A 57,671-nucleotide genomic window follows, 5' to 3' on the forward strand; every position below is an offset into this window, starting at 1 on the left:
TACGGTCTTCTTGCCAAGAGCTACAGCACTATGCGCCATTTCAAGACCGATAAAGCCGCCACCGATAATCACCACGTTTTCAACACGCGGCATCATATCTGCAATGCGGCGCGCATCACCCAAACGGCGCAACGTGACAACGCCATCGAGACCAACACCCGGCATGTCAGGAATGCGTGCGCGGGCACCGGTCGCAAAAACCAGCTCCGACCAGCTTAGCACCTTGCCGTCATCAAGCGTGACTGTCTTGTCAGTCAGAGACACATGCTCAACGCTGTGCCCGAAAAGCATCTCTATATTATTATCGCGATAGGTACTTTCCGGACGTAGAACCAGAATGCCTGCTTCCGGCGCCTTCAGATAGGACTTGGAGAGCGGCGGTTTGTGATAGGGAATATCCTGCTCATCATTGATCAGGATGATCTCGCCCGCATAGCCTTCTTGTCTCAGACTGATTGCCGCCTGCGAACCTGCATGGCCCGCGCCAATAATAATACATCTGTTGTCCATAGGACCTCCGGAATTTTCCCGCGCATCATAATCATGAGACAGGCGGTCGCGTGGCGAATTCGTCACGGATTCACACCTTAATTGCACGCCTCCCTATTTTTTTAAACATTTAGTTTGACCGATCGGTCAGATTGTTTAGTAAGTTCTTTGCTTCAGCACGCAGCCTACCCCCAGCAGCCAGCCAGGAGCCTCCACTTGAAACGATATTGGTCAGAGTATACGAGCGAGGCATTCTCCCGCCTGGAGCGCGATAAAATCGTGGCAGTTCTGCCCGTTGGCGCGATCGAACAGCACGGACCACACCTTCCTCTGGCAGTGGATGCAGCGATTGTGGACGGCATGGTGAAAGAAACCATCGCCCGCCTTCCCGATGAAAGCAAAGCGCTGTTCCTGCCAACGCAAGCTATCGGCAAAAGCAATGAGCACAGCCTTTATCCCGGCACACTGACATTCTCGGCAGAAACGCTCATTCGCATGTGGTGTGAAATTGGCGCCTGCGTTGCCGCAAGCGGCGTTCGCAAAATGGCGCTGCTGAACAGCCATGGCGGCCAGATCACAGTCATGGACATTGTGGCGCGCGAATTGCGTATCAAACACAATTTGATGGTGTTCAGCGTCAACTGGTTTGGCCTCGGAATGCCTGAAGGCGTTTATAGCGAGCACGATCTCAAGCACGGCATCCATGCCGGCGACATGGAAACCTCTGTCATGCTCGAATTCCACCCGGACCTGGTGGATATGTCGAAAGCGCAGAATTTCCGCACACTGACCGAAACGTTGGCTTCTGATTACAAGCATCTTTCACTGAGCGGTGGCGCAAAGCCAGCATGGCAGGTGCAGGACATCAACGCTCACGGCGCTGCCGGCGACGCATCGATTGCCACCGCTGAAAAAGGCCGCAAGACCATCGACTTTGCTGCCGAGCGGCTGGTCGAGGTTCTGGCTGAGATCGAACGAGCGCCGCTCTCGTGGCTCGATAATCAACCTGCCTGGTAAGGACGATGAGCGTGGCCCCCAACTCGCAAACCCCATCTTCCCTGATCGATATCAACGGCGTCTATAAGCAATATGGAACAGGCGTCATTGCGGTCAGCGATATGTCGCTCAAGATCGAACAAGGTCAGTTCGTAAGCTTCCTCGGCCCATCGGGCTGCGGAAAGAGTACAGCACTTCGCATGATTGCAGGCCTTGAATCCATTTCGGCAGGCGACATCCACGTCAATGGCCATGCACCGGGCAAAGGGCCCATTGGTGCGCAGGATATTGGCTTTGTGTTTCAGGAACCTACCCTGATGCCGTGGGCCAGCGTTTTTGACAATGTCTATTTGCCACTCCGTCTTTCCGGCATGTCGCGCAAGGAAGCCACGCCACGCGTGGAAGAAGTGCTGACTCAGGTTGGCCTGTCCCGCTTTGCCAACGCCTATCCCCGTGAACTTTCGGGCGGCATGAAAATGCGCGTTTCTATTGCCCGCGCACTGGTCACGCGTCCGCGTCTTCTGTTGATGGATGAGCCTTTTGCAGCGCTTGATGAAATGACGCGCTTCAAGCTCAACAATGATGTGTTGCGGCTCTGGCAGGAACACGGCCTCACCGTGGTCTTCGTCACGCACAGCGTTTATGAATCCGTCTATCTCTCTAACCGCGTCATCGTCATGGCCGCACGTCCCGGACGGGTCGTTGCCGATATTGCCATTGAAGGCAGCTATCCACGCGCTGAAAACTTCCGCACCACGGAAGCTTACGCAAAGGATTGCGCGACGGTCTCCGATGCACTCACCGCAACGCTTTCGTCGCAAGACATCGACCATTGAGGACAGGGATCATGCAAAACCAAACGCCTGTTCTGAATTCCGAACAACATCGCCTCGCCCGCAGAGACCGCAACTTGCGGATCATCATGCCAACGCTTGCGATCATCATCGCGCTTGGCATCTGGGAAGGTCTGGTGCGCTATTATAATGTGCCGCATTATCTGATCCCTGCTCCGTCGCTCATCGTCGAAACGCTGATTAAGGACGGGCCATCGCTGATGACGTCGATGTGGTTCACGGTCAAACTCACGCTGATTTCGCTGCTCTGCGCCATTGTCGGCGGCGTACTGCTTGGCATGATCTTCGCGCTGTCGCGACCGATTGAAATGGCTTTCTTTCCATTTGCCGTCATTCTTCAGGTAACGCCGGTCATTGCCATTGCACCGCTGATCCTGATCTATGTGCGCGATACGTTTTCAGCTTTGCTTATCTGCGCATGGATCGTGGCCTTCTTTCCGATCCTGTCAAACACGGTTATCGGCCTGCGTAGCGCCGATCATAATCTGCGCGATCTGTTCAAGCTCTATCGTGCCTCGCCATGGCAGCGTCTGCGCTATCTGCTTGCTCCAAGCGCGCTGCCTTACTTCATGGCTGCGCTCAAGATCGCTGGCGGGCTCTCGCTGATCGGTGCTGTGGTGGCAGAATTCGTTGCTGGCAGCGCCGGCCAAAGCACTGGCCTGGCCTCGCGTATTCTGGAATCGAGCTTCCGCAACGAAATCCCGCGCATGTTTGCTGCACTGTTCCTCGTTTCGCTGCTTGGCATTGTGATTTTCCTGATCACAAGCTGGCTGTCGCGCCTTGTGCTGGGACGCTGGCATGAAAGCGAGATCCGTCGTGAAAGATAAGATTGGCAAGGCTGATTTACTCAAAGGCGTCGCGGTTGCGGGTCGCAGCGGGCACTATGATATCGGCATCGATGGCGGACGCATTGCCTTGCTGACGCCTTCGCAAGCAACAGGCGGCGGCTTTATCACACCGCTTCTCGCTGATGTGCATGTGCATCTCGACAAGACATTCACCATCGGTCGCATAGCCGAGCGTGGCAGCGCCAAAGTTGATTGCCTGTTTGATGCGATTGATCTGATGAATATCGACCGTGAGAGCTGGAACTCCGACGATATCCGCGCACGCGCCACACGCGGTCTGGAAACAGCCTATGCGCAGGGCGTTGGTGCCATGCGAACTCATGTCGATTGGACCACACCTGATGTGCCGACAGCCTGGCCGGTGCTGAACGAGCTGCGTCAGGAATGGAAAGACCGCATCGACCTTGAGCTAGCAGCACTTATCCATGGCGATATCGTGCTTGATAGCGGTGCTGCAATTGCCCAGCGCGTGGCAAAAGATGGCGGCGTCCTTGGCGCTTTCTTCTATCGCAATGCTGATCTTGAAGCCAAAATCGAAGAGATGTTCCGTGTCGCCGTGCAGCATGATCTCAAGCTCGACTTTCACGTCGATGAAGGGCTTGAAGTTGAAGCCGATGGCTTCTCGCTGATTGTTTCTGCAACCAAGCATCACAATATGGGGGGCCGCGTTCTTTGCGGTCATGCCTGTTCGCTTTCGCTGCGTTCACCCGAGGAACTAAGCCGCATTCTTGATGCCGCTGCGGATGCGGGAACAGCGCTTGTATCGCTGCCGACATCCAATCTCTATCTGCAAGACAGGATTGGCGGAAAATCGCCACGTCTTCGCGGTGTAGCACCGCTTAAAGAAGCACGTCATGCAGGCATGGACGCCATGCTTGGTTCAGACAATGTGCGTGACGCTTTCTATCCCTATGGCGATTACGATCCGCTTTCGGTTCTGCGCCTCGCAGCCCCGGTCTGCCACCTTGAGCCGGTCGAATGGCTCGACAGCATCACCACCCTGCCCGCGCGTTTCATCGGAAGCGACCGCGTTGAAGCGCTGAAAGAAGGCGGGATTGCGAATTTTATCTGGCATGACGCCACAGACATCAACGACCTTATCAGCCGTCCGCAGGCGCCGCGCGTCATTTGGCGCGATGGTACAAAAATTTAATCGGAGAACCCCATGAATTCTGCCGCACCACAGCGCATCTATGACTGGGCCGCCTTTCGCGCCGAAATCGAAGGTATCCGCATTTATGACGACCCCAAGCAGGTCGAACTGCGGTCCCGCGATTATTTCTGGTATAGCCCAATCCTGACGGAAGACATCGGCCATTATTTGGGCGATCTCGTCGTCATCCCAAAAGATCAGGATGAAGTGCGCCGCGTGGCAGCCGCAGCAGCAAAGCTTCGCATTCCGATCACCGTTCGCGGTGGCGGCACCGGCAATTACGGCCAGTGCGTTCCGCTTGAAGGCGGCGTCATTCTCGACATGACCAAGATCGACCGCATCATCGCAATCGAACCGGGCAAGGTTCGCGTTGAAGGCGGCGCACGTATTTCGCGCCTCGATGATGCTGTGCGTGAAACGGGTCAGGAACTGCTGATGTATCCGTCCACCCGTCGCATTGCCACGATTGGCGGCTTTTTCTCAGGCGGTTCGGGCGGCATCGGTTCGCTGCGCCACGGCATGTTGCGTGACGATGGCAATGTCTATTCGGTCAAGGTTCTGACCGTTGAGCCAGAGCCTAAAATCATTGAGCTGGCAGGCCGCGACATCCATAAGGTGCAGCATGCCTATGGCACCAATGGTATTATTTTAGAGCTCGAAATCGGCCTCACCAAAGCAACCGAATGGGTGCATACTGCAGCGCTCTTCGATAGTTATGAAGCAACGCTGAAATTCTGCCTCAAGGCGCTGGAAGAAAACCTCGATTGCTATCTGCTGACGACGGTAGACCGCCGCTTTGCGCGCTTCTACACCAAGTTTGGTGATCTTTTCCCATCCGACAAGGATGCGGTTTTTGCGATGATTGCACCGGAAGAACTGTCTCGTTTCGAGCAGTTGGCCACGGAGTTCGGCGGCAATGTTTCCTTCTCGATGACGCTGGATGAGCTGCACAAAGCCGGTCTTCAGCCTGCATACGAATGCGGCTGGAACCACACCACCCTTCAGGCGCTGAAGGCAGAGCCGGGCTGGACCTATTTGCAGGTTGCCTATCCGCGTCCGTTCGACATCGATGTGGTGACACGTCAGATCGAACGCTACGGTGAAACGCAATATATGCATCACGAAATGGCACGTCTGGAAGGCGAAGTTCAGATTTTTGCCTTGCCGCTTGTACGCTTTGAAGGTCGCGATGAGATGTATCGTTTGATCGAAGAGCTGGAACAGGTTGACGGCTGCGATATTTACGATCCTCACGCCTATACGATCGAAGACGGCGGCATGAAGGAAATTGACAGTACGCAGATCGAATTCAAGAAGCAGGCTGATCCTTATGGTCTGCTTAATCCAGGCAAAACCCGCGGCTGGACAGCCGATATGGTAGCAAAAGACTAATCAAGGGGAACCAAAATGAAAAAAGCACTCTTTGCGGCAGTCGCCGCTTTCTCGCTCGGCCTATCCGCACAGATGGCCTATGCACTCGACAAGGTGACGCTCGGCACCAACTGGCTGGCGCAGGCTGGTCACGGCGGCTTTTATCAGGCTGTTGCCGATGGCACTTATGAGAAATACGGCCTCGATGTGAAGATCGAAATGGGCGGACCTCAGGTCAACAATCGCCCAATGCTGGCCGCTGGTCGTCTCGACTTTCTGCTGACCGGCAATCTGCTTTTGTCGTTCAACAATGTTGCCAATGGCGTACCAACAACGGTTGTCGCGGCTTTCTATCAGAAAGACCCGCAGGCACTGATGGCGCATGAAGGCGAATACAAGGACTTCAAAGACCTCGTCAATGCACAGACAATCCTGATTTCCAAGGATGGTCAGTTCTCGTTCTGGCCATGGCTGGTGAAAGATTTTGGCTTCAAGGACGAACAGCTCCGCCCTTATGGCTATAGCCTTGCTCAGTTCCTCGGCGACAAGAAGACCGTGCAGCAGGCCTATGCAACAGCAGAACCGATCTATGCTGAGAAAGAAGGCGCGAAAGTCACAACCTTCCTGCTCGCAGATCAGGGTTATAGCACCTATGCAAACACCATCGAAACGCGTCAGGATCTGATCGAAAAGAACCCGGATCTCGTACAGCGTTTTGTGACCGCTTCCATCGAAGGCTGGACCAACTTCCTCTACGGCGACAACAGCAAGGCCTATGAGCTGATCCTCAAAGACAACGCTGATATGAGCAAGGAAACGCTCGATGCAGAGCTTGCACGTCTTAAGGACCTCAAGCTCATCGACAGTGGCGACACGCTGGAAAAGGGTATCGGCGCCATCGATATGAACCGAGTCAAGGAATTCTACGAACTGGCTCGTAAGTCCGGTATCGTGAGCGGTGATGAGCTGGATATGACCAAGGTTGCCACCGACGCCTTCGTAAACAAAGGCGCAGGTCTCGACATCAAGAAGCAACTGGGCCAATAAGCGCCTTTTAAAAATCTGGAAGCCGCTCTGCGGCTTCCGTGCCAACGCCGGCTGGAGCGCATGACGACAAACCAACAGAATGACGATGACGATCTGACAGGGCGGGACAAGGTTCTCGACCGCAGGCGTCGCATTCAAAGCGCTATTCGCACAGCCGCCATTGATGAGTTTGCGGAAAAAGGACTTGTGGGCGCTTCAACGCAAGGCATCGCGCAACGTGCTGGTCTCACCAAGCCGCAACTTCATTACTATATTTCCAGCAAGGAAGAGCTCTACGAGGATATTATCATCTTCATCCTCGACGAGTGGGAGGATATTTTCCTTGGTGCCAGCACCGAGGAAGACCCGGCCAAGGTGATCAGGCAATATATCCGTGCCAAGCTCGAATATAGCCAGAAAAACCCCAAGGCCTCTCGTCTTTTTACCACCGAGATTGCCAATGGCGCGCCCTATCTGAGCCGTCACTGGAAGAAGCACGTCTCGGCAACGCACAATGCGGTGAAGCTCATTCAGTCCTGGGTCGATGACGGTCGCATCAAGCCTTTGGACCCTCTGCTTTTTCAGATGCATATCTGGGCAGTTACTCAGCACTATGCGGATTTTGAAGCACAGGTTCGCAGCATGATGTCGCTCAGCAAAGACGAGCCGCTGGACCTTGATCGCATCGAAAAAGAAGTCTCGACGCTGTTTCTGCGCGCCTGCGGGCTGGACTGAGACCCCGTTAAAACTACCAGCTTTTCGATTTAAGACTAAAAATGTCAAAAATGACATATCGGATGACAGATTCCAGTTGCATCCATAAAGTAACGTGCGTTAAAGTTGCTGAAAGTTTTCGTGAACTCTACAAGTTCATCCTAATCGAAATACTATTAGAGCGCCGTGCGCCCTTTTGAGCGCGCACAAGTCGCTCCAAGTTTTTAGAACAAGCATCGACCATCCCTTTGGCGGGGGGCGATGCATTAAGGAGCAGGTTCTTGGGGAGGAGCCTGCTCCTTTTCAATTTTAGAGCGCCGTGCGCCCTTTTTGGGCGCACAAAGGTCGCTCTAACACTGTATATTTACAGCATAACTTCGCCTTAAACTGATTCAATTTTAAGTAATTATGCTGTAAGGCAAACTTAGGCCTATCTTATGGAAAAAAAACAGAAAAGCCCCGGCAAAGGCCGGGGCTTTTCTGCGTCTTAGAGCGCGTCCCAAAAAATGTAAAACGATTTTCGGGACGCGCATTAAAACTAGAAGTTAGAACGAGCATATTCAGAAAGCCATTCTTTAACCCGATCCGGATTATCGGCAATGTACTTGTCGACAGCCTTCTCGTAAGAAGTTTCCTGCGCATCGAACATTGCAGCTTCCAGCTCATTGATTGGAATGCTCATCTTCTCAAGGAGAGACGCAACCTTTGGATTTTCTTCCTTGAAGCCCTTACGAGCCAGAGCATCGATATGTTCTGCACCGCCAAGCGCACCTTCAGGGTCGGCAATGTAGCGCAGCTTATACTTGCCGAACATCCAATGCGGGCTCCAAGAGGTGGCGACGAACCAGCCGTCCGAGCGCATTGCGCGATCAACCGTCGTCAACATTGCAGCTTCACTGGAAATATTGAGCTTGTAATCAAGGCCGTATTTCTTGATTGCTTCGTCCGAAAGACGGGTCAGACCTGCACCCGGATCGATGCCCTGAATTTCACCTTTCAGCTTCTCACGAACTTCAGGCTTCTTCAGATCTTCAATCGAACTGATTTCGCTTTCCGGGATATAGTCTGGAACAATCCAGCCAAGCTTTGCACCTTCGTAAAGCGGGCCAAGATTTTCGACCTTGTCTTCCACACGCTTGTAATAATCAGCATGGGTCTCCGGCAACCAGGCCATCATCATGGCATCGATATCGCCACGACTTACGCCTTGATAAAGCGGCGCTACGTCGGTCTGAACCAGCTCAACCTTCTGACCAAGCTTGTCTTCGATCAGCTTGGCTGCGAGCTTGGTGACGAATTCTGCGTCAGACCAGGGAGCCCAGCCGATCTTCACCGTTTTGCCGTCTTGCGCGAAGGCTGCTCCGGCAGACAAGCTACCTGCTACCACTGCTGCAAGACCGAATTTTGTTAGCTTTCCTAACATGGCTTCTCCTTTGTGATTAACTGTCGTTCCCGTTATTATTATTTATGCTTCCTGCTTGCGGAACGCAGATGAGGATGGCTCATCTGCTGTCTTTTTCATAAAGGACAGCCTTTTGAAGAAGCCCAACAAGCCCCCGGAATTTCTTTTGCCAAAGCTCTGTGTGATACGGTCGAGGATAACCGCCAGAATGACCACCGCGAGACCGCCTTCAAACCCCTTACCGACATCCAGACGCTGAATACCGGTCAACACCGTGTTGCCGAGGCCGCCCGCTCCAATCATCGACGCGATAACGACCATCGAAAGCGAAAGCATGATCGTCTGGTTCATACCCGCCATGATGGAAGGCATGGCGTTCGGAAGCTGTACCTTGAACAGCAGCTGGCGCGAGGTGCAGCCAAAAGCGAGGCCCGCTTCAACAAATTCAGCATGAACCTGACGGATGCCGAGATTGGTGAGACGCACCACAGGCGGCATGGCGAAAATGACGGTAGCAATCGTGCCTGGCACTGCGCCAAGGCCAAAAAACATTGCTGCCGGAATGAGATAAACGAAGGCAGGCATCGTCTGCATCAAGTCAAGCACTGGGCGAACCACCGATGCGACAGCATCGCTGCGCGCCATTGCGATACCAAGCGGAATGCCAATCACCACTGCGATAATCGTGGAGGCAAGCACAAGTGACAGGCTCTCCATCGTGCCGCTCCACAATCCCATATGGATAATAAGAGCAAGTGCAAAAACTGTGAAAACTGCGAATTTCCAACCCACACGCCAAAGCGCAAGCAGCGTGAGAATAGCAATGCCACCGAAAGGCGGAATTGCAAGAAGAGCATTTTGAATGCCATCGGTCACAAAACCGATTGTGGCTGCGATCATATCGAGCGCAGGCGTAAAGTGATCGAGAATGTAGTTCACCACTACATCCGCCCATCCGCCGATACTAAAATTCAGATCCATGGTTTACCGTCCATTTCAGATCGAGTTACCTATGGCTGGACATTGTCCAATACGGGTGTCCAATACGGGATCAAACCCGAATGCCTGAGAAAATATGAGCGCGCGGATCAACCCGCGCGGCCGAGAGTCTCAAGCAAAGCCGATTTACTGATAGCGCCGAGATAGCGGTTATGCCGGTCGGTGACAGGCACAGGCCAAGGGCTTTCAGCGACACGCACCAAAAGACCGGAAAGAGGAGCATCGGCCTGAATCGCGGCCGCACCGTCCAGCTGATCGCTCTCCGCCTTAAAGCTTCCGCTTGCGAGCGCATCCCGTGTGACAACGCCACGATAAATGCGATCTCCATCAAGCAAAACACCGTAAGACTTGCCGCTGGCATCAAGACGCTCAAGTGCCGAAGACAATTGCGCTGGATCGAAGACGATCAACTCATCCTCGCGCGCAACATCCGCCGCTTTGAAGACGCGTGAGACATCCACATTACGGAAGAACGAGCGTACATAATCATTGGCGGGCGCAGAAACGATTTCGTTCGGCGTTCCAACCTGTACGACCTTGCCGTGCTGCATGATGCAGATACGATCGCCAATACGCATGGCTTCATCGAGATCATGGCTCACGAAGATGATCGTGCGGCTGTGTTCTGCCTGAAGACGCTTCAGCTCATCCTGCATTTCCGTGCGGATCAGCGGATCAAGTGCAGAGAAAGCCTCATCCATCAGCAGAATGGTCGGTTCGCTCGCAAGTGCTCTCGCAAGTCCAACGCGCTGCTTCATGCCGCCGGATAGCTGATCAGGCATAGAGTTGGCATAAGGTTCGAGCCCAACAGCCGCTAACGCTTTGAGTGCTTTCTCGTGGCGTTCGGCCTCGCCCATTCCCGCCACTTCGAGACCGAATGAAGCGTTGTTCAAGACTGTACGGTTGGGGAGCAGAGCAAAGGATTGAAACACCATGCTCATGTCGCGGCGGCGAAGATCAATCAGCTCGCGCTTCGACATTTTAACGATATCACGGCCATCGACTTCGATGGAACCTGCCGTTGGCTCTATCAGACGATTGAGCAGTCGCAGAAGCGTCGATTTACCTGAGCCAGAAAGGCCCATGATGACGAATACTTCGCCTTCTTTAATATCGAAGGTCGCATCATCTACGCCGATTGTAGCACCAAGATCACTGTGAATCTGGGCTTTTGATTTGCCTGCACGCAATTCCTGCATTGCGCGCTCCGGATCGTCGCCAAAGACTTTAAAAACGCCGTTCAAGCTTATCTTGGTCTTAGCAGGCGACTTCATACTTTCTTCCTTGTATAAAATACCATGCATTATGTTTAACCCCGCTGTGCTGGCGGGTTTAATCTCCTTTGTAACATCATTATTTCTTCATTCATGCGCGAATTGGACATGCGCAACTTGCAGGCGTTGATTGACCCACTGAGAATGATTAGCGATTGGTGTGATGTATTTATATAGGCCATTTCCCGACATGTCCACCCACAGTGACGGATTCATCTTGGCGCAACCCCTTCCCATGATTATTTTTGATGGGTTGCACGACGAAATATGCGAGCTGATCGACAGGTCCAATTGGGAGGACTAATCAACCAGTCTGGCATTAATAGTAATCCGGGGGAAGGCTTGCACACGAGCGAGCTGCGACAAATATGCAATTAGCTGCGACATGAGGCAATTTAGTATTCGCAGAATATAATTTCGCTTAATTGCAGTAAATTTGTATGATTATACTTATGCCTTATCTGGCGTCATTTGCCAGAAAAACGGGCACAAATCAAGCGATCCGCGCCCGAAATTTCAACGTGAATGAAGCGGCCTGGATTAGCGATTAACCATATATCCAACGAAGCCGGTGATACGCCAGCGATCACCGTGGCGACGGCAAAAATAAAGCGTTTGCCAGTTTAACCTGTCGTGTGTTCCATCTGCTTTTGCGATGGTCCCATCAAACTTTTTACGCGCAATAGCGACATCGCCATTGATATCAATCACGTTGAGTCGCGTGGCACGGAAAACGCCGTCTGCAAGAGATTCGGCATATTCCGTTGCTGCGCTTTCCGCTGCCTGACGCAGCCATTCATCGCGATAGGCGGTAAGTGTCGGGAATGCTGCGTCCCATTTATCGGGATCGGATTCACCGTGAGCATGGATGCCCAGAAAGCGCGGTTCATCAAAATCATCGGCAACCAGAGACCAGTTTTCGGTCACGAATGCCTCGATATCGCGGCGCACAAGCATTTCCCATATTTGCTCGCGATCCCTATCGCCAGCAAATGGATTGACGGCTTCTTTCACATACCCCTCCTGATTACTTTAGTTTTCCGCGCGCAGCGACCGGCAGAATATCAATGACATCGTCACCGGAAATGAGATGCACTTCGTCGAAAAGATTGGATACGACACAGACGTGATCGGGAATGACCCTAACCTTGTCGCCGATTTTCAAACCGGCCAGATCGCCTTTTAGCGTGCCGTGCTCTTCGCTGAGGCCTGTTACCCGGGCTTCAGGCTTTCCGGCCAACTCGCCAAAATCCGCCAGCCCGAGCGTATCGCTTGAAAGTGACTTGGAGCCGGCATCGATAATTGCGCGATCTGCAGTTGGATGGCTGACAATCGTCGAAAGTACGGTCAGCGCACAGTCGTCCAACGTCGCAGCACCCTTTGCCACCTGATACCGGTCAAAATAGATATAGGTGCCCGGCCGGTATTCTGTAACGACGCTTTGCGTTGGCGAGCGCCACATATCGGGTGTGCCACCACTTGATATCGTCTCGCACTGAATGCCATTTTCTGTGAGCAGATTGCGTGCTGTCAGAAGCCATTGTTCAGTCTGCTCAGCCTTGCCTGCAGCTGGGTAAGTCATAAGGCCACCGAATTTGAGACCCTTGCTCTGCTCAATCTGACGCGCAAGTTCCAGCGCCTCTTCAGGTGTTTGCACACCACAGCGCCCCATGCCCGTGTCGCATTCGACCAACACTTTGAGCGGCCGCCCCTCATTGGTAAAGCGCTTTGCCAAACCTTCAAGGCTCGTCACATTATCGACTGTGACCGAGATCGTTATGCGCTGATGAAGGGCATAAAGCCGGTCGAGCTTTTCCTTGCCCAGAATATTATAAGGCAGGAAGATATCGACAATGCCAGCATCGGCCATAACTTCCGCTTCGCCGATTTTCTGGCAGGTAATACCGGCTGCACCTGCTTCGAGCTGCCGCCGCGCGAAGAATGGCAGTTTATGCGTTTTGATATGTGGGCGGAGTTTCACGCCAATCGCATCAGCATGGGCTTGCGCCTTGGCAATATTGGCCTGAACGCGATTAACATCAATCAGAATTGCAGGCGTATCAATCTCACGGACGTTTGTAGGCCTTGTCATTCGTCAATCTCCCAGCGGCAAGCGCGGATCATCAATCTTGAGTGTGTTCAAACTGTGCTTGATGCGTCTCAGGCTCTCAAGCACTTTCGGTCCATGGATTTCAGCGGTGGCAGTCGCAATCATGTCGAGAATTGCCATAAGTGCAAAACGGGAAGAGGTCGGCTTATAGAGATTTCCATCTTCATTGGGCTGAAACGGAATGACCGTGTTGGCAGCCTTCGCCAAATCAGACCCCGGTGCGGTGATCGCGACGGTTTCGGCACCATATTGCCGCGCTACCAGTATCGCCTCGACAACGGACCGGGCATAGCCCGAAACTGAAAACGCGATGACTGTTGTTTCACGCGTCGCAACAGCCGCATACATGCGCTGCAATTGGCCATCCACCTGCGCCAACACCGGAATTCCAAGCCGAAAAAGCCGGTTTTGCAATTCCGTCGCCATCATTGATGAAATGCCGCCAGAGCCTATGCAAAGAACAGAACCAGAGCTGATTATCCGTTCGGCGATCTTCATGACGACCGACATATCGAGATTATCGCTTGCGCGATGAATTGCGGCGACCGCGGCGTCAGCAACCGCAGAAGCAATGCGGGCCTCGCGGATATCACGGGCAGGCACTTCTGCCGTCAGATATTGGCCACCAATCGCCAACGCCTGCGCGAGAAAAAACTTGAAATCACGAACACCATCGCAACCCAAAGCACGGCAGAAGCGCGTTACCGTCGGCTCACTCACCCCTGCACGCGCTGCTATTTCTGAGATTGCTGCCTTTGACGCATAGTCAGGATCAGACAGCACCAATGCAGCCAGTCGACGGTCGGATTTCGACCCGTCCTGTGCTGCGGCATGAAGCCTTGTGATGATGTCTGCAACCTTGCTCATACGGGATTTACAGCGGCAAACCGCTTTCCTTATCAAAGAGATGAATATGCTCGGGCTTTGCCGTTACAGGGACTCGCTCTCCCGGTGCAAGGTGAATACGTTCGCGGAATACGGCTCGCACAGCTTCGCCAGCAATTTTCCCATAAACATGGGTTTCCGGTCCCGTTGGCTCGACCACTTCAATAGCGAGCGTCAGCCCGCCCCCCTCTTTCGCAATGACGAAATTTTCAGGCCGCACACCCAATTCAACGCTGCGCCCGGCAGCAGACTTTCCGGGTATGGCGATTTCTTCACCCTCATTTGTGCGGAATTTTCCACCTTCGATCAGTTCACCCGGAATGAAGCTCATGGAAGGAGAACCGATAAAGCCCGCGACAAACTTATTAGCGGGACGATCATAGAGATCGAGCGGCGCACCAATTTGCTGAATCTTGCCTTGATTCATCACAACGATACGGTCCGCCATGGTCATGGCTTCGATCTGATCGTGCGTGACATAGATGACCGTCGATTTCAGACGATGGTGGAGCGCCTTAATCTCGGTACGCATCTGAACACGCAGCTGTGCATCAAGATTGGACAGTGGCTCATCGAAAAGGAAGACCGATGGTTCTCGTACAATCGCACGTCCCATGGCGACTCGCTGACGCTGACCGCCGGAAAGCTGGCGCGGATAACGATCAAGATAGGAATGCAGATTGAGGATCGACGCGGCCTTATCCACTTTGGCTGCGGTGGTTGAACCATCTTCGCCGCGGATACGCGGACCAAAGCCGATGTTTTCGCGTGCCGTCATATGCGGAAAAAGCGCATAGGACTGAAACACCATTGCGATGTTGCGCTTTTGCGGCGGCAGATCATTGGCGCGTTGGCCGCCAATAATCAAATCACCGCCCGAAATCGGCTCAAGCCCCGCGACCATGCGCAGAAGCGTGGATTTACCACAACCAGACGGGCCGACGAGCACTAGAAACTCGCCATCCTCAATATCAAGATCAACCCGATCAAGAACATTCATCTGTCCGAAAGATTTGGTAATGCCACGCAGGGAAACATTTTTCATCACTCAGTTCCCGTTTAGAATATCATCGATAAATGGACGACAGCCGGCCATAAGTCCGGCATCGACCGGCAATATTGTGCCGGTGATGCCCGACGCCCTGTCGGATGCGAGGAAGGCAACCGCTTCGGCCACCTCATTAACTTTGACAATTCGTCCAAGCGGATAAAGTCGCTTGAGCTTGTCGAAAACGGCGGGGTCTTTCGCGATGCGATGATCCCAGGCTGACGTATGAATTGAACCGGGGCAAACCACATTGGCTCGTAAGCCGTTCTGTCCGTATTCAACAGCCAGCGCCCGCGCAAAAGCGTTGATTCCTGCTTTTGCAGCTGCGTAGGCAGGATTGCCGAAATGGGAAAGCGCATTGACGGATGAAATGAACACGAATGTGCCATGCCCCCGCGCCGCCATTTTCTTGGCGATTGCAGTGGAAACTGCGCTGACGCCGGTCAGATTGAGATCGATTTCGCGGTTGATCGCGGCCTGATCAAGCTCCTCGAATGATTCGGAGCGCGTCCAGCCAGCATTATTGATCACGATATCAGGCACGCCATCACTTGCCATAATGTCATTTGCTGCATTTTCCAGCGCATTACGGTCCAGAAGATCAAATGCATGACGGCTGTCAAAACCATCAGCCTGCATCACATCAATGCTTGTATCGCAGCCAATGATTCTCGCCCCACGCGATGAAAATAGCTGCACGAGCGCTGTGCCGACGCCGCCGCCTGCGCCGGTAATCAATACGGATTTTCCGGCAAATTCGCCTGAATGCTCCACTCTATTCCCCTTTATACAGCACTTTTCGCGCCTACTTATTCTGGTCAGCCTAAAAGTGAAAATGTAAGTTTGCAACAAAACTTTTTACTTGAAAGCGCAAAATTTGCCGATAATGTAAGAAAATAACAAAAATTAAGACGTCTTCACATGAAGCATGGGCAAACAAGGGAACGGGAAAATGTCTATCAATAAATGGAAGGCCGGCCTTTTGGCTGGATTAAGCATTCTGGCAATTGGTTCAGCCGCGCAGGCTGGCGAAGTGCGTATGACGGTCGCGGAATACAGCTCCAAGACCGGCCCATATTTTGAAGAAGTGAAGAAGGCTTTTGAAGCCGCAAATCCTGGCATCACACTCAATTTCGAGGTCGTGCCGTGGGATGTTCTTCTGCAGAAACTGACCACCGACATCTCGGCAGGCACCAATGCTGATCTTTCGATCATCGGCACCCGCTGGCTGATCGACTTCGTTCAGCAGGGCATCGCCGAGCCGCTTGACGGCTATATGGACGATTCATTCAAGGGGCGTTTCATCGAAACATTCCTGTCGCCTTCGGTATTGGAAGGCAAGACATACGGCCTGCCAATCGCAGCATCTGCACGCGCTATGTATTACAACAAGGAATTGCTTGAAAAAGCAGGCGTCACCAATCCTCCTGCAAACTGGGACGAAGTCAAAGCTGCTGCAGAAAAGATCAAGGCGCTTGGCGGCGAAAACTACGGTTTCGGCCTTCAGGGCAAGGAAATCGAAACAGACGTTTATTATTATTATGCGATGTGGTCGCAGGGTGCAGAAATTCTCAACAAGGATGGCACTTCTGGCCTGAGCACTCCGGGCGCATTGGAAGCTGCAAAGCTTTACAAATCGATGATCGACGGTGGCCTCACCCAGCCGGGCGTTACGTCCTATGCGCGTGAAGATGTTCAGAACCTCTTCAAGCAGGGCAAGGTCGGCATGATGATCACTGCGCCGTTCCTGTCCAACCAGATCAAGGAAGAAGCGCCAAACCTGAAATATGGTGTCACCGCAATTCCTGCTGGCCCAACGGGCGCTCGCGGCACTTATGGCGTGACTGACTCTGTCATCATGTTCCAGAACTCCAAGAACAAGGAAGAGGCCTGGAAGGTTCTCGACTTCCTGTTCCAGACCGAATGGCGTGCTAAGTTCACGCAGGGCGAAGGCTTCCTTCCTGTAAATAAGGAAGAAGCGAAGATGGATTATTACGTCAATAATGCCGATCTCGCTGCATTCACAGCTCTGCTTCCTGATGCGCGTTTTGCACCGATCATTCCGGGCTGGGAAGAAATCGCCGACATCACATCCAATGCGATGCAGAGCATCTATCTGGGTCAAGGCGAACCGGAAGCCGTTCTGAAGGAAGCTGCTGCCAAGGCAGATGCAATCCTGAAGAAGTAATCCCATCAACCCGGCGGCAGGTCAGCTCAAGACAGTTTGCGCTGTTTTGCTGCCGGGTTCCTTTTTCTTCCGTGGAATTTTTGGCCGATGCAAAATCGCACCCTGCCCTATTTTCTGATCCTGCCAAGCCTGCTGCTGGCTGCGGTGGTGATCTTCTGGCCGGTTGTGCATCTCTTTGAGATCGCCACCCATGATGTGAACCGTTTTGGCCAATTGCGCGATTTCAACGATGGCGCAAACTTTACGGCCCTGATCGCATCACCCGATTTTCTAAATGCATTGTGGCGAACTGCCGTCTGGACCGTGGCTGTGGTCGGTGGCGCACTTGTAGTGTCCATACCGGTTGCGATCATCCTCAATATGGATTTTTACGGTCGTTCCGTTGCGCGCGTTATCGTCATGTTGCCGTGGGCAGTTTCGCTCACGATGACAGCAATCGTCTGGCGCTGGGCGCTGAACGGCGAAAGCGGAATGCTCAATTCTGCATTGCGCAATCTGGGACTGATCGACAGTAACATCCAGTGGCTTGCCAGTGCTGCAACCGCATTTCCGATGCAAATTCTCGTCGGCATTCTGGTGACTGTACCATTTACAACCACGATCTTCCTTGGCGGCCTGTCTTCTATCCCGGAAGACCTTTACGAAGCTTCGTCGCTTGAAGGTGCAAGCCTCTGGCAACAGTTTCGTGAAATCACGCTGCCACTGCTTAAGCCATTTGTGAATATCGCAATCGTGCTCAACACGATCTATGTGTTCAACTCCTTCCCGATCATCTGGGTGATGACACAGGGCGGGCCGGCGAACTCCACCGATATTCTCGTAACTCACCTTTATAAGCTGGCTTTCCGGCTCGGAAAACTCGGTGAGGCGTCGGCGGTATCGCTGATCATGCTCGCCATCCTGCTTGTTTTCACGGCCATCTATATCCGGCTATCCATGCGGAGCGAACGCGCATGACCGCATCAAAAATAAAACGTACATTCATCGCCTGGATCATCTTAGCACCTTTAATCGTGCTGACGCTGTTCCCTTTTGCGGTCATGTTCCTGACAGCAGTGAAACCGCCGCAAGAGGTTCTGTCTCCAACGTGGTGGCCAAGTGAATTCCGCTGGGCAAACTTCTCCGAAATGTGGGTGCGAACCGGCTTCGGCACGGCTCTTCTCAACTCTTTCTACGTCTCGGTCATTGCTTCCATCGGTGCAATCATTGTGTCGATCCCAGCAGCTTATGCCATGTCGCGCTTCCATTTTGCGGGGCATGGCGCATTCCGCCAGTTCCTGCTTGTTTCGCAGATGATTTCGCCAATCGTGCTGGTGCTGGGACTTTTCCGGTTGCTTGCAGCTTATGGATTGATTGAAAGCGTTACAGCAGTTGGCGCCATCTATATGGCCTTCAATATCGCCTTCACAGTCTGGATGCTGCAGAGCTATTTCGACACGATCCCAAAAGATCTCGAAGAAGCCTCATGGATGGAAGGGGCTGGCCGCTTCAAGACGCTGGTCAAAGTGTTCTTGCCGCTCTGTCTGCCTGCTATCGCCGTGACAGCGATTTTCACCTTCATCAATGCATGGAACGAGTTCGTCGTCGCACTCACCATGCTGCGCAGTCAGGGAAGTTACACCCTTCCTATCCAGGTCTTCTCGCTGGTTGCAGGCCGCTACACGGTTGAATGGCACTACGTCATGGCCGCTACTCTCGTAGCCACTCTGCCGGTCGCAATCCTCTTCATATGGCTTCAGCGTTACCTGATCAAAGGTCTGGCGCTTGGGGCTGTAAAATAAACGGAGTCATCATGTCAAAGAAACAGGCTTTCGGTGCGTCCCACGTACCGCTCTCCCCTGCTGTGCGCGCTGGCGACACAGTCTATATTTCCGGTCAGGTGCCAATGGGTGCTGACGGCAAGATCGTAGAAGGCAATATAGAAGCCCAGACCAAGCAGGTTCTTGAGAACATCAAAGCAGCACTGGCCCTCGCCGGAGCAAGCATGGAAGACGTCGTCAAAACGACGATCTGGCTTGAAGATGCGCGCGATTTTGGACGTATGAATGCGGTTTACGCGACTTACTTCCCGAAAGATCCACCGGCACGCACCACGGTCGAATCCCGTCTGATGATCGACATCAAGATCGAGATTGAAGCCATCGCCTACGCACCGCAAAAATAGCCCGGGCAAACCATATGCGCATCTTCACAGCGTCGCTTGCAACTGAAACCAACACATTTTCGCCCGTACCAACCGACCGAGCGTCGTTTGAAATGGCTTTTTATGCTGCACCCGGAAAACATCCGGACACGCCGACGCTGTGTTCATCGCCTATCGTCGCTCTGCGCAAGCGGGCAGCAGCTGAAGGCTTAACTGTCATTGAAGGCACTGCCACATGGGCCGAGCCGGGCGGTTTGCTTCAGAAGCAAGCTTTTGAAGAACTGCGCGATGAGATTCTGGATCAGCTCAAAGCGGCGATGCCTGTCGATGCAGTGGTCCTTGGTCTTCATGGCGCTATGGTTGCGCAAGGCTACGATGACTGCGAAGGTGATCTGCTTGAACGTATCCGAGCAATCGTCGGACCGGATATTCTTGTTGCCAGCGAGTTTGATCCGCATAGCCATCTGACGCAAAAGCGGGTCGAAAACCTCAATATTTACGCTGCATTCCTCGAATTTCCGCACACGGATTTTTATGAGCGCGGCGAACACGTCGTATCTTTGGCTCTGGATACCCTCAAGGGGAAGATCAAACCTGTTATTTCGACATTTGATTGCCGGATGATCGGCGTTTTCCCGACCAGCAAGGAGCCGATGCGGAGCTTTATAGATCGTATCAAAGACCTGCATGGCAAGGACGGCATTCTATCCGTCTCAGTTATTCATGGATTTATGGCAGCCGACGTCCCCGAAATGGGAACACGGATACTCGTCGTCACCGACAATGATGCAGCCAAGGGGCAAGCATTGGCCGAGAAACTTGGCCGGGAACTCATCGCCATGCGCGAGCAAACGCCGATGACCATGTATCACGTTGACGAAGGCATTGATCGCGCAATCGCTGCCCATGCAGCTCAGCCATCTAAGCCTGCTGTTATCGCTGATGTGTGGGATAATCCCGGCGGTGGTGTTGCGGGAGACGGCACCTATATTCTGCGACGCTTGATCGAACGCGGCATTCAAAAAGCCGCCGTTGCAACAATCTGGGATACGTTGGCGGTCACGTTCTGCCATGCTGCTGGCGAAGGCGCCGTCATCAATCTGCGCATTGGTGGCAAATCCGGCCCGCAGGCGGGCGAACCCATTGATGCGCGCGTCACTGTGATGAAAGTGTTGCAGGAAGGGTGGCAGAGTTTTGGACTCAGCCGCGTAACACTCGGTCCTTCGGCAGTCGTCCGCATCGTGGGAACTGAGATCGACATCATTCTCAACACCAATCGCACGCAGACATTTGAGCCGGATATCTTTTCAAATTGCGGCATAGACCCGATGCAAAAAGACATTCTGGTTGTGAAATCGACCAATCATTTTCATGCAGGCTTCGCGCCGATTGCCGCAGAAATTATCTATGTCGATGCGCCGAGTTCCTACCCGGTCAATCCGCGTGTGACCGACTACCAGAAAATGACACGGCCAATTTGGCCGCGGGTCGAAAACCCATGGTGAAAAAAGCAAAGCGCGGGAATTTCCCGCGCTTTTTTGTTTCTTTGCATTATCCGTCGCATCACAGCAGGATTGGAAATCAGTCCAGTGGACTGATTTCCCTGCGTAGACGCTTCGCACTTTCGCTGAAAGTGCTCTAATCAATGTGCCAGAAACGTAGAGATGAATGGCACATAAGTCACCAGTGCTAGCAGGATGAACAGCGCCAGATACATGCTGAATGCCTGACGGGTGAAGTCACCCACTCTGACCTTGGCAATATTACAGACCATCAGCATCACCGTGCCGACTGGCGGTGTCAGCGTTCCAATCGAGAGGTTGACGATGACGACGATCCCAAAATGTACCGGATCAATGCCCAGAGCCTTCACGGTTGGCATCAACAACGGCACAAGAACAATCATCAGTGCCGTGCCTTCAATCAGCGCACCCAGCAGCAGCAGGATCACGTTGACCGCAAGCAGGAACGCATAAGGATTGCTAGTGAAGGAGGAAATCAGCTGCATCAGCGACTGACCGGCTTGTTCCAGCGAGAATACCCATGCAAGTGCAGACGACGCCATAATCACGAGCATGACCGAAGCCGTCGACTTGGCGGTTTCGATAAGCGAATCCACCACATGCGAAACGCGCATTTCTCGATAGATCACAAAGCCGATGATCAGAACAAGTGTAACCGCAACCGCACCGGCTTCCGTCGGCGTGAAGATGTTCATGCGGATACCACCGATGATAGCGAACAGCAGGAACACTGCTGGCCATGCCGATGCAAGCGTCGAAGCGACTTCCGAACGGGTCATGCGCGTTTCGCGGCTTGGCTTATAGCCACGCTTTACAGACGTAATGTAGGCCGCGATCATTAGAATAACCGCACCGAGCAGACCCGGAACAACACCAGCCATGAACATCTTGCCGATGGATACGTCAGCAATCAGACCGTAGATGATGAGTGCAATGCCCGGAGGAATAATCGGAGTGATCAGCGAGCCAGCTGCTGTGACGGCACAGGAAAATGCCTTGTCATAACCACGCTTGACCATTTCCGGCACCATCATGCGGGTAAGCATGGCGCTGTCGGCCAGGTTGGAAGCGCTCACACCACCCATCAGGGTCGAAACCATGATGTTAGTCAGCGCCATACCGCCGCGCATACGACCAACCAGAATGTCGGCAACCTTGATCAGGCGTTCAGCAATACCTGTGTGGGACATGACCGTTCCAAGCATGATGAAGAACGGAATCGCCAAAAGCGATGTATTCTGTGCCGGGCTGATAAAGCGCTGCACAGCAATTGCAATCGGCATCTGGTTGAAGAAAATGAAATAGGTAAAGACCGCAATCAGAATGGCCACATAAAGGCGCATGTTAAGCGCAATCAGTGCCAGCATGATAAGAACGATAGTGGTCAGGTTCATGCCTTGCCTCCCGCAAAAGCGGCGCGCAAGGTTTTGAAAGCGCCAGCGAACATGTAAAAGGCGATAATCACGAAGCCAACCGGCACGGCGATATCGATCCAGAAATAGGAAACACGAAGCACATCAGTCACTTTGAACTGTGCTGCAACCGACAGCTTATAACCGGCATAGGACACATAGAGCAGAAACAGGCCGGAGAAGATTCCGATGATCGCATTGACGACGTCGCGGACCTTGTCCGAGAACATGTCCACCAGCATCGGGATTGCGAGGTGCTGGTTGGTACGCTCAGCCGCGACGCTGCCGAGCATGACAATCCAGATCATCAACAGACCGGCCATTTCTTCAGTCCATTGCAGCGGCTGATGCATCCAGTAGCGCATGACAACGGCTGCATTGAACATCGCCAGCAGCACGAACAGCGGCGCTGCGGCCAGCCAGTCGATCAGTTTTTCAAAATATTTCATCGGAATAATTCCATGACGGAGCCATGCCACAGTGAGGGTCACGACCCAATCTGCAGCATGGCAATATCCGGATTGAAGGGGATTAGTTCAATTCAGCCTGAATCTGTTCATAAAGACCGTCAGACCATTCCGGGAACTGCGAGTAGACTTTCTCGGCCATAGCCTTGAACGGAGCGCGGTCGACTTCGATCACTTCGACGCCAGCTTCCTTCATCTTCTCGATCATCTCGTTGTCTTTTTCGATCGTCAACTTCTGGCTGTAGAGACCGGCATCATATGCGGACTCATGGATCATCTTGAGCTGCTCTTCAGGCAGCGTCGAGAAGAAGGCTTCACCACCGACGATCAGAGCCACGTTGGTCAGATAACCGACTTTGCTCAGATACTTGGCTTCTTCCTGAAACTTCTGGCCATAGAGAACCGAAATCGGATTTTCGACACCATCGATCACGCCCTGCGCAAGCGCCGGGAAGGTTTCACCCAGCGGCATTGGGGTCGGTGTTGCACCCATGGCTTCAAAGGTCTTAATCTGCATGACGTTGTTCGGCACGCGGATCTTCATGCCCTTAAGGTCTTCCGGCGTGCGGATTGGCTTCTTGGAAATGATCTGGCGAATACCGTAGAGGTAGTTTGGCATTACGATGTGAATGCCCTTCTTCTTCAGCTCTTCGCTCTTTCCTTTGAACCAATCGCCGTCATAAACTTTGAAAAGCTGTGCCGGATCATCGGTCAGGAACGGGCCATAAAGCACGCCGAGGTCCGGGTCATATTCGGCCAGAAAGCCAACGTCGGAAATCGTCACGACATTGAGGCCCATCATGGCCTGCTCTGTCACATCCTTCTTGGAGCCGAGCTGCGAGCTTGGATAAAGCTCCAGCGTGATTTCGCCATTGCTGCGCTTAGCGAGATCGTCTTTCCAGTAATGCATCACCTCATCAAAAGGCTCGCCCGGGTTGTTTTCATAGGCAACTTTAATCGACACATTGGCAGCATAGGCTGCCATGCTTCCTGCCAGCAACATGCCAGCGGCGATCATGCCGGTAACGAGTTTCTTCATGATATTCCTCCCTTTTGGGGTCTTCAAACAATGGCCACGAGGCCGGTTTCCTCCACTAGCGCGCCAAGTCTTCCTTCCCGACGTGACGCATTTGCTTCGATTCAGTTGCGTTCAATGATGATTTTCAGAACGTTGCGGTCGCCATCCCAATAGGGCAGCGCCTGTTCCGCTTCCTCAAAAGGAAACACTTTCGAGATAAGCAGGTCTGCATCGCTTCCGAGCTTTTCGAGATGCGCGATGACAGCCTCAAAATCGGTGAGCGTCGCATTGCGGGAACCCATGATGTCGAGTTCTTTGAGATTGAAGAACTGGGTCTGATAGGTCACTGGCGACTTGGAATAGCCGACATAGACCACACGACCAGCAAAGCCTGCGAGGTCAACCGCCTGCGTGAAAGTGATCGGCAGACCGACCGCTTCAAAGGCAATATCAACGCCGTCGTCATTGGTGAGTTCCTGCACGGACGCCACCACGCCTTCACCACCCGGCAGAGCGTGCGTAGCGCCAAACTTCAGCGCCAGTTCACGCTTTTCAGCACTCGGATCAATGGCGATAACCTTGGCACCACGCGCGACCGCACCAATCAGCACACCCATGCCGATCATGCCACAGCCAAGCACCGCAACCGTGTCACCAGCCTGAACGCGGCCACGTTCGACCGCATGGAAACCAACCGAAAGCGGCTCGACCAATGCGAGATGACGTGGTGCAAGCGTATCATTCAGGATCAGTTTTTCGGCTGGCAGCACGATCTGTTCTGCCAGTCCGCCATTCTGTTGCACGCCGAGCGTCTTGTTGTAGCGACAGGCGTTCAGCCGCCCTTTGCGACAAGACGAACACTGGCCGCAATTGGTATAAGGCAGCACGATAACGCGTTTGCCCTTGGCATAGGCCGCACTCACGCCCTCACCCGCTTCGATGATTTCGCCGCCGATTTCATGACCGGGAATGCGTGGCAGTTCCACCAGCGGGTTAAGCCCCTTGAACGTATTCAGATCGCTGCCGCAAAGCCCGACATGCTTGACGCTCACTCGAACATGACCGGGCAGAAGTGGCGCTTCCGTAATTTCAGCAAAACGAGTTACGTTCTCGCTCTCTATACGCAGAGCTTTGACCATCAGAATATTCCTGTCATTTTTATTGCATGAGGCAGATCAGGTTACGGCACCGACCTGCCACGGTACGAATTCGTTATCGCCATAGTCATAGATTTCACTCAGCGTCTGCTCACCGGAAGCCACCGCGATGATGTGCTCGAAAATGCGCGTGCCGGACTCTTCAATGGTTTCATCGCCGGTGACGATGCCACCGCAATTGAAGTCCATATCTTCCTTCATGTGTTCGTACATTTCGGAATTGGTCGCGATCTTGATGCAGGGCGCAGGCTTGAAGCCCGACACCGATCCGCGTCCTGTCGTAAAGCAGATGACGTTACAACCGCCCGCCACCTGTCCAGTCACGGCAACCGGGTCGTAGCCCGGCGTATCCATGAAAGTGAAACCCTGTTCGGTTACGGTTTCAGCAAATTCATAGACAGCCTTGAGAGGCATCGAGCCGCCCTTGGCAACAGCACCCAGCGACTTTTCAAGAATGGTGGTCAGGCCACCGAGCTTGTTTCCATGCGATGGATTATTGTTCAACTCGTCGCCGTTGCGGGCCGTATAATCGCGCCACCAGTCGATGCGCTGAAGCAGCTTTTCCGCAACCGCAGGCGTGATTGCGCGGCGTGTCAGAAGGTGTTCCGCGCCATAGATTTCCGGCGTTTCTGAAAGAACGGTCGTGCCGCCATTGCGCACGATCAGATCGGATGCATAGCCCAGAGCCGGGTTTGCTGAAATACCGGAATAGCCGTCAGAACCACCGCATTCGAGTGCAACCTTGAGCTTCGACAGAGGCTGTGGCGTGCGCTTGGCGGAATTCACCAGCGGCAGCATTTCTTTGATCTCTGCAATCGCATGATCGATTGTCTTGCGCGTACCGCCATGCTGCTGGATCGTCATGGTGCGCAGGCGTGTGCCCTCTTCCATGCGATAATGTTCCATGATCGGTGCGATCTGGTTGGTTTCGCAGCCAAGGCCAATCAACAGAATGCCGCCGAAATTCGGGTGCTTGGCATAACCTTGAATGGTGCGGGTCAGCAGACGATAGCCTTCCGACTTGGTGTTCAGCGCACAGCCGCTGCCATGCGTAAGTGCCACCACGCCATCGACGTTTTCAAAGCCGTCAAGACCACCCATACGGTTGAAGTAATCCGCAATGTAGCGAGACACGGTCGCAGAGCAATTTACCGATGAAATGACACCGATATAGTTGCGCGTACCGACGCCACCGAAACCGCGATCATAGCCCATGAACTGGCGGCGCTCCACTTCCGGCAGCATACCGCGTTCTTCAATATCGACCGAAAACTGATGTTCATGCTCGGATGGCAGCATTGCGAGATTGTGCAGATGCACATGCTCACCCACCGCAATATCCTGAATGGCAACACCAATCACCTGCCCATATTTATGGACTTCTTTACCGGCCGCGATATCGCGCAAAGCCACCTTGTGACCGCGCCCGATCAGATCTCGCGCAATAACCTCACCAAGTCCGATCGGATCGCCTGCGCGAACCGAAATACGCGCAACCGCCACGTCATCGGACGGATGTAAAAGGATTACCGGCGTCACAGCCGAAACAGCCTTGTCGTTCATTTTTCTGACCTCACTCCCAAGATCGCAACAGCGTTAAACATGAGCCCAACTATCTGGGCTCGTTCTCCATCCATCGCTGCTTTGATGTATCCAGATGCGTTCGCATCGCTGCCTGCGCCAGAAGCGGATCCCTCGCCTCCAGTGCAGCATAAATCTTCTCATGCTCTGCCAAAGCATATGTCCATGTTTCGGCATTCTCATATCGGGTACGCATTTGCGCAGTCAGCGGACTATGACGCTCGTCAAACAAATCACGCACGATACGGGCAACAACCGAATTGCCCGATTGCTCGGCAATGATCAGATGAAACTGGCGGTCCAGTTCGATCGGCTTGCGTTCCGCTTCAATCTGTAGCCGCATCGCATCAAGATTGCCGCGCAGGCGTTCCAGCGCTTCCGTGTTGATCTGGCTGCAAGCCATGATGACGGCACTGCCTTCGATCAGCGAGCGCGCCTGCATGATTTCGAGCGGGCTTTCGCCAATCGAACCGGCTTGTGCTGGGAGTCGTGTTTCCTCAGCTGCAACATAGATCCCCGAACCCATGCGGATTTCGACATTGCCTGCAATTTCAAGCGCGATCAGTGCTTCACGTAAGGAAGGGCGCGACACGCCCAGCTGATGCGCAAGTTCGCGCTCGGCGGGAAGTCTGCTTCCAGCCGGAAAATGGCCTTCGCGGATCAGCAGTCTGACCCGGTCGGCAATCTGTTGGTAAAGCCTCCGTGGTTCCACGGAGCCAATATGCTCGCTCATGCTCTCTCCCAAATTGGCCTTACCATATTTTGAAGCCACAAAAAGTGCAATATGGCCTATTCTATTGTTATTATTACATATTGGCTAATTCGTCAGTTTTGTCGCACCTTGTTTTAGATGACTTTTAAAGAGTGGCTTGACCAATTTTACCCACTGGCATAGCTATTTCAGAACAATTCAAGGGAGGAATACATGACCGCGCAGCCATCGATTCTACAGTTTGGAACAAGCCGTTTTCTGCTCGGACATGCGGATTTCTTCATTTCGGAAGCACTGGATAAAGGTGACGCGATCGGCACAATTGCCATTGTTCAGACCACATCCAACCCTGAAAGCGCACGCCGCATTGCAGCGCTGAACAGTGGAGAAGGCTATCCGGTCATCATTCGCGGATTGCGTGACGGCAAGCCCGTTGATGAAAAACATCAGGCAAAAAGCGTGAGTGCCGCCTATTCCGCCCACTCCGACTGGCAAGCCATACGCGCCTTGAGCGCACAGGTTCAGGTGATCCTGTCCAATACTGGCGACAAAGGTTTTGAGCTGGATGCAGCTGACGATGTTTCCCTGCTAAGCGAAATCGACCGCCTTCCTAAAAGCTTTCCCGCCAAACTGCTTGTGCTGCTGCATCATCGCTGGCAGATCAATCCAGATGCGCCGCTGTCGATTTTCCCGTGCGAGCTGATCTCGCGCAATGGCGACAAGCTGCGCTCGATTGTGCTTGGTCTTGCAGAAAGCTGGAGCTTGCCGAAAGCTTTCACCCAATGGATTGAAAGCAATTGTGTTTTTGCCAACAGCCTCGTTGATCGCATCGTATCAGAACCGATCGATCCGGTCGGTGCAATTGCCGAACCCTATGCGATCTGGGCCATTGAACAGACAGACGGACTCACGCTTCCCTGCACGCATCCCGACATCGCCGTGACGGACAATCTTGCGCTTTATGAGCGTCTAAAGCTCTATCTGCTTAATCTCGGTCACACTTTCATTGCGGAGCAATGGCTGAACGGTAATCGTCAGAAAGATGAAATCGTGCTGGAAGCAATGAACGACGAAACTATCCGCAATGAACTTGAAGCGCTTTGGCGCGAAGAAGTTCTGCCGGTTTTTGCCGCTGATGGTCTGGGCGAACAGGCTGAAGCCTATGTTATTACCGTTCGCGAGCGCTTCCTAAACCCCTTCCTCAAGCACCGCATTGCGGACATTGCTTCAAATCACGCAGAAAAGAAGCAGCGCCGCTTTATACCCATCATTGCTCGCGCGAAGGAACTCGGCCTCGATCTGGAGCAGCGTCGCCTGAAGGCGGCTGTCGGCTAATCCAGTCATTCAACTCAATTTCGGCGCGTTCCAACGCGCTGTAATTTAAAAGCTTGCGCAACAGCGCAACCGTCACAGCACGAGCACGGAGGTTGAATCGGCCCTCCTCCGGCTCACCCTTTTCCTGATAGACACCAAGCTTTTCATAGAGTTGCTGTAATCTGTTCTGAACGCTTCTGAGCGACAGGTTACGCCGACGCGCGATGACACGATCCGTCAGGCCAAGTGCTATATCGATCAGAATTTCATATTCGCTTTCACTGAACCCGCTGGCGTGACCGAGGCTTTTTTGCTGTAGGCCGCGCACTTCACGGTCGATCACGCATTGCGCTTCGACAAAAATGCTGCGGAGTGCCAAGCGCAGCTTGTCGTCGGAAGCCGATTTCAGCACATAGCCATAGGCCGCACCTTCCGGCACGATACGCGAGACACCGCGCACATAGGCTTCATCGGCGTAATTCGACCAGAACAGAATGCGGGTTTCCGGATTTTCCTTCCAGATGGTGCGTGCGGCTTCAATACCGTTACGCCCACTCATCTGCAGGTCCATCACAATATGTGCTGAACGATGCATTCGGGCCAGCTTTTCACCAGTCGAGCCATTATCCGCTTCCAGCACATCACTGCATTCGGGCAGTGCCGCACGGATCGCTTCACCCAGATAGGTGCGATGCAACGGATCATCCTCCACGATCAGAACCTGCATCTTACCCTCCAATTGGTTCATACATTTCCGGCGGCAGGTGGATCGTTACGCATGTGCCACTGCCGTCCGTGTTCTTTCTGATGGCAAAGCTCGCAGAAATGAGCCGTGCTCTTGTGCGCATATTATCGATACCATGGCCGATACGCTGCGCCTGACGATCCATACCAATGCCGTCATCCATAACTTCAACGAGAAGCCGACCACCCTTATCGCGGAGGCGAACGCGGATTTCCCCAGCCAGAGCATGACGGATCGCATTGTTGATTGCTTCCTGCACAATGCGGAAAAGCGAAGTCGCGACCGTCTCTTCAAGCCTGTCGGTCATGCCGTCGCTCTGGTCTTCCAGAAACCACTCAATCGCAGCGCCGCTTTCGCGGATCGAGCGGTCAAGATGGTTCTCCGTTGCCTGCGCAAAGCCAAACAGCTGAAGCACGGAAGGTTTTGCTTCTTCAATGATTTGACGAAGATCCTGCATACAGTGCTGCAAACCGCGGAATAGCGGCTCAAGCTGTTCGCCGGAAAGGTCGGGCGCGCGCGTCAGCCGCTCCACATGACGGGCGAGACGCGTAAGATCAGCCAAGGTTTGATCGTGCAAATCCATGCCGATACGATGGCGTTCGATCTCCAGAGCCTCGGTGAGTTTGAGCGCGCCAAAGCGCAAACCTTCTTCGCGGGCCCGCGCTTCCGTCTCCACAATCGCCGAGCGCTTGGCCTGCTCAGCAGCACGGATTGCAAAGAAATATGGTGCCAGAAGATCGGCAATCGATTGCGCATTTTCCACGTCACGCGTCGAATAACTGCCTGTTTGCAAACTCGAACAGCTCAACGCACCAATGATATTTCCTTGCGCTTTCAGCGGCACATGCAGGCGAGCTTTGAGATCATGCTCAATGATCGGCGTCGAAAACGCACCTTCAAAATGAAAGCGCGGATCGGTTCGCGCGTCGTCCGTCAGCAAATAGGCGACCTCGCCGGACAGTAGCGTGCGGATCGGACTTCCTGACAAAAGCGCGGGCGGGTTGCGGCTCCATGCTGTCTCAATCCCGCTTTCATAGGCAATATGAAACTTGCCATCGATCATCTTGATGCAGACATCGAGATGGTCATAGGGCAGGATATGATTGATCTCGGCAGCAACGGCCTGAATGATGGAATCGAAATCGAGCTGGCCTGCCAGCAATCTGGAAATATTCAGATAGCGGTCAAGCAGGCGCGCAGGTGCTAGTTCCAGCAAGCGACTCTCCTCCCAAAGACAGATTGCTTTGCTCTTATATTACGCCGCTTCTCTACCGGCGCGTCTTGCGGGTTCCCGCAATTTTGCTGCGCAAACCCGCAGCATGGTTGCTTCGATCAGCCTTCACAGCGCAACGCATTTATTTCATCCTCGCTTCACCAGAAAATTGCCCGCAAGACAACAGGAAATGTCACGGGCAAGTTGGTGCCGTTGAGGAGCGGCGGTGCGGGAGGTTTCGCGCCACATTCAAATTCGAACAATCCGAAGTGTTATTGCGCACTGCGGGGCGGATATTTGTAACTGGGAGGAATGAAATGAAGCTTGGGAAAATTCTTTTGGCATCCGCCGCACTCGCCACATTTATGGCAAGCGGTAGCGCTTTTGCCGACACATCATCGAAAAAGATCGCCTTCTCCAACAATTATGCCGGCAACTCATGGCGTCAGGCCATGCTACAGAGCTGGGACAAGGTGACGAAGGAAGCCGTCAGCGCAGGTGCAGTTTCTGCAGCCGATGCTTTCACCACCGCTGAAAATCAGGCCACCGAGCAGGCAGCGCAAATCCAGAACATGATTTTGCAAGGCTATGATGCCATCGTTATCAATGCCGCATCGCCAACCGCTCTTAACGGCGCAGTGAAAGAAGCCTGCGATGCGGGCATCACAGTCGTTTCGTTTGACGGCATTGTCACCGAGCCTTGCGCATGGCGTATTGCGGTTGACTTCAAAGCCATGGGCGAAGGTCAGGTTGAATATCTCGCAAAGCGTCTGCCGGAAGGCGGAAATCTGCTTGAAATTCGCGGCCTTGCAGGCGTTTCCGTTGATGACGAAATGCACGCCGGTATTCAGGAAGGCGTGAAGAAGCATCCGAACTTCAAAATCGTAGGCTCTGTGCATGGTGACTGGGCTGCAGATGTTGCACAGCGTGCAGTCGCAGGCGTTCTGCCAAGCCTGCCGAAGATCGACGCCGTGGTAACACAGGGCGGAGACGGTTATGGCGCTGCACAGGCCTTTGCCGCTGCAAAGCGCGAAACGCCGATCATCATCATGGGCAACCGTGAAGACGAACTGCAGTGGTGGAAGCAGCAGAAAGATGCGAATGGCTATGAAACCATGTCGGTTTCCATCGCGCCGGGCGTTTCAACATTGGCTTTCTGGGTCGCACAGCAGATTCTTGATGGCAAAGAAGTCAAGAAAGACCTCGTCGTTCCGTTCCTGAGCGTCAGCCAGGAATCGCTCGATAAGGATCTCGGAAATACCCAGAAGGGTGGCGTTGCGAATGTCGAATATTCGCTGGAAGACGCACAGAAGGTCATCGCAGACGCGAAATAACGCGTTTCTCCCAGGGGGTGGGCGTGTTTCATGCCTGCCCCTCCCTTATCTCCAATACAGTTCGGATGCATGTCTCATACAATCGACAAAGGCGAGGTCGTCGCCGCACGCAATATTCGCGTGCAGTTCGGTGCGGTTAAGGCACTGGATGGCGCTGAACTTGTGATCCATGAAGGCGAATGTGTCGGACTTGTCGGCCATAATGGCGCAGGCAAATCCACTATCGTCAATGTCATCAATGGCGGCCTCACCCCGCATGAAGGCAGCCTCTCCTATCACGCTGAGGCAGGCCATGGCGTGGCGACTGCCCGCAAGCACGGCATCCGCTGCGTCTTTCAGGAGCTGTCGCTTTTCCCTAATCTGACAATTGCCGAAAATGTCCGCATCATGCAGCGCGACCTTACGGGCGCGAACTGGCGCGGCAAGGCTGTTGATCTCATTGCAAAAAAGCTCAGTGAGATTTTCCCCGGTCACAAGATCGATTGCGCGGCAACCGTTGATGAGTTGTCCATTGCTGAACGGCAGATGGTCGAAATCGCCATCAACTTCACCGCCCCCGGCACGCCGCCGAAGCTCGTCATTCTCGATGAACCGACCTCATCGCTCGATGCAGGCATTGCTGCACAGCTGATGGCCTATGTCCGTCGCTTTGTCGGCACAGGCGGTTCGGTGATCCTCATTTCGCATATGCTTGGTGAAATCCTCTCAACATCCGACCGCATCGTCGTGATGAAAGACGGTAAGGTTGTCGCCAATCGCACAGCAGGCGATTTCACAAACCGCAGCCTTGTCGAAGCCATGGGGAGTGTCGAACGTGAAAAAGCGGCACGCCGCGCGGCAAAAGCCGACACGACGGGCACAGCTGTTCTCTCTGCAAAAAAGCGCGCCCATGACAGCAAGCCGTTTCAGGCTTTCAAGGGCGAAGTTATCGGCCTCGCTGGGCTCGCAGGTCACGGCCAGACCAAGATGCTACTCGATCTTTATTATGCGCGTCGGCCAAACTGGTTGCCTGCGCGCAATTGCGAAATCGCCTTCGTAGCCGGTGATCGCAGCCTTAACGGCACGTTTCCGCTCTGGAGCATCCTGCACAATCTCACCATAGGTTCGCTTGATCGCCTTTCATCGCTGAAGCTTGTCAATCAGAGCCATGAAGATCAGCTCGGCGCGCAATGGAAAGACAAGATCCAGATCCGCACACCCGATATGGGCAATCGCATTCTTTCGCTTTCCGGCGGCAATCAGCAGAAAGTGCTTTTTGCCCGCGCACTTGCCACCACTGCCAACGCCATCCTGATGGACGATCCCATGCGCGGCGTGGATGTTGGCACGAAGCAGGAAGTCTATGAAATCCTGCGCCATGAAGCAGAAAATGGCCGTACCTTTGTCTGGTATTCCACCGAAATGGACGAGATCGAACTATGTGATCGTGTCTATGTCTTCCGCGACGGTGCAATCGTGACAGAATTGGTCGGCGACGAAATCACGGAAAAGAACGTGCTTGCTGCATCCTTTGAGGGAGGACACGAATAATGCGTCTCTCCGCTTCATCCCTCCGCCTGCTTACGCCAGTTTTCTCGCTCGCTTTGCTGCTGGCCGCTGTTTTCTATATGCAGCCGCGTGCCATGAGCTATACCGGCCTTAACCTGCTGTTCAATCTCGCAGTACCGATTGCACTCGCAACAATCGCGCAGATGCTCATCATGGCGGTCAATGACCTTGATCTCTCGATGGGAACCTTCGTGAGCTTCGTGGTCTGTGTAGCCGCGACCTATCTCAACACGGCGCCCCTGATCGGTGTTCTGATCCTTGCAGCAGCGATTGCAGCCTATGCAGCACTGGGTGCCATCATCCATCTGCGCAATCTGCCATCTATCGTCGTCACACTCGGAATGTCGTTCGTGTGGGGTGGCCTTGCCGTTTTGCTCCTGCCCTCACCCGGCGGTCAGGCACCTGACTGGGCACGCTGGATTATGACAACCAAGCCGCCATTCGTACCAATGGCTATTGTAGCAAGCATTCTGATTGCCATTGTCACGCATTTCATCGTCATGCGCACAACCTTCGGTGTGCTGATGCGTGGCGCAGGTGGCAATGGGCGTTCCATTGAGCGTGCGGGCTGGTCGATCACCGCAATCCGCGCCGGAACCTATGCGCTTGCTGCCCTTTTTGCAGTGCTTGCCGGTATCGCGCTTGTAGGACTGACCACCTCGGCAGATGCCAATATCGCGCTGCGTTATACGCTGCTCTCCATTGCCGGTGTCATACTTGGTGGTGGTGAATTTGTTGGCGGCCGCATTTCTCCCGTTGGCGCAGTCATCGGAGCGCTGACACTCACACTTGCGGGTTCATTTCTCTCCTTCATGCGTATCTCACCCGACTGGCAGATTGGCGCGCAGGGCGGAATCCTCATCGTCGTGCTTGCGCTTCGCCTCTTCCTCAATCGCCTCGACCGCAGGGAGAAAAAGCAATGAGCACCGTCTCCGTTCTCACAAGTCGTCCATGGATATGGTCGTTCATCACAACCATTGCGGTCTGGATTATCACCGTATTGTTTACGGGCGGCGCGGGTGCCGCAGGACTTTCTCACGCGGCCTTCACCTTCGCATCGTTCTCGGTGATTGTCGGCCTCGGACAGATGTTCGTCATCACGCTTGGCCCCGGCAATATCGACCTATCGGTTCCAGCCACCATGACGCTTGCCGCAACATTGGCATTGAAGCTCATGGACTCGCAAGACAGCATGGTGCTGGCAGGGCTTGCGGTTGCACTTCTGATCGGCCTTGGTATTGGCATCTGCAATTATGCGCTGATCAAGCTGCTGCGCATCCCGCCAATCATCGCAACCCTGTCGATGAGCTTTCTTATCCAGTCGACTGCCATCTGGAGCAATCGCGGTCTGCGCGTAAAGCCGCCTGAAGTTCTGGCACAGTTCACCACCTCCTCTGTCTTTGGCATTCCCAATGTTGCAATCGTGGCCCTGCTCCTGTCGGTTTTAGGCTGGGTGCTTCTCAAGAAAAGCATTTATGGCCGCTGGATTTCAGCCATCGGGCAAAATCCGTTTGCAGCACGTATGGCAGGTGTTCCAGTCGAAGGCACACGCTTCGTGACCTATCTGCTCTGCGCAGTTCTGGCTTCGCTCTGCGGCTTCCTGCTTGCCTGTTTTTCTGGTGGCGCAGCACTCAATATGGGCGCTGAATATCTGCTGATGTCGATTGCAGTCGTCATCATTGGCGGCACGGCAGTAGCAGGTGGCGATTCCAACATCCCTGGTATTTGGGGTGCCGCACTCTTCATGTTCCTCATAGTCTCAATGCTCAACACCTATGGCTTTGGTGCCGGTGTTCGTCTGGTCCTGACAGGGCTCACCATCATTGCGGTGATTTTCCTTGCCAGCAGCCGCAGACCTGAGCGTTAAACAACATTCCCCGGAGCTATTTCCTTGTCTCAAAATCATTCGATTTACGAAATTCACGATGAACGCTTCAGACAGATGTTTGTTTCGAGCGCTGGTCTTGATGAACTTTACAGCGATTGTCGCTGGGCCGAAGGCCCGGTCTGGTTTAGTGATCTGAACTGCCTGCTATGGAGCGACATTCCCAACCAGCGTATTTTGCGTTGGGTGCCGGAAGGCGGCGTTTCTGTGTTCCGTCAGCCTTCGAATTTTGCCAATGGCAATACGCGCGACCGTGAAGGACGGCTCGTTTCCTGTGAGCATGGCGGGCGTCGTGTTACCCGCACGGAAGTTGACGGTAGCATCACCGTGCTTGCGGACAGCTATCAGGGCAAGAAGCTCAACGCACCAAATGATGTTATCGTACGCTCTGACGGCACCATTTGGTTTACCGATCCGACCTATGGCATTTTGGCAGACTATGAAGGCTATAAAGCCGATCCCGAACAGCCAACACGCAATGTCTATCGATTGGATCCTAAAAGCGGTGAGCTTACTGCCGTCATCACAGACTTTGTGCAGCCAAACGGCCTCGCATTTTCGCCCGATGAAACAAAGCTGTTTGTTGCCGACAGCGCCTATAGCCACGACGAAAAAGCGCCCCGTCATATCCGGGTTTTCGATGTCGTTGATGACGGCAAGCGTGTCACGGGTGGTAATATTTTCTGCACGATTGATAACGGCCTGCCAGATGGCTTTCGCTTCGACACGGACGGCAATCTTTGGACAAGCGCAGGCGACGGCGTTCATTGTTTCTCGCCAGAAGGCCAGCTTCTCGGCAAGATCAAGACGCCACAAACTGTTGCAAATGTCACTTTTGGCGGCCCACGTCGCAACCGGCTTTTCATTGCGGCAACGAAATCGCTCTACGCGGTCTATTTGACCGTCACGGGTGCGCAGTATCCGTAGTTAAAAAAGCGGCGACCTGTCAAAAAGCCAAGTCGCCGCTGAATAATGCTCACAATAATTGATATTAAAACAGCCTTTTTCACATTCCATCTTTAAAACTGCCTAAGCAGAGCGGAATGCAAATATTCTTTCTTTATTCAAACTGAACCGTCTTCTCTTCACGAATAGCTTATGCGAATCGAATTCGGCCCGCATATCTGGAACCAGAAATAACAATACATTCGCAATATGACTGCATCGTACATTCAGGTGATGCTGCCCAACTCAAGCGGTTGAAACGGCACTTATCCAAACACGAGATGTCCCATATAAACAAACTGTCAATGAAACGGAAACAGTTTGTCAACAAAATGGGTCACAATAGCGTGACAAACTTAAGTAAAAAGTGAAACATATTATCGTTTTATAAGCATCAACAAATTATATAAATTAGGTAACTCTACTTTAATAACAACTTTTATTAGGAGTTGTTTCTGCTAGCGCTGAATCATTGAAACCGCTCTGTCTCTTTGTTTTATCGCATTATCCGACGCAAAACCGGTTTCCATTTTTGCTGGAAATATTCTAATTTAGCTTATGCTGATTGCTTTAGATGCAGCTGTTCATGACCTGGTGCGCGATAGCGAATATGGCAACCGCGTACTCCATAGTATTCGACGTCGACTTCAACACCGAAAACACTGCGAATACATTCGGCCCGTAGTACCTCGCGCGGAGTACCCAGCGCCACAATCTGCCCCTTGTTCATCACTGCGATACGATCACAGAACATCGCCGCATGGTTGAGGTCATGAAGTGCCGCAACAACTGTTAGCTCTTGACGCCTTACAAGATCGAGCAAACCAATCTGGTGGCCAATATCGAGGTGATTGGTCGGCTCATCCAGAAGCAGAATCTGAGGCTCCTGCGCAAGCGCACGCGCAATATGCACGCGCTGACGTTCACCGCCTGAAAGCGTATGCCAATATCGATTTGCCAGATGCGCCATATCCACATTGGCTAAAGCCCGTTCGACAATGACATCATCCGCATCAGACCATGGCGATAAAGCACCCAGATAGGGTGTCCGCCCCAGTTCAACGGCTTGCCGTGCAGTGATGCGATCAGTTGTGCCTGCCTGCTGCTCGACAAGTGCAAGTTTGCGCGCGATCTCACGGCGGTTGAGCTTATGGATCGGCGTTCCGCACAGTTTTACTTCGCCAGCGCGACTGCGACGCACACCGGAAAGCAGTGAAAGCAAACTCGTTTTACCGGACCCATTCGGTCCGATAATGCCGAGGAATTCCCCTTCTTGCACATCAAGCGAAACATCCCGCAGAATTTCTGCACCACCTGCCGACCAGCCAACATCTTTCGTCGAAAGCATCATGATTGATCCCTCCTCTGCCCGAGCAAGAGTGCAAAGGCCGGTGCGCCGACCAGAGCCGTAATTACCCCAATGGGTAGAACCTGACCCGGAATGATTATTCGTGACAGGATATCGGCGAGGATCATGAAGATTGCACCAATCAGTGCGGCTGCCGGCAACAATCGCCCATGGCGAACGCCAACGACCATTCGGGCTGCATGTGGAATAACCAGGCCGATAAAGCCGATTGAGCCGACAATGGAAACCATGACCGCCGTCATCATTGCACTGACACCAATCAGAACCGCGTAAACGCGACGCACTGGAATACCCAGCGAGGCGGCAGATTCAGAGCCGAAGGTGAAGGCATCAAGCGCCCGTGCGTGCCAAAGGGAAATTGCAAGGCCAATGATACATGCAGGAAAGGCAAGTGCCGCGTCAGGCCAGCGGACACCCGACAGATTGCCGAGAAGCCAGAACATGATGCCGCGAGCTTGCTCGGCATTTGCAGCCTTCGTCACGATAAACGAAGTCAATGCGTTGAAGAGCTGAGACCCCGCGATACCTGCCAGAATGATTGCACTGTTTCCTCGCCCTGCTCTTAGCGCCAGCAGCGAGACCAGAAGAAATGCTATGATTGCCCCTATAAACGCACCCAGCGAAAGCGACAGAACACCAGCGCCAATGCCTAGAATGGCAACGCTGACCGCACCTGTGGACGCACCGGCGGAAATGCCCAGAATATAAGGGTCGGCCAATGAGTTACGTAGAAGCGATTGCAGCACCACACCGGAAAGGGCAAGTGCTGCACCACAACATGCGGCAACCACCGCACGACTGAGACGATAGCTCCAGACAATACCTTCATCTATCGGCTCAAGCGGATAACCTGCATTCCAGACGCGGTTGGCGATTGTTTTCGCCACCACGTCCAGAGGTATCGCAGTTTCACCAATTGCAGCGCCCAGCCACAAGGCACCGAGAAGCAGGACAAGCGCCAGCGCTACGAAAAGCAACCTGCCGCTCATGCCCTTGCCAAGATGAATGCCAGAAGTGGCTGCGCGTGCTATCACTTGTTGAGATCCGAAGCGGCAATATCCGCAGCAAGCGTTTCAATACCTTCGATCACGCGGAGCGAAGTGCTCATCGACTGCGCATCCATATCGAAGACATGGCCGCCTGAGACGGCTGGCATGAGCTTGGTAACAGCATCACTTTCAAGGAACTGGTGCTTCACAGCAATGTCGTCGGCAGGATAACGACGGCGATCAAGCTTCGCTGCAACGATCATCGACGGGTTGGATTTCGCGATTGTTTCCCAGCCAACAGTTGGCCACTCTTCTTCACTCTCGATCACATTCTTGATGCCAAGCGCGGAAAGGATATAGGCGGGAGCACCAAATTTACCGGCTGCATAGGGATCGGCATCGATCTGCGTGCTGGAGAACCAGACCATCGCAGAAAGTTTGCCATTGGTAGAGCCAATTTTCTCACGCGCAGCAGCTTCACGAGCCTTCAAGTCCGCAACGAGCTTTTCACCGCGATCCTGTACATTGAAGATCTCGGCAAGTTCAGTGATTTCCTGATAGACAATTTCCATCTTGAAAGGTGCCGTGCGGACGCCATCGCCGCCGCCGGAGTTATCCTTGCCTACACAATCGGAGGGTGAGGTGTAGGTTGGAATACCCAGTTCTTCAAATTGTTCGGGCTTACCGACAATGCCCATCGGGCCAACGTGCCACTGAAAATCAGCAGTGACGATTTCAGGCTTTTCCGCCAGCACACTTTCAAAGCTTGGGTCATTGTCCGCAAGGCGCTTGACCTTTGCATTAACTTCTTCAAAACCCTTCAGAACAGGGCCAAACCAGACCGCAGTACCGACAACTTTGTCGCCAAGACCGAGGCTGTAAAGAATTTCTGTACTGCTCTGACCAACGGCCACAGCGCGCGTCGGTGCCTGTTTGAACGTAACATCGCGACCGCAATTTTTCAGCGTCAGCGGATACTGAGTTTCAGCAGCTTGTGCAGCGAAGCCACTCGCAAGAATAGCAACTGCTGAGAAGGCAACGCGAAATGACGTCTTGCCGATAAAGTTCATTTAAAACCCCGAAATGATAAGAGAAAAAGCCGCATCAAACGGCGGAAGCGATCCGGCGCGTAAAGAAGACGGACATATCCGGGGATATGAATGACGATGGGAGGCAACGTCCTGCGACGCTTAAAGCTGTCATAACCAACTCTCCTGCACCGGGCATCCCCGCCCGTGACAATGGACTACGTTAGACGGCAGGTCTCCTGGCTCACAGATACTCGCTGTTCATCTGCCTTCCCGAGCTGTTTGGAACAGTCTCAGTGACATGACGCTTTGAGGCATCACAAGGATGAACGGCAATCCGCTTACAGTTGCGGGGGCAGCCACGGTCTCGGTCCCTTTTGGGTCGTCCTCACCGTGTTCCCTATTAATCCCCTTCACTCTCGGTCGGGGAACCGTCGTAACTGTATTACATCGCGCCGATATAAGCGTCAAGCGAGCCGGGCCGCTTATTCAGCCCTATAAAATCGCCATATAAGACTTTTTGCTAATACGATATTGCAAGTAAAAACAAGCGATGCTGCTTGCTGGTATATTGTAATTCTCTCCTGTAGTCTCCAGATCAGGAGTCTCTGCTTGGGAAGCAGGGGTTTTTGAGGAGGGCTGTCGCAAAGACAGCAGCAAAATGCACGCAAAGTGCATTCAGGGAGGATTTATGCGTAAATGGATTCTGGCCATTTCGTCGGTGGCAGCGCTTGCAATGGCGGGTGCAGCTTCGGCTGAAGATTACAAGGTATTGGCGCCAGCAGCACCGGGCGGTGGCTGGGACCAGACAGCACGCACCATGCAGAACGTGCTTCAGGATGAAAAGATTTCCGGCAGCGTTCAGGTCATTAACGTTCCGGGCGCAGGTGGCACGATTGGCCTGGCGCAGTTCGTCAACCAGAACAAGGGCGACCCGAGCCAGCTCATCGTTGGCGGCTATGTCATGGTCGGTGCGATCCTGACCAACAATTCGCCCGTCAATCTCGACGCGATTACACCAATTGCCCGTCTCACCGGCGAATACGAAGCCATCGTCGTTCCGGCATCGTCCGACATTCAGAACCTCGGTGATCTTGTTGCCAAGCTCAAGGCTGATCCGGGCTCCGTTTCCTGGGGCGGCGGCTCGGCAGGTGGTACGGACCACATCACAGCTGGTCTTTTTGCCAAGGCCGCAGGCGTTGATCCAACCAAAGTCAACTACATTGCCTTTTCCGGTGGTGGCGAAGCGCTCGCTGCAATTCTTGGCAATCAGGTAACAGTCGGCATTTCCGGCTATGGCGAATTCGACCCACAGATCAAGGCTGGTACGCTTCGCATTATCGGTATTTCCAGCGATGAACGCGTTGAAGGCATCGACGCTCCGACCTTCAAGGAAGGTGGCGTCGACGTTTCGATCCAGAACTGGCGCATGGTCGGCGCCGCTCCGGGCATCACCGCCGAACAGGAAGCGGCCGTCAATGCAGATGTCGAAAAGATGGTGAAATCTGAATCCTGGCAGAAGGCACTGGCCGACAAGGGCTGGGCCGATACCTATCTTGCAGGCGATGCTTTTAAAGAGCAGCTCAAGAAAGATGTGGCGTCCACTGAAACCATCCTCAAGGAAATCGGCCTCGTCAAATGACAGGATCTGAACAGCATGGAGAGCGCCGTTCCGCTGGAACGGCGCCAGACTACGCAGCTCTTGTCATAGCCCTAATCCTTGCTGCAATTGCTATCGCAATTGCCTGGTCCACGGCCTATGGCAACAATGTGCTGTCTTACTCGCCCGTTGGGCCTAAAACCGTGCCCTATATCATTGCAGCTGGGCTATTCATCCTGTCTATCTGGACCGTAATCAGCGCATTGAAGGGCGAGTTTCCCGAACGTGAACATCAGGAAATTGCACCTATGGCGTGGATTGTCGGCGGTCTGGTTATCCAGATGCTGACCATGAAAACCATGGGCTTTTCCATCGCAACGGGCTTGCTGTTTGCAGCAACGGCGCGCGGATTTGGCTATCGCAAATTCTGGATAAGCGTGCCGGTCGGCATCGTCTTCTCATTCGTCATCTGGTTCATTTTTGCACGCGGCCTGCAGCTATCGCTGCCATCAGGCTGGCTTGAACAATTCGTTTAAGGCGAAAGAACATGGATACAATCACTCTGCTCGCCAACGGACTACTGGTGGCCCTTGAGCCATCAAACCTTATTTACGCGCTGATTGGCGTCACACTTGGTACGGCTGTTGGCGTGCTACCGGGCATCGGCCCAGCACTTACAGTGGCGTTGCTCCTACCCGTTACCTATAAACTCGACCCCGCCGGTTCTCTCATCATGTTTGCCGGTATTTATTACGGCGGCATGTATGGCGGATCGACCACCTCGATCTTGCTGAATACGCCCGGAGAAAGCGCCTCCATCGTTACGGCATTGGAGGGCAATAAAATGGCCCGAGCGGGGCGCGGTGGGCCAGCCCTTGCAACCGCTGCAATCGGCTCGTTCATTGCGGGCCTGATTGCGACGCTGGCTCTGGCATTTGTGGCCCCATGGGTGGTGAAATTCGCCCTCTCCTTCGGACCTTCGGAATATTTCGCGCTGATGCTGCTCGCCTTCATGACTGTCTCGGCGGCATTTGGCGATTCCACATTGCGCGGCCTCACCTCGCTGTTCATCGGCCTGACGCTTGGCCTAATCGGCATCGATCAGCTGACCGGACAGGCCCGTCTGGTCATGGGCACGCCGAACCTTCTCGATGGCATCAATGTTACCACACTTGCGGTAGCGCTGTTTGCTATTGGCGAGACCTTGGCGGTGGTTTCCAAAAAGCTCAGCCCCGACGATGAAGTCATCGCCGTCAAAGGCTCAGTCTGGATGACCAAGAATGACTGGAAGCGCTCGTGGATGCCATGGCTGCGTGGAACGGCAATCGGCTTTCCGATTGGCGCCATGCCAGCGGGCGGCGCGGACGTTTCAAGCTTTCTGTCCTATTCGGCAGAACGCCAGTTCTCCAAACATCCGGAAGAGTTTGGCAAAGGCGCCATTGAAGGCGTTGCAGGCCCGGAAGCCGCCAACAACGCATCGGCTGCGGGTACTCTCGTGCCACTGCTGACTCTCGGTCTGCCAACCACTGCAACGGCGGCAATCATGCTGGCTGGTTTCCAGCAATTCGGCTTGCAGCCGGGACCATTGCTCTTTGTCACCAATGCGCCGCTGGTTTGGGGGCTGGTTGCAAGCCTTCTGGTCGCCAATCTGATGCTGCTGGTGCTGAACCTACCGCTGATCGGCCTTTGGGTGAAGATGCTCACCATCCCGCGCCACTGGCTTTATGCGGGCATTCTGGTCTTCGCTACACTGGGTACTATCGGTGCCAACGCATCGACATCAATGCTGTTAGGTCTTCCGGTATCGTTTGAACTGGGTCTGCTTCTGGCTTTCGGTTTGCTTGGCTATGTGCTGCGCCGCTTCTCATACCCGATTGCACCGGTTGTCGTGGGCCTGATCCTCGGACCGATGGCAGAAAAAAGTCTGCGTCAGGCACTGCAGATCAGCCAGGGCAACCCGATGACACTGGTACATTCATGGGTATCGATAACGCTGATTGCACTGGCAATCGCGGCAGTCGTCGTGCCGATGATTATGCGCCAGCGCGGCAAGGGCGAGTTGCTCAAGCAAATGGCAACAGACGAAGACTAGAGCATAATCCGACCTGAGTGAAATGCACTCAAAAAACAAAAAGCCCCGGGAAACCGGGGCTTTACTTCAATAAACAACTGCAAGCTTAGTCGTGGATCTTGCGGAACTGAGCCACGTCGATGCCGAGCGTCTCAAGGTCTTTTGCCATTGGCTGATGTCCAACACGCAGGGCAGCAGATGCGCGAACGGCACTACCGAATTGCGCAAAGGCACGACCGAAACGATTATTAAAGCGGGCAAACATTTTCATCTCCATCACGGACGCCTTATTGGTCCGCACCATTGAGATGGTGTTTCACAACTTCTGTTTGAAGTGATGCCTTTGCATAAGAGCCATGCAGAAACTGCATATAACGATATTTATCCCTATTGATTGGGATCAATGAGGCTTCGGTTTTCACCTGCCAATCTGCCCTTATCAAAGGAAGGAGAAAACCATGTCAAACACCCCTCACACGCTTGGTGAAGAGTTTCCCGGTCAGTTGGTTGCCATTCATGCCCTGAAGGCCGCTGACCCGCGTTTCGCTCGCATTCTGGAGGAATATGACTCGGTCAATGACCGTATTCATCGGGCCGAAAGCAAGATAGCACCTGTCAGTCAGGAAGAGGAAACCAACCTGCGCAAGCAGCGGCTTGCACTGAAAGACACCATTGAGCAAGCATTAGCCCAATAACAACTGAGCTGGCCACGGCAGCGGCGGAGCTCTGAATAATTTCTAACGCGTATCTTTGTCCGAAAACCGCCATACATTTTTCGGGATGCGCTCTAGTCGCCTCTGTCTGGCCTTACCGATCTTTCCATCTTTCCAACCGCGATCAGCATGATAACGGCGATGGCCGTTGCCATAATCGCGATGTGCCACAATCCGAGGCCGCTTGCGAGACCGATAGCTGCAGCAAGCCACATGCCCGCACCCGTTGTAATGCCGGTAATCTGGCCTTTGGCAAAGATGATAAAGCCAGCCGCAAGAAATGCCACACCGCTGGTGATCGCTTCTACAAGACGCGAAGGGTCCATGCGGATGTTCTGATCGTCGAAAACCGGCACATTCACCAGCTCAAGCGATACGATTGTGAAGGTTGCTGATGCGAGACAGACCATCATGTGGGTCTTCAACCCTGCCGGTCGCTTTCGCCATTCTCTTTCAAGACCGATAACCGCGCCAAGAAGAGTTGCGAGCAGCATTCTTGCCAATACGACTGGCAGGCTCAGCATATTATCGTGTGTGAATTCGGCCCAGAATTGATCCATGCCCTTCAACGGAAATTCTCGGCTTTTGTTCCGGCGGCTTGAAACGCAATATGTATCCGCAATTCATATTGGCTTTTAAAGATCAATTGCCGGAAGCAGGCGGAACAGTTTCGGTGCTGGCTGGTGGCACCGAGCCTTCACTATTGGAAGGCACATCAGGTGCAATCGCGCTCCCGAAAAGCTCAACAAGCAGCCAGACAACTGCAGCTGCAGCTATGCTAACCAGCAAAATTACAAGAACGGGTTTGCCCTCACGACCCTGTCGCGCTTCACGCGGGCTGACCTGTTTCATGAAACAATACCTCCCTTTCTGGACGCTCCTACAATAGCCCAATGATTGGGTAGTGGTTTTGTTCCATAGGGAAGAAGCTAGCCAAAATTGCCCGGCAATATTAAGGGATTCCATGAAAAACCGATATCCGGAATCACGAAATTTCAATGACTTGTTGGAAGCTTCTTTTAAATTACAAAAAGATGCCAACGTTCTGCTCAAATACAGCGACTTCGGCATATTACACAACATGCTTATCTGTTTCAGACACTGTCTACAGTATATGTTGGAAAATTAGATGGTACGGACGGGTGGATTCGAACCACCGACCTCAGGAGCCACAATCCTGCGCTCTAACCAACTGAGCTACGACCGCGTACCTAAATCTCAACGAACTCGCTTCGGTGTCCGTCGACAGGGGGTCACATACGGAGAATCGAACCACATTGCAAGTGATTATAATGATCTTTTTTGAAGATTTCCCCGTTTGTTAGCTCGAAAGCCGCAATCGTTAAAATTCGACGCAATCCGGTTACCATGTTTTATGCATGGTTGTGCATAAACGCGGATTATCCACCAACACATAAAATTGCCTTACCTGCATTAACTAATGGAACAGAAAGTAAGGTCCATATCGAATGCAAATATGGACCCGAACCCGCAAGAGGCTTATTAACAGGTCGTTAAGAGGTTTCTTGGGTGGACGGAAGAACAGGTAAAGGACCGGTATGTCAGGATCATACCCCTTCATCGATATTGCCGCGCTGGATCAAATCCGCGAAGGTTTTGCCAAGGGCGACGCGCAGCTCGTGCTGACGCGCGACTTATCGACAGTGCTTTGGGCAAATGGCGCTGGCGCAAGCCTCTTTGGCCATGATCGTATCGAATACCTGATCGGCGGTGCCCTTGATTTGCCGGTCGCAACGCGCCGACAGATTACAGCTTCCACCGATGAGACCGACATCGCGCCCAGGATTGTTGCCGTTCGTCTGGGCGGAGGAATGCGGGCCGAACTGACCCGCCTGAAGATTTCGAATATTGTCCTGCCCGATGGCATTGAAGCCTTGCTGATGTCTGTCGACCGGCAAGATGTTAAGCCAGGCGATATTATTTCCGGCCTTGCTGATGTCACAACGCATGTCGCACTGATTGATGCACAGGCGAGAATTCTTGCTGCGAGCTCACGTTTTGCAGCGCTTGATATTTCCGCATCCACCCTTGAAGATCTGATCGTCGAAGCAGAAGATGCGGATGATCATCTGGTCAAGCGGCGTATTCGTGCGGGAAAGCATTCAGTTCCGGGTGCGCTGGCGCGCCTTTCAGACGCCCCTGCTTTGCACCTGCTCTGCATTATCAGCGAAGCGACACAGGCGGCTTCGACCACCGATGCGCCTTTGGCTGAACAAAATATCGTACCCGCAGTGAAAGAAGCAGCGGTCGAGGCCGAAGAGATCCAGAAGCCAAAGGAATTTGCTTTTGATCGTGACGGCGCACCAGCCCGCTTCATATGGAAGACGGATGCGGCCGGTTCATTTACCGAACTATCGCCAGAACTGGGCATCATTATCGGGCCTAATGCTGCCGATGTTATCGGTCGCCGCTTTGCGGAAGTTGCCAATGTATTTGGCTTCGACACGGATGGCGCAATCGCCGTTCTGCTGCAAAAGCGCGATACCTGGTCGGGTAAAAAGCTGCTTTGGCCGGTTGAGGGCACAAATCTCCGCGTGCCAGTAGAGCTTGCCGCCCTTCCCGTTTACTCGCGCGATCGCGAATTTATCGGTTTCCGCGGTTTTGGCCTTGTGAATCCGCAGGATGCAGAAGCAGACCCTGAAACCATCGGCATTGTGCTGGCTGGCGGTGTTCCGCAGAAGCGGGTTCCAGAAGCACAACAGACCGCCCTGCCGCTCGACGGTGCGGACGATGATGTTCTGGCGCTTTCAGAAGAAGTTGCGAATGACGATCATCCTTCAGAAGCCAAATATCAGCCACCTGTGGTTCTGACTCCTAATCCGGGTCGTCGGGAATCCGACAAGGTGCTTGAGCTTCTCAACGCTGCTGCCCGCGAAAAAGTCGCGGCGGATCACGAAAAAGAACACAAGACGAAGACTGACAAACGCCCTGAAGGCGGCCTGACGGCCACAGAGCGCAATGCATTCCGCGAAATCGCTGATCGCTTGCGCAAGCAGGGTCTCGCAAACTCGCGTCAGGATCAGGATGCAACAGATGAGAAGCCAATTGCAGCCGAGCAGATAAAACCTGCCGCCGAACGCGCCTCACCTGTCGCGCTGGTTTCGAAACCTGCTCAAACAAATTCCGGCGAACAGCCTGCCACAGAGGCCGCAACACCCGCTGTTTCTGAAGAAAAGGTGTTTGCTGATGAAACGGCTTTGCTTGCCAATCTGCCTGTGCCGGTGATTATTCAGTCTGGCGGCGATATCCATTACGTCAATCAGGCGCTGCTTGATCTGACGGGTTATGACGCGATTGAAGACATCCGTAAGGCTGGTGGCGTTGATGCGCTTTTCAACAGCGAAGCCGACGACAGTGAAAAGCGTCAGGGCATGGTGCTACGTCATGCCGATGGCCATGAAGAACCGGTCGATGCACATCTTAATGCGATCAACTGGCGTTCTGGCCGCGCATTGATGCTAAGCCTCATGCCTGTCGCGGTTGAAGCGACTGCACCTGTTCAAAGTACACCAGAACCGACCCTTGAGGGTCGCTCTGAAAAGCAGGAACTGCAGGCCCATATCGAAGAGCTCAAGACCATTCTCGACACCGCAACCGATGGTGTTGTGCTGATTGATCCTGAGGGCCGCATTCGCTCGATGAACCATTCGGCCTCGGCGCTGTTTGGCTATGATCAGGACGATACGGAAGGCAAGTTCTTCTCCATGCTCTTTGCCATCGAAAGCCAGCGTGCGGCGATGGATTATCTGCATGGCCTTTCCGGTAATGGCGTTTTGAGTGTCCTCAATGACGGACGCGAGGTGATTGGTCGTGAAGCACAGGGCGGTTTCATTCCATTGTTCATGACTATGGGCAAGCTACCGCATACAAACGGATATTGTGCAGTTCTGCGCGACATTACACAGTGGAAGCGCACAGAGGAAGAACTGACCAATGCACGTCGCGAAGCCGAACGTGCGTCCAGTCAGAAAACGGAATTTCTTGCGCGTATCAGCCATGAAATTCGCACGCCCCTCAATGCCATTATCGGCTTCTCGGAACTAATGTCCGATGAAAAATTCGGCCCGATCGGCAACGAGCGTTATCGCGACTATCTGCGTGACATCAACCGTTCCGGCAACCATGTACTGGCGTTGGTCAACGATCTCCTTGATATTTCAAAGATCGAAGCCGGTGCGCTCGACATGGAGTTTGAAGCGGTTTCGCTCAATGACGCTATCGGCGAAGCCATTGCGCTCATGCAGCCGCAGGCCAACCGCGAACGTGTCATTATCCGTTCCAGCTTCCAGTCGAACCTGCCGGATATCGTCGCCGATGCGCGCTCGATCAAGCAGGTCGCACTCAACCTGCTCTCCAATGCCGTGCGCTTCACCGCAACTGGCGGACAGGTTATCGTTTCGACGAATTATGAGCTGAATGGCGATGTCGTGATGCGTGTGCGTGATACCGGCGTCGGTATGACCAAGGCTGAAATCGAACAGGCACTGAAGCCGTTCCGTCAGGTCAACACCATGCAACGTCGTCAGGCCGAAAGCGCGAAAGACTGGCGCAACGAAGGCACGGGACTTGGACTTCCGCTGACCAAGGCGATGGTTGAAGCCAATCGCGCACAGTTTGCCATCGACTCCACACCCGGCCAGGGAACTGTGGTGGAAATCGTTTTCCCACCCACACGCGTTCTCGCGGAATGATCTAAGCGTATCCCGAAAAGTGGGAACCGGTTTTCGGAAAAGATAGAGCATTTTCTTTAGGAGATGCTCTAGATATGAATAAAAGCCCTCCAGCCGGAGGGCTTTTCATTTGCAAACAAAAAAAAGCGCCAACAAAAGCCAGCGCGATAAATCTCAGAGACAAAGACACGAAAGCAAGTGACAGATAAGCACAACAAGCGGCTCGATCATTACTCAGTGTTGCATTCTTTATCGCGCCTAGCTGGTTAATACGGCCTTAAAATCCGATGTCGGAATTTAGAGATTGGAAACTCCTGTAAAATCAGGGTTAATTTCTGAGAAACAATTGTTTAACCATAAGATGGAATCAGCATAGGCGGCTTTGCTTTGCCACAGTGCTGAGCTAGTTTAGATTACGGAATATGTCTCACTGATAGGATGGTTGATGCGCTGGCCGAAGTTTATGCGCCTTATTATTGCGCTCGTCATTCTGGGCGCGGCAGCGGTCGCCACCCTGCTCGCGATCATACCTTTCATCGTCTCAACCGATGCGATCCGCATTCGTGTGGCGCAGGAAATCAGTGCGTGGACCGGCTATAGTGTTGAACTGCGTGAAGCACCGCGCTTGCGCGTGTTTCCTGTTCTTCGGGCTTCGCTCGATGGCGTGACACTTAGCAAACTGTCCGATCAGGGTGCCAAGCCTTTCATGAGCGCCAACCGCATTGAAATCGAGCTTTCGCCGCTTGATGCTATCATGGGCAGGCTGTCATTCTCTGAAACACAGATTGTAAGGCCGCATTTTAACATTGGCGGTCCGGTCGATAATTTTTCTGAGCTGCTGGATGCGATTGCAAGTTCGAATGGTCGATTGGGCACAGCGATACGCGCGCAACGCGCCTTGCAGCAGCAAAATGGTGGCAATGACAAGACGCTTGCAACGCAGCAGGCTTCCCAGCCTTTTGGTCGCGTTGTGGTTCGCGACGGCACAATCTCGTTCAACCACCCGGATTCGGAAGAAGAACCGAAAGAAGACCAGCAGATCACCAAGGTGAATGCCACGCTCGAATGGCCACGCACATCAAGTGCTGCAACGCTTCGCGGCAGTGCGCTATGGCGCGGCGAGAACACCCAGTTCAGCCTGACTGCAGCGCAAGCCCTTCCGTTGCTCGCAGGTGGCACTTCTGACGTGACCGCGAGCTTTACGTCCAACCCGGTCAACATCACCTTTGAAGGCAAAGCCAATATTTCCAATGATCGTTTCTTTGAAGGCGCGTTGAGCGCCAAGACGCCTTCATTGAGCAATTCGCTGCGTTGGCTTGCCTTGCCACCTGTCGCGGGCAGCACGGAAATTGGCGCCTTTTCGCTCGACTCCACTATCACCTCCACACCGCGTCGCTTGAAATTTGCCGATGTCGAGATGACGACGGATGAAAGCCCGGCCAAGGGTGTGATCGAGATTGGATTTGAGCAGGAAACGCCCGCCGTCACGGGAACGCTCGCTTTTGAGAAACTGAACCTGCGTCGCCTGTTTTCGATCTTTGTGCCGCTGCCTGTAAACCAGCCCCGCTCGCCGAGCGAACGTGATCAGAACGAACGCGACACCATTGATACAAGCTTTATCAATCGATCCGAGTTGGATTTGCGGCTGTCAGCACAGACGGCAACTGCGGGACCGGTCTCAATGACGGGTGTGGCTGCAGCAGTCCAGATCAGAGGCGGCCGTGCGATGTTCGATATCGGCGACGCCAAAGCCTTCAATGGTATTCTTCAGGCCAATCTCCAGATTGTGCGCGATTTGAAAACAGCCAGCGGCGAATTGCGCTTCAATGCCTCCGACATTGATAGCTCGCAGCTCTTTGCGGCGCTCGGTTTTGACAAACCATTCATCAATGGCAAAGGCAATGTGTCATTGTTCATGAAGGGACCGGCCAATCGCTGGTCCGGCTTGCTCAACAATGCGCAGGGCAATGTCTCGGTGCAGTTGAACAATGGCCAGATGCAGGGCTTTTCGGTTCAGGACTTTCTGACCAAGGCACAAAGCCAGGGCTTCTTTGCCCTTGAGCGACAGGACAATGTCTCGCTCGCCTTCAATCGCCTCGATATGAAAGCAAACCTCTCGGATGGCGTGGCATCGCTGGAAAATGCGACATTGGCAACGTCGGAAGGCACGCTCAACCTTGCTGGCATTGTGCCTTTTGTCGATCGCAGTCTGGCGCTGAGTGGCGAAGTTATCTTCCCAGACAGCCAGCCCCAGCAACAGCAGAATGCCGACAATCAGCAGGGCCAGACAGCCCAGGGCGATCCAAACGCTCAGGGCGCGGCAGCAAAGCCGCCGCTTCATTTCTTCGTCGGCGGCTCATGGGATCGACCATTTATCTCCCCATCATCGACAGGAAGCGGAACGGGGCAGTAAGCCTGCCCCGCTACGGTTTTCTAGAGCTTATCCGATGCGGAATGCCGCCTGTTCATCACGGCGGCGCTGCACTTCGCGGCGCTTGTTGACGACCGATGCAATGATAACACCTGTCGTCACCAAGGCGATAAGAATGGTACAAACCGCATTGATTTCCGGCGTCACACCGAGCCGCACCTGTGAGTAAATCTTCATCGGAAGCGTTGTTGCACCCGGACCCGATGTGAAGCTTGCAATGACCAGATCGTCGAGCGAAAGGGTGAAGGCCAGCATCCAACCGGAAACCACCGCTGGCAGGATAACCGGCAAAGTGATTTTCATGAACGTGGTTACGGGTGGCGCGCCAAGATCCATCGCCGCCTCTTCCAGCGAATGATCAAAGCTTACCAGACGCGATTGCACAACGACAGCCACGAAACACATCGAGAAGGTGATGTGTGCAAGCGTTACCGTCCAGAAGCCACGATCAAAGTTCATCGCCACGAACAAAAGCAGCAGCGAAAGACCGGTGATGACATCCGGCATGACCAACGGCGCATAGACCATCCCCGAAAACAGGATGCGCCCGCGAAACCGCGTGTAGCGGGTCAATGCCAGGGCTGCCAGTGTGCCAAGCACGGTTGCAATCGTGGCCGACAAAAGCCCGACGCGGATCGTCACCCACGCCGCATCCATCAGCGCCTGATTGCGGAACAGTTCCACATACCATTTGGTCGAGAACCCTGCCCAGACAGTCACCAGACGGGATTCGTTGAACGAGTAGATAACCAGCAGAACTATCGGCAGGTAGAGAAAGGCAAAGCCGAGCGCGACTGATGCGATGTTAAAACGGGACCAGTTGTTCTGCATCTTATTTTCCCTTCTCCTGCTGGCGCGCCTGCGCCTGCTGGAAAATCACAATCGGCACGATAAGCAGGAGCAGCAGAACCACTGCCACAGCCGAAGAAACCGGCCAGTCGCGATTGGAGAAGAACTCACTCCAGATTGTTTTACCGATCATCAGTGTCTGCGAACCGCCAAGAAGATCAGGGATCACAAACTCACCAACGGCCGGGATGAACACAAGGAAACAACCCGCCACGACACCTGCAAGCGACAGTGGAAAGGTGATTTTCCAGAAAGCCGAGAAAGCTGTGCAACCCAGATCCTGTGCCGCTTCGATAAGCGAGTAATCCATCTTTTCGAGTGAAGAATAGATCGGCAGGATCATGAACGGCAGATAGGAATAGACGATACCGATAAAGACGGCTGTATCCGTGTTCAGAATGTTAAGCGGCGTATCGATGACATTGAGCCACATAAGGAACTGGTTGAGCAGGCCTTCAGGCTTGAGGATACCGATCCACGCATAAACGCGGATAAGGAACGATGTCCAGAACGGCAGAATGACCAGCATCAACAATGTCGGGCGAAGGCTTTGTGGCGCACGCGCCATGCCATAGGCCATCGGATAAGCGACAAGCAACGTCAGGAACGTCGAGATTGCTGCAATCCGCACGCTGGAGAGATACGCCATATAGTAAAGCGGATCATCCATCAGCCAGAGGTAATTATCAAAGGAGAGCTGCTTCACGCGCTCCCATGCAAGGCTGAAGCCCTGCGTCAGATCAATGACCGGCTGATAAGGCGGGATCGCCATCGTGACTTCGGACAACGAAATCTTGAAGACGATGAAAAATGGAACCAGAAAGAAGATCAACAGCCACAGATAAGGCACTGCGATCACGAGGCGACTGGTTATGGAAGCAATGAGCTTTTGCATGTGCCTCCCCTCCTCAGGCTGTCAGCACCAGACCGGCATCGGTATCGAACGAAACCCATACGCGCTCATCATAGGTCAGCGGGTTTTCCGTCTTGCGCACGGCATTCAGGCTTGCAGCCTTGATGGTGCGGCCATTGTCGAGACGAACGTGGAAAACCGTCATATCGCCAAAATAGGCAATATCCCAAAGCTCACCCTCAACCGCATTGACGGAGGTTTCTTCCGGCTTTTCGCGGGTGATGCGTGTCTTTTCAGGGCGCACCGCATACCAGACCTTCTGGCCAGCGCTCAGCTGCTCGCGAGTTTCGGTCTGAATATTGAAGCCGAATTTTTCGGTGGCGATTTCTGCCTCACCATTCGCGGCTTTCACCACTTCGCCTTCGATAATGTTCACATTACCGATAAAGTCGGCCACAAACTTCGAGCCGGGCGCTTCATATACTTCGGCAGGCGTTGCTACCTGCATGATACGGCCCTTGTCCATGACGGCGATACGATCGGACATTGTCATGGCTTCTTCCTGATCGTGGGTGACGACCATGAAAGTGAGACCAAGCTTGACCTGCAAATCCATCAGCTCGAACTGTGTTTCTTCGCGCAGCTTCTTGTCGAGCGCGCCAAGCGGTTCATCGAGCAGCAGCACTTTTGGACGTTTCGCAACGGCGCGGGCCAAGGCCACACGCTGGCGCTGACCGCCCGAAAGCTGATGCGGCTTGCGTTTGCCATATTGCTCAAGCTTTACGAGCTTAAGCATTTCAGCAACGCGGGCATCGATTTCCGATTTTGCCATGCCGTCCTGTTTGAGACCGAAAGCGATGTTCTTTTCAACCGTCATATGCGGGAACAGCGCATAGGACTGAAACATCATGTTTACCGGGCGTTTATATGGGGGAATGCCACGCAAATCCTGACCATCAAGCGTAATACGCCCCGAAGTAGGCTCTTCAAAACCAGCCAACATGCGCATCAGCGTGGTCTTGCCGCAACCGGATGCCCCCAACAGCGCGAAGAACTCTCGATTGAAAACATTCAGCGACAGATTATCAACAGCAGTAAAATCGCCGAAAATCTTGGTCACATTTTCAAAAGAAATATAAGGCTTCGCCGCCGGATCATTCCAGGGTGCGAATTTGCGGCGAAAGCTGCCAAAAGATTCCATTCCGTTCCCCTATCGACTTATCAGGAACCTGACATTCACAGGCAGAGCCTGCCATTGATCTACTACAAGACGTAGAGCGGCCCAGCTGTACGAACAGTGAGCCGCTCTCAATTTCAACGGGCAAACCCGCGTCGGCTAATAATAGCCGTCATATTATCCGACTGTTACTGGCCTGTGACGATCTTAGTCCAGGCGCGTGTAACAACGCGCTGCACCTTGGTGTCATAAGGCGTCGGTACGAAGAGCTTCTTCAGAACTTCATCGCTTGGATAGATAGCCGGATCATCAAGAATTTCCTTGTCGATGAATTCCTGCGATGCCTTGTTGCCGTTTGCATAGAACACGAAGTTCGACGCCTTGGCTGCAACTTCCGGACGCATGATATAGTTCATGAATTCAAGCGCTTCAGGCACATTCTTCGCATCTGCCGGGATCGCCATCTGGTCGAACCACATCAGCGCGCCCTCCTTCGGGATCGAGTAACCAATCTCTACGCCCTGTTTTGCCTTCTCTGCACGATCGCGCGCCTGGAAAATGTCGCCTGAGTAGCCAACGGCCATGCAGATATCGCCGTTAGCCAGCGCATTGATATATTCCGACGAATGGAACTTGCGGATATTCGGACGAATCTTGAGATAAAGTTCCTGCGCCTTTTCGAGATCTTCCGGCGATGGGGAATTTGGATCAAGTCCGAGATAGTTCAGAGCCGGACGCAGCATTTCACTGGCTGAATCGAGCAGGTAAATGCCGCAGCCTTTAAGCTTTGCCGATTTTTCCGGATCGAAAAGAACGTCCCACGAGTCAATCGTGTCGGTGCCGAGCGCTTCCTTGATCTTGGCCTTGTTATAGCCAATGCCGGTCGTGCCCCACATGTAGTTGATGGAATATTCGTTGCCCGGATCGTAGGTCGCGGCACGGGTCGAGATTTCGTCCCACATGTTCTTGAGGTTCGGGAGCTTGTCTTTATCGAGCTTCAGGAACACGCCCGCTGGGATCTGACGGCCAAGGAATTCGCCCGATGGCACCACGAGATCGTAGCCGCTGCCGCCTGCAAGAAGCTTGGTTTCGAGAATTTCGTTGGAATCGTAAACGTCGTAAACGACCTTGATGCCGGTTTCCTTGGTGAAATCCTTGAGGATCGAATCGTCGATGTAATCCGACCAGTTATAGATATTGACCACCCGCTCCTGCGCGCTTGCGGGAAATACGGCGGCGCTTACAAGGCCAGAAACCATTGTAGTCGCCAGAAGAAAGGATTTCATCCTCATCGCTTGCTCCATTCTGCACCGTGATTCCAGGTACAGCTCAAGGGTGGGTAAACTGTTTCAACTTCATAGTTTTTTAGATTGTGCAGCATTCGTCAACCGGCTGATGACAAGACGAACACAAAAATTGCGATGTCGTGCCATTTGCAGACCGTCACAGCCAAAATCTTCCGGCTCTATTGGAAGTCGAAAGCTGACAATCCCGCCACCATTTCATCAAGTCCCAATGGACGGGTAAGCGGCGGCTCGGCCCGTGTGATACAGCCCTGTCGCTCACAAAGGCGACAGGCCGGACCGATTTCCGTGCGCGGAGCACTATTCGCACCATAAATTGTCTCAGAACCTGCATCGAGCGAGCAGCCGAGAAGAATGGCAGTGCGCCGCGGACGTTCATTGAAAGCGCCTTGCGGTCCTTCAAGTGTTCGCGCAATCGTCAGAAAAGCGGAACCATCAGGCAATTCGGCTGGCTCCACCAACACCTGCCCCGCTTGTGTGAAGGCCGCATAGACCGGCAGCTTAGGACATTGCCCACCAAACCGGACAGGAAACCCTTGCGAGCCCGCCATGCGCAAGCGATTGCCCGCATGGTCGATTTCCATCAAGAAAAACGGCAAAGCAGAGTTACCCTGTCGTTGAAGCGTTGTGAGCCGGTTCGCCGCCTGCTTAAACGACACACCAAAGCGCGAGCGCAACACGTCAACATCATAGCGCGCCCGCACAGCCGCATCGCGAAACTGCCGATAGGGCATCATCAATGCCTGCGCCGCATAACGCGCCAGCTCAAAACGCGCGATGCGCTTTGCTTCACTGGACGAGAGTTTCAGCGCTTCCGTTTCGGCACCGATCATCACCTGCATACGGATAAGCGCCGCTTCCATGGCAATTTCCTGCAACTGATCAAAGGGCGACAATCGCTCCGATATAAACAGTCGCTGCGAATGCCGGTCATAACGTCTGCGCCAGTTCGGCATGGTCGCGACGGGCAGCGTACGCACAGTAATGCCATGCTCGCGTCGCAGCCATTCTTTCAGTGCGCCCGACAGGTCGCCATCGGGCTTCAGCAGACCATAGAAACTCTCCGCCTCTTCTTCGATACGCGGATAATGATTGGGCCGTCGCGCCATGACATCACGGACCTCATCGAGCGGCAACCGCGTGGCGGAAAGCTGCGCATCGCTGCCTTCATGCGAAAGCAACTGCGACAAATCGGAAAGGCGCTGCTGCTGTTCGCGATAGGCGCGATAAAGTTTTACGATCCCACTAGCAGCATTGGGTGCTGCCTCGCCAATTTCCACCAGCTCCTGATCGCCCGGCAATTCTCCCGTCAGCAGCGGATCGGAAAACACTTCCTTCAGGCCCGCAACCGTCGTGCCGCTTTCTGCCTGCAGGCTATCGAGATCGAGCTTGTAAACACTGGCAAGCTTTAACAGCAGCTGCACTGTAAGCGGACGCTGATTGCGCTCGATGAGATTGAGATAGGACGGCGAAATACCAAGCGCCTCGGCCATGGATGTCTGAGTCAGACCGCGCTCGTTGCGGATGCGCCTGATGCGTGGGCCGGCAAAAATCTTGCGTTCGCTCATCAGGTCCTCCCAAACCAGCAATGACGAGTTTTACAACTCGTGACAAAATAGCTTCAAATTTCACCTTTGACAATATTTACAAATTTACAGATCCGCCCAGTCAATTTTTAGACAGCGTTACCTCAATTATTTGGCCTTTTTGCTGCTTTTTCTGGCCGCTTAAGCAGTGGGATTGTAAATCTAGTCACAGAAAGAGCGACGATAATCTGCTCTTCAAAAACCTGATCCAAGTGTGAGGAGACACCGAAATGACAGATTTTTACAGCCTCATCCCTTCGGCACCAAAGGGCCGCTTTGACGGCATCCAGCGTGCGCATACAGCCGAAGACGTGAAAAGGCTGCGCGGTTCGGTGGAGATCAAGTATTCGCTGGCCGAGATGGGTGCAAACCGTCTGTGGAAGCTCATCCACGAGGAAGATTTCGTCAACGCACTTGGCGCGCTTTCCGGCAATCAGGCTATGCAGATGGTTCGCGCCGGATTGAAGGCGATCTACCTTTCCGGTTGGCAGGTTGCAGCGGATGCGAACACGGCTTCAGCCATGTATCCCGACCAGTCGCTTTATCCGGCTAATGCCGCACCTGAACTCGCCAAGCGCATCAACAAGACGTTGCAGCGTGCCGACCAGATTGAAACAGCAGAAGGCAAAGGACTGTCGGTCGATACGTGGTTTGCG

General features: G+C 53.5%; 53 protein-coding genes, 1 tRNA gene and 1 riboswitch (2 of these 55 running past the window's edge). Of the genes, 25 read left to right on the forward strand and 29 right to left on the reverse strand.

Annotation, left to right across the window (positions count from 1 at the left end; genetic code table 11):
- A protein-coding gene (locus RT142_RS07240; protein WP_313028132.1) for an NAD(P)/FAD-dependent oxidoreductase crosses the window boundary here: on the reverse strand, window positions 1–510 show its 5' portion. The gene continues 723 nt to the left of window position 1, outside the view; only the first 510 of its 1,233 coding nucleotides appear in the window; it begins with the start codon at window positions 508–510; the stop codon falls past the left edge of the window.
- A gap of 195 nt (window positions 511–705) precedes the next feature.
- Here RT142_RS07240 and RT142_RS07245 point away from each other — a divergent pair, with 195 nt between their 5' ends.
- The 7 genes from RT142_RS07245 to RT142_RS07275 are packed head-to-tail and all read left to right on the forward strand — an operon-like array spanning window position 706 to window position 7,472.
- Window positions 706–1,506, forward strand: coding sequence for a creatininase family protein (locus RT142_RS07245; RefSeq protein WP_112813886.1), 801 nt, complete (start codon window positions 706–708; stop codon window positions 1,504–1,506).
- 5 nt (window positions 1,507–1,511) lie between these two features.
- A complete protein-coding gene (locus RT142_RS07250; protein ID WP_064321837.1) occupies window positions 1,512–2,321 on the forward strand; it encodes an ABC transporter ATP-binding protein in 810 nt (269 codons plus the stop codon).
- 11 nt (window positions 2,322–2,332) lie between these two features.
- A complete protein-coding gene (locus RT142_RS07255) occupies window positions 2,333–3,166 on the forward strand; it encodes an ABC transporter permease (protein WP_313028134.1) in 834 nt (277 codons plus the stop codon).
- Window positions 3,138–4,340 carry an amidohydrolase family protein gene (locus RT142_RS07260; protein ID WP_313028136.1) on the forward strand — a complete coding sequence of 401 codons (1,203 nt, stop codon included), beginning with the start codon at window positions 3,138–3,140 and terminating at the stop codon, window positions 4,338–4,340. The genes RT142_RS07255 and RT142_RS07260 overlap by 29 nt, the downstream gene beginning before the upstream one ends.
- A gap of 12 nt (window positions 4,341–4,352) precedes the next feature.
- A complete protein-coding gene (locus tag RT142_RS07265) occupies window positions 4,353–5,732 on the forward strand; it encodes an FAD-binding oxidoreductase (protein WP_313028137.1) in 1,380 nt (459 codons plus the stop codon).
- A 15-nt stretch (window positions 5,733–5,747) separates the two neighbouring features.
- Window positions 5,748–6,758 (forward strand): ABC transporter substrate-binding protein, encoded by a 1,011-nt coding sequence (locus tag RT142_RS07270; protein ID WP_007879561.1) that lies wholly within the window; start codon window positions 5,748–5,750, stop codon window positions 6,756–6,758.
- 60 nt (window positions 6,759–6,818) lie between these two features.
- Window positions 6,819–7,472: a TetR family transcriptional regulator C-terminal domain-containing protein gene (locus RT142_RS07275; protein ID WP_007879563.1), complete on the forward strand. Its 654-nt coding sequence runs from the start codon at window positions 6,819–6,821 to the stop codon at window positions 7,470–7,472.
- A gap of 517 nt (window positions 7,473–7,989) precedes the next feature.
- Here RT142_RS07275 and RT142_RS07280 read toward each other — a convergent pair.
- The 8 genes from RT142_RS07280 to RT142_RS07315 all read right to left on the reverse strand — a co-directional run bounded on the left by RT142_RS07280 (window position 7,990) and on the right by RT142_RS07315 (window position 15,943).
- Complete coding sequence (locus tag RT142_RS07280) at window positions 7,990–8,874, reverse strand: glycine betaine ABC transporter substrate-binding protein (protein ID WP_313028139.1); 885 nt, start codon at window positions 8,872–8,874, stop codon at window positions 7,990–7,992.
- Between the two features lie 42 nt (window positions 8,875–8,916).
- Window positions 8,917–9,834 (reverse strand): ABC transporter permease, encoded by a 918-nt coding sequence (locus RT142_RS07285; protein WP_007879566.1) that lies wholly within the window; start codon window positions 9,832–9,834, stop codon window positions 8,917–8,919.
- A 107-nt stretch (window positions 9,835–9,941) separates the two neighbouring features.
- On the reverse strand, window positions 9,942–11,126 hold the full coding sequence (proV, locus tag RT142_RS07290) for a glycine betaine/L-proline ABC transporter ATP-binding protein ProV (protein ID WP_007879568.1): 1,185 nt from the start codon (window positions 11,124–11,126) through the stop codon (window positions 9,942–9,944).
- A 540-nt stretch (window positions 11,127–11,666) separates the two neighbouring features.
- A complete protein-coding gene (locus RT142_RS07295; protein ID WP_064321843.1) occupies window positions 11,667–12,140 on the reverse strand; it encodes a hypothetical protein in 474 nt (157 codons plus the stop codon).
- A 13-nt stretch (window positions 12,141–12,153) separates the two neighbouring features.
- On the reverse strand, window positions 12,154–13,218 hold the full coding sequence (locus RT142_RS07300) for a D-TA family PLP-dependent enzyme (protein ID WP_313028141.1): 1,065 nt from the start codon (window positions 13,216–13,218) through the stop codon (window positions 12,154–12,156).
- 3 nt (window positions 13,219–13,221) lie between these two features.
- Complete coding sequence (locus RT142_RS07305) at window positions 13,222–14,103, reverse strand: MurR/RpiR family transcriptional regulator (RefSeq protein WP_007879573.1); 882 nt, start codon at window positions 14,101–14,103, stop codon at window positions 13,222–13,224.
- A gap of 7 nt (window positions 14,104–14,110) precedes the next feature.
- A complete protein-coding gene (locus RT142_RS07310; RefSeq protein ID WP_007879582.1) occupies window positions 14,111–15,166 on the reverse strand; it encodes an ABC transporter ATP-binding protein in 1,056 nt (351 codons plus the stop codon).
- Between the two features lie 3 nt (window positions 15,167–15,169).
- A complete protein-coding gene (locus RT142_RS07315; protein WP_007879583.1) occupies window positions 15,170–15,943 on the reverse strand; it encodes an SDR family oxidoreductase in 774 nt (257 codons plus the stop codon).
- 178 nt (window positions 15,944–16,121) lie between these two features.
- Here RT142_RS07315 and RT142_RS07320 point away from each other — a divergent pair, with 178 nt between their 5' ends.
- The 5 genes from RT142_RS07320 (at window position 16,122) to RT142_RS07340 (ending at window position 21,005) form a co-directional block, all read left to right on the forward strand.
- Window positions 16,122–17,357: an ABC transporter substrate-binding protein gene (locus RT142_RS07320; RefSeq protein WP_079213725.1), complete on the forward strand. Its 1,236-nt coding sequence runs from the start codon at window positions 16,122–16,124 to the stop codon at window positions 17,355–17,357.
- Window positions 17,358–17,444: 87 nt separating this feature from the next.
- Window positions 17,445–18,314 (forward strand): carbohydrate ABC transporter permease, encoded by an 870-nt coding sequence (locus tag RT142_RS07325; RefSeq protein ID WP_007879587.1) that lies wholly within the window; start codon window positions 17,445–17,447, stop codon window positions 18,312–18,314.
- Window positions 18,311–19,138 (forward strand): carbohydrate ABC transporter permease, encoded by an 828-nt coding sequence (locus tag RT142_RS07330; RefSeq protein ID WP_007879589.1) that lies wholly within the window; start codon window positions 18,311–18,313, stop codon window positions 19,136–19,138. Before RT142_RS07325 ends, RT142_RS07330 begins: the two co-directional genes overlap by 4 nt.
- An 11-nt stretch (window positions 19,139–19,149) precedes the next feature.
- Window positions 19,150–19,521: a RidA family protein gene (locus RT142_RS07335; protein ID WP_007879591.1), complete on the forward strand. Its 372-nt coding sequence runs from the start codon at window positions 19,150–19,152 to the stop codon at window positions 19,519–19,521.
- A 14-nt stretch (window positions 19,522–19,535) separates the two neighbouring features.
- Window positions 19,536–21,005: a M81 family metallopeptidase gene (locus tag RT142_RS07340; protein WP_113158177.1), complete on the forward strand. Its 1,470-nt coding sequence runs from the start codon at window positions 19,536–19,538 to the stop codon at window positions 21,003–21,005.
- A 137-nt stretch (window positions 21,006–21,142) separates the two neighbouring features.
- On the opposite strand, the gene RT142_RS07345 is transcribed toward RT142_RS07340, so the two are convergent.
- The 6 genes from RT142_RS07345 to RT142_RS07370 form a co-directional block, all read right to left on the reverse strand.
- On the reverse strand, window positions 21,143–22,417 hold the full coding sequence (locus RT142_RS07345) for a TRAP transporter large permease (protein WP_079213723.1): 1,275 nt from the start codon (window positions 22,415–22,417) through the stop codon (window positions 21,143–21,145).
- Window positions 22,414–22,884: a TRAP transporter small permease gene (locus tag RT142_RS07350; RefSeq protein WP_079213956.1), complete on the reverse strand. Its 471-nt coding sequence runs from the start codon at window positions 22,882–22,884 to the stop codon at window positions 22,414–22,416. The genes RT142_RS07345 and RT142_RS07350 overlap by 4 nt, the downstream gene beginning before the upstream one ends.
- An 82-nt stretch (window positions 22,885–22,966) precedes the next feature.
- Window positions 22,967–23,941, reverse strand: a complete 975-nt coding sequence (locus tag RT142_RS07355) for a C4-dicarboxylate TRAP transporter substrate-binding protein (RefSeq protein WP_112806822.1) — start codon at window positions 23,939–23,941, stop codon at window positions 22,967–22,969.
- Between the two features lie 101 nt (window positions 23,942–24,042).
- The gene (locus tag RT142_RS07360) at window positions 24,043–25,059 is read right to left on the reverse strand and encodes a zinc-binding alcohol dehydrogenase family protein (protein WP_105519663.1); all 1,017 of its coding nucleotides are present in this window, start codon (window positions 25,057–25,059) and stop codon (window positions 24,043–24,045) included.
- Window positions 25,060–25,095: 36 nt separating this feature from the next.
- The gene (locus RT142_RS07365; protein ID WP_313028146.1) at window positions 25,096–26,640 is read right to left on the reverse strand and encodes an altronate dehydratase family protein; all 1,545 of its coding nucleotides are present in this window, start codon (window positions 26,638–26,640) and stop codon (window positions 25,096–25,098) included.
- A gap of 49 nt (window positions 26,641–26,689) precedes the next feature.
- Window positions 26,690–27,391 (reverse strand): FadR/GntR family transcriptional regulator, encoded by a 702-nt coding sequence (locus RT142_RS07370; protein ID WP_313028148.1) that lies wholly within the window; start codon window positions 27,389–27,391, stop codon window positions 26,690–26,692.
- A 192-nt stretch (window positions 27,392–27,583) separates the two neighbouring features.
- On the opposite strand from RT142_RS07370, the gene RT142_RS07375 reads away from it, so the two are divergent.
- Window positions 27,584–28,705, forward strand: coding sequence for a mannitol dehydrogenase family protein (locus RT142_RS07375; RefSeq protein ID WP_313028149.1), 1,122 nt, complete (start codon window positions 27,584–27,586; stop codon window positions 28,703–28,705).
- Here the strand turns inward: RT142_RS07375 and RT142_RS07380 are convergent.
- Entirely contained in the window at window positions 28,638–29,411 is a 774-nt protein-coding gene (locus RT142_RS07380) for a response regulator transcription factor (RefSeq protein ID WP_007879622.1), read from the reverse strand. The two genes, RT142_RS07375 and RT142_RS07380, sit on opposite strands and share 68 nt — an antisense overlap.
- A 1-nt stretch (window position 29,412) precedes the next feature.
- Window positions 29,413–30,645, reverse strand: a complete 1,233-nt coding sequence (locus tag RT142_RS07385; protein ID WP_007879625.1) for a GAF domain-containing sensor histidine kinase — start codon at window positions 30,643–30,645, stop codon at window positions 29,413–29,415.
- A 314-nt stretch (window positions 30,646–30,959) separates the two neighbouring features.
- Between RT142_RS07385 and RT142_RS07390 the strand changes: the two genes are divergently transcribed.
- From RT142_RS07390 to RT142_RS07410, 5 genes are all read left to right on the forward strand, one after another.
- On the forward strand, window positions 30,960–31,976 hold the full coding sequence (locus RT142_RS07390) for an ABC transporter substrate-binding protein (protein ID WP_313028152.1): 1,017 nt from the start codon (window positions 30,960–30,962) through the stop codon (window positions 31,974–31,976).
- A gap of 69 nt (window positions 31,977–32,045) precedes the next feature.
- On the forward strand, window positions 32,046–33,506 hold the full coding sequence (locus RT142_RS07395; RefSeq protein ID WP_313028153.1) for a sugar ABC transporter ATP-binding protein: 1,461 nt from the start codon (window positions 32,046–32,048) through the stop codon (window positions 33,504–33,506).
- Window positions 33,506–34,447, forward strand: coding sequence for an ABC transporter permease (locus RT142_RS07400; RefSeq protein ID WP_313028155.1), 942 nt, complete (start codon window positions 33,506–33,508; stop codon window positions 34,445–34,447). The genes RT142_RS07395 and RT142_RS07400 overlap by 1 nt, the downstream gene beginning before the upstream one ends.
- Window positions 34,444–35,391, forward strand: a complete 948-nt coding sequence (locus RT142_RS07405; RefSeq protein ID WP_313028157.1) for an ABC transporter permease — start codon at window positions 34,444–34,446, stop codon at window positions 35,389–35,391. Before RT142_RS07400 ends, RT142_RS07405 begins: the two co-directional genes overlap by 4 nt.
- A gap of 75 nt (window positions 35,392–35,466) precedes the next feature.
- Entirely contained in the window at window positions 35,467–36,336 is an 870-nt protein-coding gene (locus RT142_RS07410) for an SMP-30/gluconolactonase/LRE family protein (protein WP_094544705.1), read from the forward strand.
- 574 nt (window positions 36,337–36,910) lie between these two features.
- Here the strand turns inward: RT142_RS07410 and RT142_RS07415 are convergent.
- The 3 genes from RT142_RS07415 to RT142_RS07425 are packed head-to-tail and all read right to left on the reverse strand — an operon-like array spanning window position 36,911 to window position 39,782.
- Entirely contained in the window at window positions 36,911–37,705 is a 795-nt protein-coding gene (locus RT142_RS07415) for an ABC transporter ATP-binding protein (protein WP_313028159.1), read from the reverse strand.
- Complete coding sequence (locus RT142_RS07420; RefSeq protein ID WP_313028249.1) at window positions 37,702–38,712, reverse strand: iron ABC transporter permease; 1,011 nt, start codon at window positions 38,710–38,712, stop codon at window positions 37,702–37,704. The genes RT142_RS07415 and RT142_RS07420 overlap by 4 nt, the downstream gene beginning before the upstream one ends.
- Window positions 38,713–38,753: 41 nt before the next feature.
- Window positions 38,754–39,782: an ABC transporter substrate-binding protein gene (locus RT142_RS07425; protein WP_064321864.1), complete on the reverse strand. Its 1,029-nt coding sequence runs from the start codon at window positions 39,780–39,782 to the stop codon at window positions 38,754–38,756.
- Window positions 39,783–39,951: 169 nt separating this feature from the next.
- A riboswitch (cobalamin riboswitch) is annotated at window positions 39,952–40,191 on the reverse strand.
- 240 nt (window positions 40,192–40,431) lie between these two features.
- Here RT142_RS07425 and RT142_RS07430 point away from each other — a divergent pair.
- Genes RT142_RS07430 through RT142_RS07440 form a run of 3 tightly spaced genes read left to right on the forward strand, consistent with a single transcriptional unit; the run spans window position 40,432 to window position 43,432 of the window.
- On the forward strand, window positions 40,432–41,382 hold the full coding sequence (locus tag RT142_RS07430; RefSeq protein WP_064321865.1) for a Bug family tripartite tricarboxylate transporter substrate binding protein: 951 nt from the start codon (window positions 40,432–40,434) through the stop codon (window positions 41,380–41,382).
- Entirely contained in the window at window positions 41,379–41,876 is a 498-nt protein-coding gene (locus tag RT142_RS07435; RefSeq protein ID WP_112806840.1) for a tripartite tricarboxylate transporter TctB family protein, read from the forward strand. Before RT142_RS07430 ends, RT142_RS07435 begins: the two co-directional genes overlap by 4 nt.
- Window positions 41,877–41,887: 11 nt before the next feature.
- Entirely contained in the window at window positions 41,888–43,432 is a 1,545-nt protein-coding gene (locus RT142_RS07440) for a tripartite tricarboxylate transporter permease (RefSeq protein WP_285534958.1), read from the forward strand.
- Window positions 43,433–43,517: 85 nt separating this feature from the next.
- On the opposite strand, the gene RT142_RS07445 is transcribed toward RT142_RS07440, so the two are convergent.
- A complete protein-coding gene (locus tag RT142_RS07445; RefSeq protein WP_162699557.1) occupies window positions 43,518–43,676 on the reverse strand; it encodes a hypothetical protein in 159 nt (52 codons plus the stop codon).
- 193 nt (window positions 43,677–43,869) lie between these two features.
- Here RT142_RS07445 and RT142_RS07450 point away from each other — a divergent pair, with 193 nt between their 5' ends.
- Entirely contained in the window at window positions 43,870–44,106 is a 237-nt protein-coding gene (locus tag RT142_RS07450) for a YdcH family protein (RefSeq protein WP_007879653.1), read from the forward strand.
- Between the two features lie 92 nt (window positions 44,107–44,198).
- Here the strand turns inward: RT142_RS07450 and RT142_RS07455 are convergent, their stop codons facing one another.
- From RT142_RS07455 to RT142_RS07465, 3 genes are all read right to left on the reverse strand, one after another.
- Complete coding sequence (locus RT142_RS07455; protein ID WP_007879655.1) at window positions 44,199–44,684, reverse strand: MgtC/SapB family protein; 486 nt, start codon at window positions 44,682–44,684, stop codon at window positions 44,199–44,201.
- Window positions 44,685–44,766: 82 nt separating this feature from the next.
- Window positions 44,767–44,976: a hypothetical protein gene (locus RT142_RS07460; RefSeq protein ID WP_231195485.1), complete on the reverse strand. Its 210-nt coding sequence runs from the start codon at window positions 44,974–44,976 to the stop codon at window positions 44,767–44,769.
- Window positions 44,977–45,254: 278 nt separating this feature from the next.
- Window positions 45,255–45,331, reverse strand: a tRNA-His gene (locus tag RT142_RS07465).
- A gap of 352 nt (window positions 45,332–45,683) precedes the next feature.
- Here RT142_RS07465 and pdhS point away from each other — a divergent pair.
- The gene (gene pdhS / locus RT142_RS07470; RefSeq protein ID WP_313028164.1) at window positions 45,684–48,836 is read left to right on the forward strand and encodes a cell-division control histidine kinase PdhS; all 3,153 of its coding nucleotides are present in this window, start codon (window positions 45,684–45,686) and stop codon (window positions 48,834–48,836) included.
- A gap of 424 nt (window positions 48,837–49,260) precedes the next feature.
- The gene (locus RT142_RS07475; RefSeq protein WP_313028165.1) at window positions 49,261–51,228 is read left to right on the forward strand and encodes an AsmA family protein; all 1,968 of its coding nucleotides are present in this window, start codon (window positions 49,261–49,263) and stop codon (window positions 51,226–51,228) included.
- Between the two features lie 27 nt (window positions 51,229–51,255).
- Here the strand turns inward: RT142_RS07475 and RT142_RS07480 are convergent, their stop codons facing one another.
- From RT142_RS07480 to RT142_RS07500, 5 genes are all read right to left on the reverse strand, one after another.
- The gene (locus RT142_RS07480) at window positions 51,256–52,077 is read right to left on the reverse strand and encodes an ABC transporter permease (protein ID WP_007879660.1); all 822 of its coding nucleotides are present in this window, start codon (window positions 52,075–52,077) and stop codon (window positions 51,256–51,258) included.
- Between the two features lies 1 nt (window position 52,078).
- Window positions 52,079–52,990 (reverse strand): ABC transporter permease subunit, encoded by a 912-nt coding sequence (locus tag RT142_RS07485; protein ID WP_064321871.1) that lies wholly within the window; start codon window positions 52,988–52,990, stop codon window positions 52,079–52,081.
- A 13-nt stretch (window positions 52,991–53,003) separates the two neighbouring features.
- Window positions 53,004–54,149: an ABC transporter ATP-binding protein gene (locus RT142_RS07490; RefSeq protein ID WP_112806848.1), complete on the reverse strand. Its 1,146-nt coding sequence runs from the start codon at window positions 54,147–54,149 to the stop codon at window positions 53,004–53,006.
- Window positions 54,150–54,313: 164 nt separating this feature from the next.
- A complete protein-coding gene (locus RT142_RS07495) occupies window positions 54,314–55,417 on the reverse strand; it encodes a polyamine ABC transporter substrate-binding protein (RefSeq protein WP_007879666.1) in 1,104 nt (367 codons plus the stop codon).
- A gap of 173 nt (window positions 55,418–55,590) precedes the next feature.
- Window positions 55,591–56,997 carry a short-chain fatty acyl-CoA regulator family protein gene (locus RT142_RS07500; RefSeq protein ID WP_231195487.1) on the reverse strand — a complete coding sequence of 469 codons (1,407 nt, stop codon included), beginning with the start codon at window positions 56,995–56,997 and terminating at the stop codon, window positions 55,591–55,593.
- Window positions 56,998–57,245: 248 nt separating this feature from the next.
- Between RT142_RS07500 and aceA the strand changes: the two genes are divergently transcribed.
- Window positions 57,246–57,671: the beginning of an isocitrate lyase gene (gene aceA / locus RT142_RS07505; RefSeq protein ID WP_112813498.1), read on the forward strand. Its footprint extends 864 nt past the window's final position; 426 of the gene's 1,290 nt are visible here — the first part of the coding sequence; it begins with the start codon at window positions 57,246–57,248; its stop codon lies off the right edge, out of view.

It is taken from the genome of Brucella sp., from assembly GCF_032066345.1.
GTDB classification, from domain to species: Bacteria; Pseudomonadota; Alphaproteobacteria; order Rhizobiales; family Rhizobiaceae; genus Brucella; species Brucella pseudogrignonensis.

Bases quoted from the DNA above. Each gene is read 5' to 3' on its own strand.
- RT142_RS07460 (WP_231195485.1), bottom strand. From the start codon at position 44,976: ATGAAACAGGTCAGCCCGCGTGAAGCGCGACAGGGTCGTGAGGGCAAA.
- RT142_RS07365 (WP_313028146.1), bottom strand. From the start codon at position 26,640: ATGAACGACAAGGCTGTTTCGGCTGTGACGCCGGTAATCCTTTTACAT.
- RT142_RS07490 (WP_112806848.1), bottom strand. From the start codon at position 54,149: ATGGAATCTTTTGGCAGCTTTCGCCGCAAATTCGCACCCTGGAATGAT.
- pdhS (WP_313028164.1), top strand. From the start codon at position 45,684: ATGTCAGGATCATACCCCTTCATCGATATTGCCGCGCTGGATCAAATC.
- RT142_RS07345 (WP_079213723.1), bottom strand. From the start codon at position 22,417: ATGAACCTGACCACTATCGTTCTTATCATGCTGGCACTGATTGCGCTT.
- RT142_RS07480 (WP_007879660.1), bottom strand. From the start codon at position 52,077: ATGCAGAACAACTGGTCCCGTTTTAACATCGCATCAGTCGCGCTCGGC.
- RT142_RS07250 (WP_064321837.1), top strand. From the start codon at position 1,512: ATGAGCGTGGCCCCCAACTCGCAAACCCCATCTTCCCTGATCGATATC.
- RT142_RS07310 (WP_007879582.1), bottom strand. From the start codon at position 15,166: ATGAAAAATGTTTCCCTGCGTGGCATTACCAAATCTTTCGGACAGATG.
- RT142_RS07420 (WP_313028249.1), bottom strand. From the start codon at position 38,712: ATGAGCGGCAGGTTGCTTTTCGTAGCGCTGGCGCTTGTCCTGCTTCTC.
- RT142_RS07285 (WP_007879566.1), bottom strand. From the start codon at position 9,834: ATGGATCTGAATTTTAGTATCGGCGGATGGGCGGATGTAGTGGTGAAC.
- RT142_RS07395 (WP_313028153.1), top strand. From the start codon at position 32,046: ATGTCTCATACAATCGACAAAGGCGAGGTCGTCGCCGCACGCAATATT.
- RT142_RS07255 (WP_313028134.1), top strand. From the start codon at position 2,333: ATGCAAAACCAAACGCCTGTTCTGAATTCCGAACAACATCGCCTCGCC.
- RT142_RS07450 (WP_007879653.1), top strand. From the start codon at position 43,870: ATGTCAAACACCCCTCACACGCTTGGTGAAGAGTTTCCCGGTCAGTTG.
- RT142_RS07270 (WP_007879561.1), top strand. From the start codon at position 5,748: ATGAAAAAAGCACTCTTTGCGGCAGTCGCCGCTTTCTCGCTCGGCCTA.
- RT142_RS07410 (WP_094544705.1), top strand. From the start codon at position 35,467: ATGTTTGTTTCGAGCGCTGGTCTTGATGAACTTTACAGCGATTGTCGC.
- RT142_RS07455 (WP_007879655.1), bottom strand. From the start codon at position 44,684: ATGGATCAATTCTGGGCCGAATTCACACACGATAATATGCTGAGCCTG.
- RT142_RS07260 (WP_313028136.1), top strand. From the start codon at position 3,138: ATGAAAGCGAGATCCGTCGTGAAAGATAAGATTGGCAAGGCTGATTTA.
- RT142_RS07500 (WP_231195487.1), bottom strand. From the start codon at position 56,997: ATGAGCGAACGCAAGATTTTTGCCGGCCCACGCATCAGGCGCATCCGC.
- RT142_RS07415 (WP_313028159.1), bottom strand. From the start codon at position 37,705: ATGATGCTTTCGACGAAAGATGTTGGCTGGTCGGCAGGTGGTGCAGAA.
- RT142_RS07440 (WP_285534958.1), top strand. From the start codon at position 41,888: ATGGATACAATCACTCTGCTCGCCAACGGACTACTGGTGGCCCTTGAG.
- RT142_RS07325 (WP_007879587.1), top strand. From the start codon at position 17,445: ATGCAAAATCGCACCCTGCCCTATTTTCTGATCCTGCCAAGCCTGCTG.
- RT142_RS07300 (WP_313028141.1), bottom strand. From the start codon at position 13,218: ATGACAAGGCCTACAAACGTCCGTGAGATTGATACGCCTGCAATTCTG.
- RT142_RS07355 (WP_112806822.1), bottom strand. From the start codon at position 23,941: ATGAAGAAACTCGTTACCGGCATGATCGCCGCTGGCATGTTGCTGGCA.
- RT142_RS07375 (WP_313028149.1), top strand. From the start codon at position 27,584: ATGACCGCGCAGCCATCGATTCTACAGTTTGGAACAAGCCGTTTTCTG.
- RT142_RS07265 (WP_313028137.1), top strand. From the start codon at position 4,353: ATGAATTCTGCCGCACCACAGCGCATCTATGACTGGGCCGCCTTTCGC.
- RT142_RS07380 (WP_007879622.1), bottom strand. From the start codon at position 29,411: ATGCAGGTTCTGATCGTGGAGGATGATCCGTTGCATCGCACCTATCTG.
- RT142_RS07275 (WP_007879563.1), top strand. From the start codon at position 6,819: ATGACGACAAACCAACAGAATGACGATGACGATCTGACAGGGCGGGAC.
- RT142_RS07430 (WP_064321865.1), top strand. From the start codon at position 40,432: ATGCGTAAATGGATTCTGGCCATTTCGTCGGTGGCAGCGCTTGCAATG.
- RT142_RS07280 (WP_313028139.1), bottom strand. From the start codon at position 8,874: ATGTTAGGAAAGCTAACAAAATTCGGTCTTGCAGCAGTGGTAGCAGGT.
- RT142_RS07445 (WP_162699557.1), bottom strand. From the start codon at position 43,676: ATGTTTGCCCGCTTTAATAATCGTTTCGGTCGTGCCTTTGCGCAATTC.
- proV (WP_007879568.1), bottom strand. From the start codon at position 11,126: ATGAAGTCGCCTGCTAAGACCAAGATAAGCTTGAACGGCGTTTTTAAA.
- RT142_RS07335 (WP_007879591.1), top strand. From the start codon at position 19,150: ATGTCAAAGAAACAGGCTTTCGGTGCGTCCCACGTACCGCTCTCCCCT.
- RT142_RS07340 (WP_113158177.1), top strand. From the start codon at position 19,536: ATGCGCATCTTCACAGCGTCGCTTGCAACTGAAACCAACACATTTTCG.
- RT142_RS07405 (WP_313028157.1), top strand. From the start codon at position 34,444: ATGAGCACCGTCTCCGTTCTCACAAGTCGTCCATGGATATGGTCGTTC.
- RT142_RS07425 (WP_064321864.1), bottom strand. From the start codon at position 39,782: ATGAACTTTATCGGCAAGACGTCATTTCGCGTTGCCTTCTCAGCAGTT.
- RT142_RS07320 (WP_079213725.1), top strand. From the start codon at position 16,122: ATGTCTATCAATAAATGGAAGGCCGGCCTTTTGGCTGGATTAAGCATT.
- RT142_RS07400 (WP_313028155.1), top strand. From the start codon at position 33,506: ATGCGTCTCTCCGCTTCATCCCTCCGCCTGCTTACGCCAGTTTTCTCG.
- RT142_RS07350 (WP_079213956.1), bottom strand. From the start codon at position 22,884: ATGAAATATTTTGAAAAACTGATCGACTGGCTGGCCGCAGCGCCGCTG.
- RT142_RS07305 (WP_007879573.1), bottom strand. From the start codon at position 14,103: ATGAGCAAGGTTGCAGACATCATCACAAGGCTTCATGCCGCAGCACAG.
- RT142_RS07435 (WP_112806840.1), top strand. From the start codon at position 41,379: ATGACAGGATCTGAACAGCATGGAGAGCGCCGTTCCGCTGGAACGGCG.
- RT142_RS07475 (WP_313028165.1), top strand. From the start codon at position 49,261: ATGCGCTGGCCGAAGTTTATGCGCCTTATTATTGCGCTCGTCATTCTG.
- RT142_RS07370 (WP_313028148.1), bottom strand. From the start codon at position 27,391: ATGAGCGAGCATATTGGCTCCGTGGAACCACGGAGGCTTTACCAACAG.
- RT142_RS07390 (WP_313028152.1), top strand. From the start codon at position 30,960: ATGAAGCTTGGGAAAATTCTTTTGGCATCCGCCGCACTCGCCACATTT.
- RT142_RS07330 (WP_007879589.1), top strand. From the start codon at position 18,311: ATGACCGCATCAAAAATAAAACGTACATTCATCGCCTGGATCATCTTA.
- RT142_RS07495 (WP_007879666.1), bottom strand. From the start codon at position 55,417: ATGAGGATGAAATCCTTTCTTCTGGCGACTACAATGGTTTCTGGCCTT.
- RT142_RS07485 (WP_064321871.1), bottom strand. From the start codon at position 52,990: ATGCAAAAGCTCATTGCTTCCATAACCAGTCGCCTCGTGATCGCAGTG.
- RT142_RS07360 (WP_105519663.1), bottom strand. From the start codon at position 25,059: ATGGTCAAAGCTCTGCGTATAGAGAGCGAGAACGTAACTCGTTTTGCT.